The following is a 55,803-nucleotide window of genomic DNA, read 5'->3' as shown; positions in this document are numbered from 1 at the left end:
TCGCGAAGCGAGAACCCGGAATCTCGAGATTCCGGATCGCCGCTCCGCGTCGTCCGGAATGACGATCTTGGACCATCACCGCAGCTTCAGCGTCGACAGGCCGGCGAGCGCCAGCATCACCGAGATGATCCAGAAGCGGATCACGATCTGCGGCTCGGTCCAGCCGAGCTGCTCGAAATGGTGATGGATCGGCGCCATCCGGAAGATGCGCTTGCCCGTCAGCTTGAACGACACCACCTGCACGATGACGGAGACCGCCTCCAGCACGAAGAGGCCGCCGATCACCGCGAGCACGATCTCGTGCTTGACCGCGACCGCGATGGCACCCAGCATGCCGCCGAGCGCGAGCGAGCCGGTGTCGCCCATGAAGATCGAGGCCGGCGGCGCGTTGAACCAGAGGAAGCCGAGGCCGGCGCCCAAGAGCGCGCCGCAGAGCACCGCCAGCTCGCCGGTGCCGGCGACATATTTGATCTGGAGATAGTCGGCGAACACGGCGTTGCCGGCGAGATAGGCGATCATCGCGAAGCTCGCGGTCGCGATCATCACCGGAACGATGGCGAGGCCGTCGAGACCGTCGGTGAGGTTCACCGCATTGCCGGCGCCGACGATGACAAAGGCGCCGAACACCACGAAGAACCAGCCGAAATGCAGCACGGTGTCCTTGAGAAACGGGATCGTCAGCGCGGTCGAGGCGGGATCGCGGTTCAGCCGCACCAGCGCGTAGCAGGCCACCAGCGCGATGATCGCCTCGATCAAGAGGCGAAGCTTGCTGCCGAACCCGGTCGTGGTCTGCTTGGTCACCTTGAGGTAATCGTCATAGAAGCCGACGAAGCCGAAGCCGAGCGTCACCGCCAGCACGATCCAGACATAGGGATTGAGCGGATTGGCCCACAGCACGGTGCCGACGGTGAGGCCGGACAGGATCATCAACCCGCCCATCGTCGGCGTGCCCTTCTTGGCGAGATGCGATTGCGGACCGTCGGTCCGGATCGGCTGGCCTTTGCCCTGGCGGATGCGCAGATGGTCGATGATCCAGGGCCCGAACAGGAACACGAACAGCGCGCCGGTGACGACGGCGCCGCCGGTGCGGAAGGTGATGTAGCGGAAGACGTTCAGGAAGGTGCGAACGGCACCGAAGCCCGGAAATGTGTTGGAGAGCTCGATCAGCCAGTAAAACATTCAATCGGTCCTATGGCGCCAATGCGCGCGGTTTTGGCCTGGATCTTGGCTTCAACGTGCCTCACGCGCATTCGCTGGTCTTCATCATGGGTCGCGCGCCCCCAGGGGAAACCGGATGGCTTCGCGCCGCAAGGGTGGGATTCGGGAACGGCGCCTTCCAAGCAGTTTACGCCTTCGCCTGCAAGGCGGCCACCAGGCCCGGCACAAACTTGTTGACCCAGAACATCTTCTTGCTGCCCTTGACAACCACCACATCGCCTGCCTGCAGCAGATTTGCGACCTCGTCCGGCTTCAGCGTGGCCGGATCGTCGTGCCAGCCGAGGCCCTTGCCTGACGGCAGCACATCGTAGAGGTGGCGCATCAGGGGGCCGACGCAATAGACGCCGTCGATCCCGTTGAGGTGCTTGGCAAGGGCGGTGTGGTAGTCTGGCGCGTCATCGCCGAGCTCCAGCATGTCGCCGAGCACCGCAATGCGGCGACCGCCGGTCACATGGCGGGCCTGCAGGCTTTGCAACGCGGCAGCAACGCTGGCCGGATTGCCGTTGAAGCTGTCGTCGATCACGGTGATGCCGCCAACCGCCTGCTCGACGCCGCGGCCGGTCATGATGCCGACGCGGTCGAGCTTGATCGCGAGCGTCGCCGGATCGAGATGGGCCGCGCGGATCGCGGCGAGCGCGGCCAGCGCATTCTGCACGCGATGCGGCGCGCCCGGCGTCAGGCTGAAGGCGATCTCCTTCTTGCCGATCATCGCCACGACCTGCCAGCTCTCGCCATGCGGCGCGTGTGCGACCTCATGCACCTCGGCATGCTCGCCGAAGCGCACGACCTTGCCTTTCCATTCCGAGGCCTTGAGTCCGGCGGGCAGCACCAGCACGCCGTCCTCGGGCAGGCCGAGCGCGATCGAGACTTTCTCGTGCCTGATGGCTTCGAGCGAGCCGAGCTTTTCCAGATGCACGGGCTGGACGTTGACGACCAGCGCCACCGTCGGCCGCGTCAATTCGCTGAGCCGCGCGATCTCGCCTTTCTGGTTCATGCCCATCTCGACGACCCAGAGGCTGGCATTGGGCCGCGCGTTGCACAGCGTCAGCGGCACACCCCAGAAATTGTTGAAGCTCGAGGGGCTGGCATAGGCGTTCGGATAGGCCGCCAGAAACTCCTTGGTGCTGGTCTTGCCCGCGCTGCCGGTCAGCCCGATCACCGGCCCGTGGAAACGCGCGCGCGCGGCGCGTGCGAGGGCCCAGAGGCCGTCGATCAGCGTGTCCTTGACGACGATCTGCGGAATGCGGATGCCGGCGATCTCGTGCGGCACGATCATCGCGACCGCGCCGGAGGCTTCCGCCTTGTCCGCGAATTCCCAACCGTCGCGCGCACTGGCGAAGGCCGAGACGAAGCCGCCGCTCGGCGTGCCGCTCAGCGCCACAAACAGGCTGCCTGGTTTCGCCAGGCGGCTATCCTGCGTGACGAAATCGATCGGGGTGTCCGGGAACGATCCGTCCGCGCCCAGCGCGCGCGCCACTTCGGCAACCGTCCATATCGGCGCGCTCATGCAACCCTCGACGCTAATGCGGCGGCGACCGCCTCGTGATCACTGAAGGGCAAGACCTCTCCGCCCACGATCTGCCCGGTCTCGTGGCCCTTGCCGGCGATGAGCAGCGCATCGCCCTCCTGCAATTCCTCGATCGCGGCGCGGATGGCCTCGGCGCGGTCGCCGATCTCGCGGGCGCCCTTGGCGGTCGCAAGGATCGCGGCGCGGATTGCTTCCGGCTTCTCGCTGCGCGGATTGTCGTCGGTGACGATGATGCCGTCGGCGTTCTCGGCCGCGATCTCGCCCATGATCGGACGCTTACCGGCATCGCGGTCGCCGCCGGCGCCGAACACGACTACCAGCCGGCGCTTGGCATAGGGCCGCAGCGCCTGCAGCGCCTTCGCCAGCGCATCGGGCTTGTGCGCATAGTCGACGAAGATCGGCGCGCCGTTGCGCTCGCCGACGCGCTCCAATCGTCCTTTGGCGCCTTCGAGATGCTCCAGGCTTGCGAACACGTCGGCCGCATCGCTGCCCGTGCCGATCGCAAGACCGGCCGATACCAGGGCGTTCTCGATCTGGAATTCGCCGACCAGCGGCAGCCGGATGGCATGGCGCTTGCCGCGATGTTCGAGCGTCAGCCGTTGCGAGAAGCCCTCAACCACGGCCTCGCTGAGACGGATACCCTCGCCAGCCCCGTCGCCGTTGCGGCCGACCGCCATCACGCGCAGGCTGCGCGCCTTCGCAGCATCGATCGCTTCCGCCGAGCAATCATGATCGGCCGAGATCACCGCCGCGCCGCCCGGGGACACGAGCTCGCGGAACAGGCGGAGCTTCGCGGCGAGATAATGCGCGACGGTCGGATGGTAATCCATGTGGTCGCGCGACAGATTGGTGAAGCCGGCCGCGGAGACGCGCACGCCATCAAGGCGATACTGATCGAGCCCATGCGACGATGCCTCGAAGGCAAGATGCGTGACGCCCTCACGCGCGATCTCGTCGATCTGCCGGTGCAGCGCGATCGGATCCGGCGTCGTCAGCGAGCCATAGATGGTGCGCTTGGGCGAGACGAGGCCGATGGTGCCGATGCTGGCGGAAGCATGCCCGAGCCGCTCCCAGATCTGGCGCGTGAAGGCTGCGACCGAGGTCTTGCCGCTGGTGCCGGTCACGGCCGCGATGGTCGCCGGCTGGGCGGGGAAGAAGTTTGCAGCGGCCAGCGCCAGCGCGCGGCGCGGATTGGCCACGGGGACGAACGGCACTCTGCTCGCAACCGGCTCATGATCACCGACCACGGCCACGGCGCCTGCGGCAATCGCAGCATCGATGAAGCGCGCGCCGTCGGTCTTGCTGCCCGCCAGCGCGAAGAAGACATCACCCGGCTTGACCGCGCGACTGTCGAGCGCAAGGCCGGTCACGTCGAGCGCGGCGGCAGCGGGCTCGATCGCGGCATCATTGCCCAGAATATCCTGACCCAGGAGGTCGCGCAGCTTCATGGTCTTCCAGTCGACATGCCCTGCCGGAAAGCCGAATCCAGGGGAAAATCCCGACTCAGCCGCGGCGATGGCCTACCCGTTGATTACTGGGTTGTCCTGGATGCTGCAAGAATAAGGCGCTCCGCAGGCGGCAGGTCGAACCGCGGCTCGACGCCCAGAAGCGGCGCGATCCGCTCGATCACCTTGCCGCCGGTCGGCACCGCGTTCCAGCCCGAAGTGATGAAACCCTTCGTCTCGGGAATCGCCTGCGGCTCGTCCAGCATGATCAGGATCTGATATTTCGGATCGTCGCAGGGCATGATCGCGGTGAAGGAGTTCAGCACGCGCTTCTTGGCATAGCGACCGTTGATGACCTTTTCGGACGTGCCGGTCTTGCCGCCGACGTAATAGCCCTTGATGTCGGCGGTCTTGGCGGTGCCGATCTCGGCATTGAGCCGCATCAGGAACCGCATCTTGTCGCTGGTCTCCGTCTTGATGACGCGCTTGGCGATCGCCGCGGCTTCGGATTCGCTGCGCTTCAAGAAGGTCGGTGGAATCAAATAGCCGCCGTTCACCAGCGCGTTGATGCCCATCACCGCCTGGAGCGGCGCCACCGACATGCCCTGGCCGAACGCGATGGTGACCGTATTGAGCTCACCCCAGCGCCGCGGCACCAGCGGCGCCGCGCTTTCCGGCAGCTCGGTGCGCAGCCGTGTCAGCTGCCCCATCTTGGCGAGGAACGCCTTGTGCGCCTCCACGCCCTGGCTCAGCGCGATCCGCGCGGCGCCGATGTTGGACGAGAAGGTGAACACTTCCTTGGTGTTGATGAAACGTCCGAGCGGGTGGCTGTCGTGGATGGTGAACTTGCCGTAGTGCAGGTTTCCGCGCGCGTCCCACGACGAGTTCAGATTGACCTTCCCGGAATCGAGCGCCATCGCCAGCGTGAACGCCTTGAAGGTCGAGCCCATCTCGTAGACGCCGGTGGTCAGGCGGTTGATGCGGTCGGGATCGTGCGCTTCCTTCGGATTGTTGGGGTCGAAGTCCGGTAAGGACACCATCGCCACGAGCTCGCCGGTCTTGACGTTCGAAACGATGCCGGAGGCCGCCTTGGCGTGGAACTTGTCCTTGGCCTTCAGCAGCTCGTCGCGCAGCGCGTGCTCGACCCGCAGGTCGATCGAAAGCTCGATCGGCTTCTGCAGCCGGTCGGTGGCAAATCCGGCACGGTGGAGATCGGCGAGGCCCTGATTGTCGAGCCACTTCTCCATGCCGGCGATGCCCTGGTTGTCGATGTTGACGAGGCCGATGAGATGGGCGACCTCGTTGCCGGTCGGATAGACGCGCTTGTTCTCGCGCAGGAAGCCGATGCCGGGGATGCCGAGCTTGTGAATCGCCTGCTGCTGCTGCGCCGTGACCTCGCGCTTGAGCCAGACGAAGCCCTTGCGCGTCCTCAGGCGTTCGCGCACCTCGGCCTCGTCGAGGTCAGGCACGGTCGCGGTGAGAAGCTCGATCGCCTCGTCCTTGTCGATGATGCGGCGCGGCTCGCCGAACAGGCTCGCCGTCTTGACGTCGGTCGCGAGGATCGCGCCGTTGCGGTCGACGATGTCGGGCCGCGCGGTCGCAACCACCTCCTGCGAGGCCGCGCGACGCGCACTGTGGGCATCGGCGCCGATCGCGAACATCACGAGCCGGCCGCCGATCAGGGCGTAGACCGCGGCGAAGGCGAGCATGGCGAGACCGACGCGTGCGCGCGCCTTTACGGCGCGATCGACGTTGCGTCCGTAGAGCAGGCTGCGGATCAGACGCTGCCGCCAGGGTTCTGCAGGTTTGGCCGGAGTCGCAGCGCTCATTGCTTGTCCTCGGGCTGAGGCACGGAGCCCGTCACAGTGTCAGGATCGCTGGCGGCTTCGATCGTGTTGAGCATGGCTCCGATCGGATCGGGCTCGCCCGGCCTGAACATCCGCGGCGGACGCTCCGGCAGGTTCTTCAGCGAATCGTATTGCGTGCCGTTGACCGGCTTGAGCTGCAGATACCGGTCGGACAGGCCTTGCAGCCGCTGCGGCGCATCGAGCTTGGCCCACTCGGACCGCAGCGCCGCGATCGCGTCGCGCTGCTCGCGGATCTCCGCATGCAGCCGCAGCACCTTCTCGGTGCGCGCGGTGGAGTCCATCTTGATCCGGTAGACATAGGCCGCCGCGAAGATCAGCGCGCCGATGACGAGGAGGTGGATGATGCGCATGCGCTACCCGCCCCTCATCACGTCGGAGAGTCTCGGCCAGGACGATTGCTCGCCATCCTGATGCGCCGGCGCCGAGCTGCGTTCGGCCGCGCGCAATTTTGCGGAACGCGCCCGCGGATTTTGCGCGACTTCGTCGTCGCCGGCGACGATGGGCCGCCGCGTCAGCAGCTGGAAGCTCGGCGGAACTTGGGCCACCTCCGGCAGATGCCGCGAGCCGCCGCCGGTCTTCGAGCGCTCGGAGAGGAAATTCTTGACGATGCGGTCTTCCAGCGAATGGAACGAGACCACGACGAGGCGGCCACCCGGCGTGAGCACGCGCTCGGCGGCGGCGAGCGCGGTCTGCAACTCCTCGAGCTCCTCGTTGACGAAGATGCGCAAGGCCTGAAACGTCCGCGTTGCCGGATGAATGTCGCCGGGCTTCGAACGCACCACCCTGGCGACGAGTTCGGCGAGCGCGCGCGTGGTCGTGAACGGCGTCTGCTGCCGATCGGCCACGATGGCACGGGCGATGCGGCGCGAATGCCGCTCCTCGCCGAGCTGATAGATGATGTCGGCGAGATCGCCTTCGGAGGCTCGGGCGATCACGTCGGCCGCGGTCGGCCCCGATTGCCCCATCCGCATGTCGAGCGGACCGTCGAGGCGGAACGAGAAGCCGCGGCCGGCCTGGTCGAGCTGCATCGAGGACACGCCGACATCCATCACGACGCCGTTCACGGTGTCGATGCCCTGTGCGGCGCAGACGTCGGCGAGATTGGAGAAGCGGTCCTCGACCAGGGTCAGCCGGCCGGCGGAGCGTTCGACCAGTTCCGCACCGCCCGCGATCGCCGTGCGGTCGCGATCAATGGCGATGAGCCGGGTTCCCGGCACCTCCAGGATCGCACGGCTATAGCCGCCGGCACCAAACGTGGCGTCGACATAAATGCCGCCATCGCGCGGAGCGAGATGGGCGATGGCCTCGCGGCCAAGAACGGGAATGTGCGGGGCCGAGCTCATGCGCCACGCCTGCCGAAGGCGCTGCCTGACGTCCAAGCGAGATCGGGGACGAACAAGCCCATAACGCCTCGAATCATTCCGCGTCGCGGCGGTTCCACGACAAAGCCCCAGTCCGGCATGGTTACCGAGCCCGGTCGTCCCGGGCCGCAGACCGAGTGTTCCCAGCGGAATTTGTCGGGCAGCCATGGGATTTCGAGCCAAAATACGCTTTGGCCGCCTCCGGACGCGGGTCGGCTCTTCATCTCTCAGTAACGGCCCTTAGCGTTAAGAAAGCGTTGATCGGCTCGTTACAAGTCGCAAAGGTGAAGCGGCGGTGATGCTTCTTCCACACACATGCGCAAAATACATCCGTTAACCGCGCCGCGCGATTGCGCGCGGTGGAGGGTAAAGGAATAGTAAAGAGAAGGGCTTGGCCCATTCGCGTCCGACCTGAGTTGTCCATGCCGCCATCCGGTTCGTCCACACCGCCTGGAACTGATTCGAAGCGCCAGCGCGTTCTCCCGGTTCCCAAGGCCGCGGCGAACATGCGGACGTTCGAGCCGGACTCCTCGATCGTCTCCGACATCATCCCTTCGCCGAACTACGGCGAGCGCAGCAAGGGACGGCAGCCCGACATGATCGTGCTGCACTACACCGGCATGCCCGATGTCGAGGGCGCGCTGGCGCGGTTGTGCACCGCCGGCTCCGAGGTCTCGGCGCACTATGTCGTGCTGGAGGACGGGCGCATCGTGCAATGCGTGCCCGAGACCAAGCGCGCCTGGCACGCCGGCGTATCGTCCTGGGCCGGCGAAGACGACGTCAACTCCTGCTCGATCGGCATCGAGATCGTCAATCGCGGCCACGACTGGGGCTATCCGGAGTTTCCGCTGCGCCAGATCGCCGCCGTGATCGCGCTGTGCCGCGGCATCATGCTCCGCCGCAAGGTGCCGTCCCACCGGGTGCTCGGCCATTCCGACGTCGCGCCCGCGCGCAAGAAGGACCCCGGCGAGAAGTTCCCGTGGCACTCGCTCGCCAATTCCGGCGTCGGTCACTGGGTCACGCCCGCCCCTGTCGTGCGCGGCGAGACCCTGATGCTCGGCACCATCAGCGACGAGGTGCTGAGCCTGCAGCAGGCGCTCGCCAGATACGGCTACGGCGTGCCGCTGACCGGCAAATACGACGCCGCGACCATGGAAGTCGTCACGGCGTTCCAGCGCCATTTCCGCCCGGCGCGGCTCGATGGCGTCGCGGACCACTCGACGCTGTCGACATTGCAGGCGCTGCTGGCGAGCCTGCCGACGGAAGGGACGACCGTCGCGTCGAAGTGACGGGGTAGACCACGCAGTTCACTCTCGTGTCCCGGACGCGCGAAGCGCGAGCCGGGACCCAGCCAGCGAGACGAGAGTCCGCTGCGGCGAGATGGGCCCCGGCTCTGCAGCGCACCGCCAAGAGGGCGCTGCGCTGCGTCCCGGGCACGAGAGCCCTAACCCATCTCCCTCATCCTTCGCGCATACAGCCGCCGCAACGGCTCGAGCTGCGTCGCCTCCGTCGCCGCGCGGTAGGCCTCGCGCGCTTCCTCGTTGCGGCCAAGCCGCCGCAACAGATCGGCGCGCACCGCGGGCAACAGCTCATAGCCGCGCAGCCCGCCTCGGGCACTGATCGCATCGACGAGATCGAGCGCGCGGGCCGGCCCATCGACCATCGACAGCGCGGCCGCGTGGTTGAGCTCGATCACCGGAGAAGGGCCGATGCGCAGCAATACCTCGTACAGCCCGGCGATCTGCGGCCAGTCGGTCTGCGCAAAGCTGGGCGCACGCGCATGCAGCGCGGCGATCGCGGCCTGCACGGCATAAGGCTGCGGCCGGCCGGGGACCCGCAGCGCGTCGTCGACCAGACGCAGGCCTTCCTCGATCTGCGCATGATCCCACAGCGTGCGGTCCTGATCTTCGAGCAGCACGATGTCGCCAGCCGCCGTCTCGCGCCCGGCGCGGCGCGCATCGTGCAGCAGCATCAGGGCGAGCAGGCCCTTGATGCCGGCGCGATCCGGCATCAGCCGATCGAGCAGGCGGCCGAGCCGGATCGCCTCGGCCGCAAGATCAGGCCGCATCAGATCCGCGCCCTCGGTCGCCACATAGCCCTCGGTGAAGACGAGATAGATCACGGCAAGCACGCCATCGAGCCGCAGCGCCAGCGCGTCGCGTTCGGGCACCTCATAGGGGATGCCGGCGAGCCTGATCTTCTGCTTGGCGCGGACGAGGCGCTGCGCCATCGCCTCCTCACTGATGAGGAAGGCGCGCGCGACCTGGGCGGTGGAGAGCCCGCAGACGGTACGCAGTGTCAGTGCGACCTGAACCTCCGTCGCGAATGCGGGATGGCAGCAGGTGAAGATCAGCCGCAGCATGTCGTCGTCGAGCAACAGCGGCGGCTCGTCGGCGGCTTGCGCGTTCAGCTCCAGCTCATGCACCAGCGCCCGCTGCTTGCCGCGGAACACCGCCTGGCGGCGGATGCGATCGATCACCTTGTGCTTGGCGACATTGACCAGCCAGGCGCGCGGATTGTCGGGGACCTCGCACGCCGCCCAGCGTTCCAGAGCGACGGCAAACGCATCCTGAAGCGCGTCCTCGGCGAGATCGAAATCGCCGACGAGACGGATCAGCGTGGCCAGCGCCCGCCCCGCCTCGTCGCGGAAGATTCTTTCGATCTCGTAAGGGGTCATCGAATGATGCTTTGCACGTCATCCCGGGGCGGGAGGCAGTCGCGAACTCTGGTGCGCAATTGCGCACCTGAGAATCTCGAAATCGCGGCACGAGATTTCGGATGCTCGCTACGCGAGCCCGGGAATGACGGCTTCGCCGTCACTTGTCGTAGACCCAGATCGGCCGCACCTCGATCGAACCGACGCGCGCGCTCGGAATTCGCGCGGCGATCTCGATCGCAGCGTTGAGATCCTTGGCCTCGATCAGATAGTAGCCGCCGAGCTGCTCGCGCGTTTCCGCGAACGGACCGTCGGTCGTCAGCGTCTTGCCGTCGCGCACGCGCACCGTGGTCGCGGTCGTGGTCGGGCGGAGCCGATCGCCGGCCTTGAAATTGCCGCTCCGGATGATGGATTGCGTAAAGGCCTCATACTCCGCCGACATCTTCTGGCTGGTTCCCGTGTCAATCTTCGCGTACTCGGCCTCGTTCTGGTAGATCATCAGCAGATATTGCATCGCTTCACTCCTGTTGTTCGGCTGTGTCGCCGACATCCAGTCGAACGGGGCACGCTCCAGACGACATCTTCAGGATAAATTATTTGCAGGCCGTGCGCTCGGCGATATCGGCTTGACGGGACCGTCACAAATGCCCCATGCGTTACCGGTCAGTCGGCCGGACGGCCGCTCCGGCAGGTGCCGAAAGGTCGCCGGGGAGGAAAGTCCGGGCTCCCTTGACATGCGGTGCCGGATAACGTCCGGCGGGGGTGACCCCAGGGAAAGTGCCACAGAGAACGAACCGCTTCCTCCTCGGAGGAAGTAAGGGTGAAAAGGTGCGGTAAGAGCGCACCGCGGCTGCGGCAACGGAGCCGGCATGGCAAACCCCACCGGGAGCAAAACCGAATAGGGACGGCGTAGCGGGCTGTTCGCGAAAGCGATAACGCCGCGGGGCGATGTCAGGCCCGCCGTCCGGGTAGGTTGCTCGAGGCCGTGTGCAAACACGGTCCCAGAGGAATGGCCGTCACGTATCGTCCGCGCAAGCGGGCGGTGCCCTACAGAACCCGGCTTACAGGCCGGCTGATATCTTGCAACGAGGGGTTCGGCGTGAATGCGCCGGGCCCCTCACCATTTTGGCCGAGCACGTCGCTCTCAACGGTCGTCATTCCGGGGCTTGCGAAGCGAGAGCCCGGAATCCATCGGCCGGCAGAGTTGGTGGAAGAATGGATTCCGGGCTCGCGACTTCGTCGCGCCCCGGAATGACAAGCGAGAACTAGGCGACGATCTCGTCCAACACCGCCATCAGCGCCTCCGGCGCGGTGACATTCGGGGCATGACTGGCGTCGAGCTCGAAATAATGCCATCCCTTCTCGTTCTTCGTGCGCGTCGCGAATTGCCCGAACACATCGCCCGGCGGGATGCGGGTGCAATAGATGTAGCTGCGCGGGATCGTCGGCTCGCCATGTTCGAGCCTCAGCTTCGACTCGAAGCACTTGATGGGCATCGGCACCCGGCGCGCGTTCAGCCAGTCGAGATCGGCCTGCGGCGTATCCGGCGGCGGCGGGTTCGGCGGAATGCGATAGCCGTCGCCAGAAGCTGCCGCCCTTCGCATCGGCTCCCGCCCAGCCTCGTTGAGGTCGAACAGCGACTGGCCGTCGCGTGGCACGAAAGCATCGAGATAGATCAGTTGCCTCACGCGCTCGCGGGCGCGGTCGGCGACACCGGTCGCGACCATGCCGCCATAGCTGTGGCCGAGCAGCACGATGTCGCCGAGATCCTCGTATTTGATGACGTTGAGGATGTCCTGAATGTGCGTGTCGAGATCGATCGCCGGGCTGGCGAGATGCGCGCGTTCGCCGAGGCCCGTATAAGTCGGAGTGACCAGGCGGTGACCCGCCTCAGCCATCAGCGGATGCATCTTCTTCCAGGCCCATCCGCCGGACCATGCGCCATGACAGAGCAGGAAGGTCTTCGCGCGTGCGGCCATCGGCGTTTCCATCGTTGTTGTTTCGACGATGGAGTGTAGCGACCGGCCGCGTGATGTAAACGCCGCCTCAGGCGGCGCGGGTGTCGGCCTTCACCAGCACTGGCGCGAGCTCGCCCGCCTCCCGCCGCAGCTTGCCCGCCTCGAATCCGTGCATGCCGAGCTGCCATTGCAGCCCGACGATGGCACCCTTGGTCGGCTGCAACAATGCGAGCGAGGCGAACAGCGTCACCGGAAGCCACAGCGCCAGTTGCAACCAGACCGGCGGCGCATAGGCGGTCTCGACCGCGAGGATCGCCGGCACCACGAGATGGCCGACCACGACCATCACGAGGTAGGCGGGAAAGTCGTCGGCACGCTGGTGGAACAGCTCCTCGCCGCAATGATCGCAAGTGCCAGCCACTTTCAGGAAGCGGCCGAACATGTGCCCTTCCCCGCAATTCGGGCATTTGCCGCTGAAGCCGCGCCACATCGCCTTCGCCAGAGAGACCGTCGCCATGACCGCCACATCCTTCCTTTTCGATGATCCATACAATATTATGCTGTATCCATACATTCAAAGGATATGGCCCTAAATTGCATGGATTGGATCCCGACAATCTCGGAGCTGTCAGGCCCGCGCTACCAGCGCATCGTCGATGCCATGGAGGCGGACATCGCCGCCGGCCGGCTGGTGCGCGGCCAGCAGCTGCCGACGCAGCGAGCGCTGGCCAAGGCGCTCGCGCTCGACCTCACCACGGTGACGCGCGCCTACACCGAGGCGCGGCGCCGCGGCATCATGGAGGCGCGGGTCGGACAGGGTTCGTTCGTGTCGGAGACCAGCGCGCGCCGCGCGGTCGACCTGCCGCATCCCGTCGCGATCGATCTGTCGATGAACGTGCCGCCACATCCGCTGGAGGCGCAGCTCGACGAACGCATCATCGCCGGCCTGGAATCCATCCGCGCGCAATCGGGCCTGACCGCGTATCTCAACTATCAGCCGCCCGGCGGCAGCGCGCATGAGCGCGAGGTCGCGGCGCGCTGGATGCGCGCGCGGGTGCCGCACGCGCATGCCGACAGGCTCGTGGTCTTTCCCGGCGCGCAGACGATCCTGTTCAACCTGCTCGCGCACCTTGCGAGGCCCGGCGACATCGTGCTGACGGAAGCGCTGACATTCCCCGGCATCAAGGCCGCAGCCGCGCAGCTCGGCATCAGGCTCGTCGGAATCGACATGGATGATGGCGGCATCCTGCCCGATGCGCTGGCAAGGGCCTGCCGCGCGCACAATCCTAGGGCCGTCTATCTCATTCCGACGCTGCACAATCCGACCACCGCGACGCTTTCTCCCGAGCGGCGCGGTGCCATCGCAGAGATCATCCGCGACGCCGACACGATCCTGATCGAGGACGACGCCTACGGCCTGCTCGACCGCTCGGCATCGCCGATCGCCAATCTCATTCCAGAGCGGACTTATCTTGCGACCACGCTGTCGAAATGCATCGCACCGGCGTTACGCGTTGCCTATCTGGTGACGCCCGACGGCGGCGCGCAGCGACAGATGCGTACGTCTCTGCAGGCGACGGTGCAGATGCCGGCGCCACTGATGGTCGCACTGGTGACGCATTGGATCGAGACCGGCGTTGCCGATCGCATCATCACCGCCATTCGCAACGAAGCAGTCGGCCGTCAGCAGCTCGCGCAACGCACGCTGAGGGGCTTCCAATTCCTGGCGAGGCCGGCAGCGCATCATCTGTGGCTGCGACTGCCCGAGCGCCGGCCCGATGTGGCCGCAGATCTCCTGCGGAACGGACTTGCGATCGTCGCCGCCGATGCCTTCACAGTCGGCGGGACACCGCCGCACGCGGCCCGGGTCTCGCTGGGGGCGGCCCGGAACAGATCTGAATTGACGGCAGCGCTGCGCATCCTGGTCGGCGCGCTGCAGAAGCCCGCCGACACCAGGCAGATCGTCTAGATCATCGACGATGACGGCGATCGCCGGAGCGCACGATCGTCGCCGCGACGTAGGGCTGTCCTTCGCGAAAGCCCGACGCGCCGCAGATCACGCTTGCATGCGGGATGGATTGACTTGCACGGCAGCAGGCGTGCTATGCGGGCGACGGCGATCAACTTTCGGGATCGCCGCGGCGAAGGACAATCTGTTGGAAACGCTCACCTACGTCCTGCTGCTCCTCGGCGCATTGGCCGGCGGCTTCGTCTCGGGGCTGGCAGGCTTCGGCACGGCGCTGATGGCACTCGGCATCTGGCTCTACGTGCTGCCGCCCTCGCTCGCGGTGCCCCTTGTGCTGATCTGCTCGGTGATCGCGCAGACCTCGACGCTGCCATCGATGTGGAAGAGCTTTGATCTCTCGCTGGTCTGGCCGTTCCTGATCGGAGGGCTGCTCGGCGTGCCGCTGGGCACCATGATGGTCGCCTCGGCCGATCCCAAAGTGTTCAAGCTGAGCGTCGGCGTTCTAATTCTGGTCTTTTCGAGCGCGATGTATCTGAACAAGAGGCCGCTCGCGATCACGTACGGCGGCCGCTTCGCCGATGGCGCGATCGGCTTTGCCGGCGGTATCCTCGGCGGCCTCGCCGGATTATCGGGTCCGCTGCCGATCCTGTGGGCCAACATCCGCGGCTGGAACAAGCACGAGCGGCGCGGCATCTTCCAGCTCTTCAATTTCACAGTGCTCGCCACCGCGCTGGCGCTGCAGACCGCATCGGGTCTGGTCGAGCTCAAAGTGGTCTGGCTCGCGCTGGTCGCCTTTCCAGGCACCTTGATCGGCGCCTGGGCCGGCGCACGCGTCTATCACGCCCTCAACGACAAGCATTTTGGCGATGTCGTGCTCGGCCTGCTGTTCCTGTCGGGCCTGACCCTGGTCTGGAACAGTCTCGGCGCGCTCTAGCTCCTCCCAGCGAGGAACAGCTGTCGTCACACCGGCTCGCGGGCGAGAGGCGCGACGGGTTCGGGGCTCTCCTGCTCTGGGGCCTTCTCCTTCGGCGCCAACGTCAGGCGCTTGTTGAACTCGCGGTGCAACAGCCACAGGCTCAAGCCGGCCTGCAACGTGGTCGTCGCGACCGACAGGTACCAGACGTGCTCCATGCGAAAGCCCGGCAGCGTCGAGAGCCAGATCGCCGGCAGGGAGTAGGTGAACACGCGCGTCGCCGAGGTCAAAAGCACCGGCTTGGTGTTGCCGAGGGCCTGGAACATGCTCGAGCAGGTGAAGATCAGCCCCTGCGCGACCATGTTGAGCGAGATGACCCGCAGGAACAGATAGGCGACCTCCATGGTCTCGCGGTCGTTAGAGAATCCGCCGAGCAGCAACTCCGGCTTCACCTGCGCGAGGATCATGAAGCCGGCCATCACGAGCGTGACGATCAAGGCCGCCTTGACGAAGGTTTCCCGCACGCGCGCAGCGTTGGCTGCGCCGAAATTCTGGCCGGCGATCGGCCCGGCCGCCAGCCCGACTGCGAGCGCAGGCATGTTGATCAGGCCGAGCACGCGCTGCCCGATGCCGAATCCCGCCTGCGCCGCCGCGCCGAAATCGCGCAGCACGTAGTAGACCACCGCCATGAAGATGAACATCATCGCGAACTCGCCGCCGGCGGGCAGGCCGACATTGAGAATGCGCATGAGATGACGCGGCTGTGGACGCCACTGCGCCGGATTGAAGGCGACATAGCGCTCGACCTTGCGGAAATAGACAAGCAGCATCAGCGCGCCGACGGCGACCGCGATCGAACTCGCCAGCCCTGCGCCGGCAACGCCGAGCGCATAGCCGGTGCCCCATCCCGAGATCAGCACCGGCGCCAGCGCGATATTGATGGCCACCGCAAGCGTCTGCACCAGCATGACAGGACGAACGATACCGGTCGCACGCAGCGCCGATCCCATCACCAGGGTCGCGAACTGCAGCGCGAGCGCCGGCATGAACCACAGCAGGTAAATGGTCCCGGCCTCGATCGTGGCCTGGTCCGCGGCGATCGCACGCATATAGGCGCGCGACAGCGCGGCACCTGCGACCAGGGTCAACAATCCGAACAGCACCGACAGCACCATCGCCTGGTTGAAGATCAGGTTTGCATCCGCCCGGTCCTTGCGTCCCACGGCATGCGCGATCAGCGCCACCGCGCCGACGCCGAGCACCTGCATCAGCCCGTTGATGAGGAAGCCGGCATTGCCGGCCGCGGCAACGCCCGCGACCGCGGCGTCGCCGAGGCCCGACACGAAGTAGAGGTCGACCAGCTGGCAGATCATGATCGTGACCATGCCGACCATGATCGGAGGGGCCATGGCCAGGATGTGTCTCACGATGGAGCCGTTCGTCAGGTCTTTCATGTCGTTCACCTATGGCGGCGCGAGGTCGGGACCTTCGCCCCGCCGCCGCGTGCCTCACTCCGCTGCGATCTGTCCGAGCTCCACGACCTGGCGCTCGAACAGGCCGCGATAGACGCCATCTTGCTTGGCTGCGAGCATCGCATGCGTGCCTTGCTCGACGATCTCGCCGCGGTCGAACACCAGGATGCGGTCGAGGCTCCTCACCGTCGACAGCCGGTGCGCAATCACGATCGAGGTGCGGCCCTTCATCAGACGCTCCATCGCCTGCTGGATCAGCGCCTCCGATTCCGAATCGAGGCTCGACGTCGCCTCGTCCAAGATCAGCACCGGCGCGTCCGCCAGGAACGCACGCGCCAGCGCCACGCGCTGCCGCTCGCCGCCCGACAGTTTCACCCCGCGCTCGCCGACCAGCGTGCCGTAGCCCTTCGGCAGGCGCAGGATGAAATCATGCGCGTTCGCCAGCCGCGCCGCCTGCTCGATTGCCTCCAGGCTGGCACCGGGCCGGCCATAGGCGATGTTCTCCGCAAGCGAACGGTGAAACAGGATCGGCTCCTGCTGCACGATCGCGATCTGGCTGCGCAGCGATTGCTGCGTGGCGCGCGCGATGTCCTGCCCGTCGATCAGCACGCGACCGCCGCTGACGTCGTAGAGGCGCTGCACCAGCTTGACGAAGGTGGTCTTGCCGGAGCCGGAGCGGCCGACCAGGCCGACCCGTTCGCCGGCGCGGATCCTGACCGACAAGCCGTCGTACAGCGGCGCACGGTGGCCGCCATAGTGGAACGTGACGTCGTCGAACACGATCTCGCCGCCCTCGATCGCGATCGGTCGCGCATCGGAGGCATCCGCAATCCCGATCGGCTCGTCATGGATCGCCACCAACTCATCCATGTCGTTGACCGAGCGCTGGAGGTTGTTGATGTGCATACCGACGTCGCGCAGATAGGCATGGATGACGTAATAGCTCGTCAGCACATAGGTGACGTCGCCGGGCGAGGCATGCCCGGACATCCACAGCAGCACCGAGCCGCCGATCACGGACGCGCGCAGGCACAGCAGCAGGGCAAGCTGCGCCATGGACGTGTAGTTGTAGCGAAACCAGGTCCGCCGCACGCGCACCCGCCAGCGGTTGATGACGCGGGCGAGCCGCGCCTCTTCGCGCATTTCGGCGCCGAAGGATTTCACCACCGCGTTGCAGGTCAGCGCGTCCGCCAGCGTGCCGCCGACCTTGGTGTCCCAGGCATTGGAGACGCGTGCGGCCGGCGCGATATAGCGGGTCGAGAACACCACCGTGGTGATGACGTAGAGGATTGCCCCGATCGCGATCACGAGGCCGAGCGAGGCCCAATGCACGCCGAGCAGGATCATCGAGCCGACCAGCACCAGAAGCGAGGGCGCCAGCGCCATCAGGATGGTGTCGTTGAGCAGGTCGAGCGCCCACATGCCACGGGTGATCTTGCGCACCGTGGAGCCTGCAAAGGAGTTCGCGTGCCAGTCGGTCGAGAAGCGCTGCACGCGCGTGAACGCGTCCTGCGCGACGTCGGACATGATCTTGAGCGTGAACGGCACGATCGCCTGCAGGCCGACGAGCCGCAGCACCATCGAGGCCGCGCCCAGCGCCACGATGGCGCCGAATGCCGCCAGCGCCGCGTGGCGCGCCTCGAGATCCGATGGGCCGCGCGTCAACGCATCGACCAGGTGTCCCGAGAACACCGGCATGAACAGATCGGCGACCGTCGCACCCAGCAGGCCGCCGGCCACGATCAGGCCGCGCCCCGGTTGCTTCAGCCAGTGCCGGAACACGAAGGGCAGCACCACCCGAATGGCGGCGGGTTTCTTGGACAGAGCGGTCATGACATCATCCGGCCGCACGCGCGGGCCGGCTCCATCGATGGACGCAGGCCGGCCACGAGGGCCGAAACGGCGTCACTCAAAACTGACTTTGACTTGGGAAGCGGAGCGATCGGGACGCCTGGTCGAAACCTTGGCCCAATCGAAGCTGGCGGAAGAGGCCTCTAGCAGGCCGCGTACATACCGAACCAGATCATGATCGAGCGCGGGCGTACGATCTGCGAATGCGACGAAATCATGCAAATCCCTCCCGGTTCGATTGAATGAGGTGCGCTTTATAGATGTGTCGCTCGCGCTTTGCAACGGGCCGGGCGCGAGATCACGGATGAGTGTTGCAAATTAGTGCGCATCGCCCCCGGCACCGAACGGCGACGGCGGCCTCTTCAGCAGCATCACCAGCAAGCTGAGAGCGAGATAGAACAGCGTCAGGATGAAGAAGGCATCGCCGAAGCTCATCACCACGGCCTGGCGATGAACCAGCTGGGAAAGCTGCTTCATCGCCATCAGCGTGGAATCGCCAAGTCCCTGAAACTTCTGCATGAACATGCTCAGGGTTTCGGTGGCGGTCGCGTTGCCCCAGGTCACGCGCTCCTGCAGGCGGGCGATGTGCAGGTCGGTGCGGTCGTTGAGCACGGTGTTGATGACGGCGAGGCCGAGCGCGCCGCCGAGATTGCGCATCAGGTTGAACAGCCCGCTCGCGTTCTTCACCTTGTCAGGTGGCAGCGTGCCGAGTGCGACGTTGTTGGTCGGGACCATCGCAAACATCATGCCGACGCCACGCAGGATCTGCGGCACCAGCAGTTCATAGAAATCGTAGTCCCGCGTCATCCAGGTCATCTGGTAGGAGCCGAGCGCGAACACGACGAGGCCGAACGCGATCATGTAGCGCATGTCGACTTTCGCCATGAGCCGGCCGACCAGCGGCGCGACCAGGAACATGGTGATGCCGGAGACGAACATGGTGTCGCCGATCATCAGCGCGCTGTAGCCGCGCACCTCGGCGAGATAGCGCGGATAGATGTAGGTCAGGCCATAGAGCCCGATGCCGATGCAGAACTGCAGCGTGCAGCCGACAGCGAAATTGCGGTCGGTGAAGGTGCGCAGATTGACGATCGGCTCGGCCGCGGTGAAGACGCGCCAGAAGAAGGCGATCGCCGAGAGCCCGCAGATCCAGGCGCAGACCGCCACCGAAGTGTCCTGCATCCATTCATATTGCGGGCCTTCCTCCAGCACGTATTCCAGCGTGCCGAGAAAGCCGGCCATGAACAGGAGACCCCACCAGTCGAAGCGGTCGAGCAGCTCGAAATGCGGCTCGTCGAAATCGACCAGCGCCAGCACGCCGACGGTGATGCCGATGCCGGGCACGACGTTGATGAAGAACAGCCAATTCCACGACATCAGGTCGGTGATGTAGCCGCCGACCGTCGGCCCGATCGTGGGTGCGAGGGTCGCGACCAGCCCGATGATGGGGCCGACAATGTGGAATTTCGATCGCGGGAAGACGGTATAGGCCGAGGCGAACACCGTCGGGATCATGCCGGCGCCCAAGAATCCCTGCAGCGCGCGCCAAAGGATCATCTCCTCGATGGTGGTGGCAAAGCCGCAGAGCAGGCTCGAGGCGGTGAAGCCGGCCGCCGAGATCGCGAACAACAGCCGCGTGCCGAAGGCGCGCGACAGGAATCCCGACAACGGAATCGCGATCACCTCGGCGATCAGATAGGCGGTTTGAACCCACGAGACTTCGCTGGAGCTTGCCGACAGGCCGGCCTGGATCTCGCTGAGGGACGCCGAGACGATCTGGATGTCCAGGATCGACATGAACATCCCGAACACCATGATGATGAAGGCGAACAGCCGCTTGGGCGCGATGCGCTCCGATGCCGGGTCCGCCATCATGGCAGGTGAAGCGGTGGTGGAGTCTGCCATCGTGTCAGCTCGGGCTGGAGCACGCTGCGGGGTCGGTGCACCTCTCCCGCTTGCGGGAGAGGTCGGCGCGTAGCGCCGGGTGAGGGTTCTCTCCGCTTAGGGACTGTCCCATTGCGGAAGCACCCTCTCCCCAGCCCTCTCCCGCAAGCGGGAGAGGGAGCGCACCTGCATTTGCGGCTGCAGAGCGATTCATGTCACCGCATCCTACTGCGGATGGACCGCGGGATCGTCGAGATCGACCTCGCTGTCGGCGTCGGCCGCGCCCTTGTTGGTGTCGACGGTGGCATAGACCGACATGCCGGCACGGAGCAGGTTCTGCTTCGCTACCGACTTCGGCACGCGGATGCGGACCGGCACGCGCTGCACGATCTTGGTGAAGTTGCCGGTGGCGTTGTCGGGCGGCAGCAGCGTGAACACCGAGCCCGCGCCCGCCGCGATGCTGTCGACCACGCCGGAGAACTTGCGCATGCCGTAGGCGTCGACCTTGATCGTCACCGGCTGGCCGGGACGGATGCGCTTGAGCTGCGTTTCCTTGAAATTGGCGTCGATATAGACGTCGTCCAGCGGCACGATGTTGCCGAGGCGCTGACCGACCGCGACGAAGTCGCCGGTGTTGACCAGGCGATTGGAGAACGTGCCGTTGACCGGTGCACGCACCGCCGTGAAGCTGAGATCGCGCTCCGCCTTGGCGAGCGTGGTCTTGAGCTCGGTGAGCTGGGCCTGCGCTTCGGCCTGCTGCGCCTTGGCGACATCGACATTGCTGACGGCAACGTCGTAGGCCGCCTGCGCGGCCTTGACCGCGGCGGCGCCCTGGTCGCGTCCGGCTTCCGAGCTCTCGAACACTGCACGCGAGGCAAACCCCTTGGTGCTCAGCGCCTGCTGGCGCTCGTAATCGAGATCGGCGCGCTTGAGGCCCGCTTCGGCCGAGACGAGCTGGGCCTTGGCCTGCGCGACCTGGCTGTCGAGCGCGGCGACCTGGCGGCCGATGCGATCGATGGTGGCCTGCTGGGTCGCGATCTTCGTTGCTGCCGCATCGACCGCGATCTTGTAGTCGCCGTTGTCGATGCGCAGGACGACGTCCCCGGCGCGTACCGGCGTGTTGTCGCCGGCGAGGATCGCGGCGACGTGTCCGGAAACGCGCGCGCCCAGCATGGTGTTGTTGGCGCGGACGTAGGCGTCATCGGTGGAGACGTAGAAGCGGCCGACCAGCGTGTAATAGCCGGCATAGCTCGCGGCGGCGAGCGCGAGCGCCAGACCGACGCCCATCAGGACGAATTTGCGCTTGCCGGATTTGGGAGAACCGGCGACGGGTGCGGCCGGCTTGTCGGCCACGGGCTTCTGCGGCGCCTCGGCAGGGCGGCGCTTGGCCTCCTCGGCCTTTTGATCGCGCAGTTGCTCGGCAAGCGGAGCAGAGTTCTCGATCGCAGCGTTACCGGCGGCGTGCTCCGCCGCTTCCTGGCGAAGGACTCGCGCAGCCTGGTCTCTCGATGCCGCCATCAAGGCCTCCCAAAAAGGCGATCGAGGACGGCCGGCCCGAAGCCCCATTTCCTGTCGCTGATCTCAAATATCATTGACCGAACGGTTCGGTCAATCTATATAATAGTTCCGAGTGGGACCCTACTGGTCCGAATCCCTATTTGCATCTCACCGTTCAGCACCTTGTCCAGAAAACTTCCGAGACCCTAAACCAATGGTTGTAGCCGACCGCGACCATCTGCACCTCATCCAGGAGGAGGACGGCTCCAAACGTCGTCAGATCCTGGACGGTGCCCGCAAGGTGTTCATGAAACTCGGCTTCGACGGAGCCAGCATGGGCGAGATCGCGCGCGCGGCGCAGGTCTCCAAGGGCACGCTCTACGTTTACTTCGCCGACAAAACCGCGCTGTTCGAGGCCATCCTCGAGCAGGAGGCGCTGCAGCACGGCCAGGTCGTGTTCAATTTCGATCCCGCGCGCGATGCCGAGACCACGTTGAAGGAATTCGGCCTCGCCTATCTTCATCTGGTCTGTCGGCCCGGTGGCGGATCGGCGATCCGTACCGTGATGGCGATCGCCGAGCGCATGCCCGATGTCGGTCGCCGCTACTATGCGCGCGTGCTGGACAAGAGCATCAACCTCCTTTCCGGTTATCTCAACGCCCGCGTCGCCTCGGGCGATCTCAGGATCGACGATTGCGATCTTGCCGCCTCCCAGTTCATGGAGCTTTGCAAGGCCTCGCTCTTCCTGCCCTTCGTGTTCCAGGCCGCCCCCGCACCGTCGGAACAGCGCATGAGCGAAGTGGTCGGCAGCGCGACGCGGATGTTCCTGGCGGCCTATAAGGCGACGTGACGGCAGCGGGCCGCGCGTTGCGCGGGCCGGTACGGCAGCATTATATTGCGGTCATGCCTCGTGATCTTCGCCCGCCGGTCGATATCCTCCATTATGAGATCGTCCAGGAACAGGCCTCGGCGCTCGGACGGATGGGCCGCACGCTCGAGCAGGCGCTGGCGCGTTTGCGCGAATTTGACGCCGCCCACGCCGCCACGGGAACTGCAGCCTCGATGCAGCCGGCCAGACGCAAGCTGGTGCTGGAGGCCGGCGAGGCGCTCTGGATGTTCGTGGTGCAGCGCGAGGCGTCCGGCTTGCGCGACAGTCGCCATATCATGCGCACCTACAACGTCCCGGGCGAGGTGCAGCGCTGCATGGGGCTGGCCCCCGCACCGTCGAAAACAGGCTCGTAGGATCGTAGCCTGCAGGGAGCGAAGCGGAATGCGGGGACGATTGTCCCGGACTGCGCTTCGCTCCATTTCGGCCACGGGTGAAACGCGCCGCTATTCGTCGATGTACTCGTCTTCCTCGCGCTTGCGCGCCATGCTCTTGCGCGCACCGAGCGAGCCGGTGACGGATTGATCGCGCGCATTGGCATAGGGACTGCGCGACTGCGCACGCGCGGCGACCTCCTCGCCGGACACGGCGGCGGGCTGGCAGATCAGGCGGCGACTGGCACGGCGCATCAGATCGACGTGGATGTGATCGTAGTGAAAGACGTTCGAGCCAGGCGCGAGAACGGTGGTGAAATGCGCGCAGGCGCCCGATTGCACGTCGCGCAGGAAACCCTGCTCCTCCGGCATGCCGCGCCAGCCGTCCTTGATGGTGACGCGGCGTCCGTCGGCGAGCACGAAGGCGGAGATGTCGAGCGCGTTGCCGAAGGCGTGTTCGGAGATGTGAGCACGCGAATTGCCGTTCATGCCGCGGCAGGAATAGGCGGAGATCTGCTTGATCTCGGCGACCCGCACGCCGAACCAGCGCATCGCCGAAGGCTGCACGGTGTCGGCAAGCCAGCGATCGAGCTCGGACACGATAGGGCAGGCCAGCGTCGCGGTCGGCTTGATCGCGACGGGTCCGACGGCCGTGACGGAATTGCCCTGCGCGGGGCCGAGGCGCGGCAGCGGTTGCGGCGCAGGCGCCTGCGAGGAAGGCGCCGGCCGGGCCGGATAGCTCGGCGCATTCATGTAGCGCGCCGCGCCCGCGGCATCGGTGCCATCGGGCGGCAGGTCGATCTCGTCCTCCTGCGCCGCCACGCCCGGTGCGTTCAGCGACATCGGCCCGGACGAAGCACCGTAGCCGGCGGGTTGGCGAACCGCGCTTTCGGGATAGTTCGGCCGTTGCGGAATGGACGACGCCGGGTAATTCTGACTCTGCGGATAATTCGACCGCGGCTGCGCCACCGGCCAACGCGGCTGGCCGCCGATGCTGCCGGGCGGGCGCAGCTGCTCGTCGGCAAAGCCGTAGCTGCCCGAGGCTTCGCCGATGGCCGCGACCTTCAGCGGAAACTCGGCGCCGCACATGCCGGGCCCGGAAATCGGGTCGATGCGGACGAGATCCGGCCCCTCTTTCACCGCGCCCGATTTCAGGCATGCGGCTTCCGCCTCGGCCCGCCACGGTTCACGTTCGGCCTGGAAGAAGCCGCGTCCGCAACCCGCTAGCGAAACAAGGACGATGGAGCCGACGAGATACAAACGAACTCCGCGCGTCATGCACGCACGTTCGATGAATTTACTTAAAGACTCTTCAACACGTTGATTTCAGTGTTCTTTAACCATGCGGGTTCGCCCGGGCCGAACCTCGGGCAGAACCGAGCGACAGCAGGGCTGACTTTATCTGGACGAGACTCTCTGTTAACCATGATGCACGCGCGCAGACTGGCGCGCGTGGAGGGAGCGACCTCATGACGTTCGCCGGGAAACTGAGCGTAGTCACCGCCTACCTCGCCATGGCCTTCGTCGGCGCCATCGTGCTCGGCATGATCTAGCAGCTCATCAAGCGCATCGAAGGCGGCTCCCCTCTCCGCTTGTGGGAGAAGATGGCGCGTAGCGCCGGATGAGGGATTCTATCCTCGCGCGCCGGCGTTCGCTGAGACAGACCCTCACCCTGCAAGAAGATGAAAGAGACAATTCGGCGCGACGCTACGACCGTGCACTCCACTGCCGCGAGGTCGTGATCAGTTGCTCGCGCGGCGCCTCGACCCGCGTCCAGTCGTTGCCGGAGCACCAGAAACGCCAAAGCGCACAGGCCTCGACGTGCAGCCTGCCGGATCTCTTCAGGGTCATGGTCGCGTAATAGGTGTTGCCGCTGGAGCGGCTGTAGATGCTGCCGGTCCAGACCTCGTGCGATTTCGGCTTCATGTTGACGAGCACGCTCTCGCCCCGGTTAGACGCCTCGGTCAACGCGTAACCGCAAAGTGCGGGCCCGCAGCGCTCGATGCGGACCGTGCCTTTGGCGCCTCGGCTCTCCCATTCGCCGAGCGGCGTATGGGCCTGCTCGTCGTCGTTGCGCTGTGCGACCGCCACGGTCTGCTTGATCTCGGGGCTCGGGGCAGGCGGCGGCTCCATGCGCGGCGGATCGAGCGTCACGGATTTCTGCAGATCGACGCGCGGCACCTCAGCGCGCGGCGGATCTGGCTGCGGCGCCTCAGCTCTTGGTGGCTCTGGTCTCGGTGCCTGCGGCGGCACGACGGGCTGCGATGTCGTGGCGGCCAGCGTCGGTGCTGGAGCAGCCGGCGGCGGCGCGACCACGGTCGCCGGCGGCGGGCAAACCGAGATGGCCGGAGCGACCGGCGACGTCCGGGCAATCGGCGCCGGCGGCGGGACCGGCCTCGTCGCGGCGTCTTCCACCGGCCGCAAGCCGCGATGGGACGAGATCGACACGCAGGATGTGGATCGGCACGTCCTGGGCGCCTCGACATGGAAGCGATGGCCGCCAATCGAGATGGAATAGGAACCGGCCTCGGCCGCCGGCGCGATCGCCATCAGCGCGATCAATGTGCCAAGCGAAGTCGCAAGCCGCTGCATCGCCCTCTCCCTCAATGTCGCGACGACCTTACGCAGAGGAATTGCGGCTGAATGTGCGCTGCCTCACCCAAAGGGCGCGCCGCCGTTGTGACCCCCGTCACAGAACACCGGGCCGGTCCGGCATAGGGTCGAACCACGCTTCATCCACCGGCGACTTCAGTCCAAATCGGGACCGCGCCATTTTCGGAGGTTGTCATGAACAAGCTCACCGTCGCCGCCACCGCGCTCTTCCTGGCCTCGACCGCCGCCCACGCCGGCGGCAATACGATCTCGTTCCAGATCGAGGGCCAACACATCCGAATCGAGACGCCGCGCAACTGCGCCTCGCTCAACTGCGTGACCATCGTCGCACCGGGCCTGTCGGACAAGCCGATCAAGCTGAACAACATCAACCTCAAGGGCCTCGGCGGCTCCAAGGATGATGACGTCGACACCACGCCGGCTCCGGCCACGACCGCGCAGCCCGCGCCGGCTCCGGTGCAGCAGCAGCCCTTGCCGCAGGCGCCGGTTCAGGCGACCGCACCGGCCGCGCCAATTGTTACCCCCGCCGCGCCCGCGTCGACCGTTGCCGCCGCGCCGTCCGTCGATACGACGACGCAGCCCGCGCCCGCAGCGCCTGCTCCCGTTGCTGCGCCCGCTCCGGTGGCGGCAGCTCCCGCTCCGGCTCCGGTGGCCGCCGCGCCTGTGGCCGCACCGAACTCGCCGATCGGCGTGTGGGCGACCGAAGAGGGTAAGGGCAATGTCCGCGTCGAGCAGTGCGGCGCCAATCTGTGCGGCTATGCCGAGAAGACCAACGAACGCATCCTGATCAACATGAAGCCCGAGGGCTCGAAGTGGAGCGGCCGCATCCGCGATCCCAATTCCGGCCGCAACTACGACTCGACCATCGCGATGAAGGGCCCGAATGCGATGCGCGTACAGGGCTGCGCCTTCGGCGGCATGTTCTGCGGCGGCCAGACCTGGAAGCGCGTCAGCTGACGCGCGGAGCGCGTTAGCTCCGACACATGCACTATCTTCGTCATGCCCGGGCTTGTCCCGGGCATCCACGTTCTTGGTGCCGCGCGTCGAGACGTGGATGGCCGGGTCAAGCCCGGCCATGACACTGGAGAGATAGCGAGTCCCGTTAGCATCGCGCACGCTACAACAGGCGCGCTCTTGTTGTCCGGCACACGTTCATCCGCCATTCAGGTCCCCCCGGCTGAAATCGGCCGATCTCGCCTCGCGTTCTCACCGGGACTTCCTCGTGACATCAATGCTGGCTTGGCGCCGCTTCGTGTTCGCGCTTGCGCTGCTGGCATTGCCGCTGGCAGGCGGCGGCGTGGCGCATGCATCCGATGCAATCGAGCTTGCTCAGGTGCAGCCGCAGGGCCAACCGGCGCCAGCACCTGCCCCAACGCCCTCGGCCCCACCGACGCCGGCTACGGACGCCACCGCCGTCGAGCCGATCGGCAACGTCGCGACCGTCACGGGGATCGCGACCGTGATCCGCGACAAGAACTCCTATCCTTTGCGCGTGCGCGACGACATTTATCTCAACGACGTCGTGCAGACCTCGTCGAACTCCTCGCTCGGCATCACCTTCAGCGACGCGACCACGTTCAATCTCTCCGCCAGCTCCAAGATCACGATCGACAATTACGTCTACGAGGACGGCGGCAGGCAGAACTCCGGAATCTTCGACATAGGCAAGGGCACGGTCGCCTTCGTTGCGGCGGCAGTGGCGAAGACAGGCAACATGAAGATCACGACGCCCACGGCGACGCTCGGCGTCCGCGGCACCACCGGCGTCGTCGAGGTGCCCGAAGGCGCGGCCGCGAGCGGCGGGCGCAACGTCAACATCAAGCTCTATCCCGACGCCGACGGCCGCGTCGGTCACATCGACGTCGACGACCGCACCAGCGGCACGCGCCTAGGCGCGCTGACGCAAGGCGCCAGCGGCTTCGCGATCCGTCCTGGCGCGGGCGGCATGCGCTTTGCCGCGGTGCCGATCACGATTCCCGCACGGCAGATCGCGCGCGACCGCGGCTTCGTCAGCCAGGTCCATCTGGCGCAGACCACGGGACGCCAGATCGTCACCGAGCAGCGCGACTTCCGCCGCGCCAATCCAGGCGCGCTCAGCCGCATCCCGCGGCCGGCGCAACCGCCGCAGCAACAGCAATTGCGGCCGACCGCGCCCGGACAGCAGCCGCAGCGCCCGAACGGCCAGAACAACCGTCCGGGTCAGCAGCAGCCGGGCGCGCCGGGCCGGCAAGGCGCCCAGCCGCCGCAGCGGCAAGGCGGCGCGGTGCAGCCGGCGAACCCACGTGCGGGCCAGGGGCCGCAGCGAGGCCAGCAGCAACAGGGTCAGCCGCAACCCGGTCAGCAGCAAGGTGCCGGACGTCCAAGTGCGCCGCGCACGGGACAGGGCACGGCTCCCAACGGCACGCCGCAAACCCAACCGCCGCGCGGTGGACGAATTCAGCCCGGAGGAGTCGTGCCACAGCAGTCGCCGAACACACAGCCGCAATTGCCGCACACCGGCATGCAGCCGGGCCAGCCGCCCGCGGCTCAACCGCCAAGCTTGCAGCGCCCCGGCGGATTCCAGCAGCGCCTCCCGGCCGCACAGCGCCCGGCAGCTCCGCGCAAACCGGCGCCAGCCCCGAAGGAGAAGGAGCGGCGGTGACAGTGCCGCCCCTCACCCTGAGGAGCTTGCGAAGCAGGCGTCTCGCAGGACGAGGCCACAGTCGGGCCGCATGGTTCGAGACGCGCGCGATGCGCTCCTCATCATGAGGGTCAACGTCGAGCACGCCGCTCTCTCCTCCGTGGAGGGAGCTCAGGCTCTTACAGGCCTATCAACTCGCGGATGTCTCCGAACCGCAAGCAGCGCGCTCCAGACTTCACGCCTCGCCGCGCAGCCAGGCCTTCACCTTTTGCAACAGGCCGTGCCGCAACTCCTCGACGGAGACGGCTTCGGCGGGTGTCAACGTCTGCAAGGCCGCATCGATGTCATCGGCCGATTGCGCCGGCGATGGCGCCAGCCCTGCTGCGGCAAGCGCGATGGGGCCGGTCTGGGTCAGGAACGCGCGTTCATATTCGCGCGACAGCCGCCCGATCGCATCGTCCAGCGAGAGCCAGTCAACCGCCTTGATGTCGTTCGTCAGCTTGCGGACCGGCCCGCCCTCGGCCTCCATGCGCCAGAAATGCACGACCTTCACGCGTCCGCCGGACTGGTAGGCGAGCGTGCCGAGGAATTCATGCACGGCGACGTCGTGGCCGGTCTCCTCCAGCACCTCGCGATGCGCGGCCTCTTTCGGCGTCTCGCCGTCGTCGAGCTTGCCCTTGGGCAAAACCCATTCATTGCGCTTGCGCTGACGCACGACCGCGATCAGCGGCGTCGAACCACGCCGCAGCACGATACCACCCGCCGCCATCACCGGCGCCCGCGCCATCACCAAATCCGTCGTCGAATCGTCCCCACCGACGATATAGGCGGCGGGGACGGCGGATTGAAGGCTACTTTCTTCTGAGCAGCGCCTGGCCGGCACGGATGCGCGTGCCCTCGGCGATACCGTCGCAGAAGTTGAAATCGCCGGGCGCCAGGATGATGATGGTCGAGCCGTGCTCGAACCAGCCGAGCTCCTCGCCCTTGGCCACCCTGACGTCGCAGGGAAAATTGACCGGGCCGCGCGTCTGCGCGTTCAGCACCCTATCGAGGAAATGCAACCGGATGCTCGCGACGAGGATCGCGGCGACCGGCACCAGCGTCACGGCCTCGCCGGTCGAAAGATGCGTGCGGATCACCGCGCGCTCGTTCTTGCAGAACAGCCGCTCGACCCGCTTCAGGGCGATCGGGTTGACGTTCCAGACATCGCCGTGGATCAGCGTGACGCCCTCGATCTGCGCATCATAGGGCGCATGGAAGCGGTGATACATGCTCGAGGTCAGCCGCAGCGTGACGAAGCTGCCGTTGCGGTGCTGGTCGACCAGCGCGGAATCGCCGACGAGGTCGAGCAGCGAATAGGGCGCGCCCTTGACCTGGAATAGCTCGGTGTCGGCGATCCTGCCGTGGGCGCCGACGATGCCGTCCGAAGGGCTGGCGACGACCGCTGAATCAGGATCGAACGGCCGCAGGCCCGGCTTCAGCTCCCGCGTGAAGCAATCATGCAGGCTCCTGAAATGGGTCTTCTTCGCCTCCGACAGATCGAGGTCGGAGAACAGCTTCCACAGCGCGATCGAGACGTCTCGCACGAAGGGATTCTCGATCTTGGAGAACCAGCCCATGAAGCGGGTCAGCGCCGCGCGGGGAATGCGGTTGGTCAACAGGAAGTTGATGTCTTCCTGCTGGGTGAAAGAGGCGATGAGGGCTTTGACTGTCATGAATCTGTCAGCTCACAGTATTAGCGCTTGTTGTCATGGAAACGACACTCCCGATTCTCTCGATGTCCGTGGCCGCCGCAGCGTCCGCTGCCGCCGTCTTCCCTAAGATCAAGGCGCGGATCGAGTTGTCCCGCGCCAAGCACCGCTCGCTCGCCGGACACTCCAAGATGTCGCGGCGGGTGGCAAAGCTGCTCCCGTTCTACGAGTTCGGAGAGAACGACTACTTCGCGTGCGACGGCGCGCCGGCGGACATCGCCGCGCAGCGCAAGGACGGCTTCTTCCGTCTCGCCGCCCTCTACGCCGAGCGCTACCCGAAGGGCCGCGCGATGACGAAGGAGGCCGCGGACAAGATCTCCGACCTGAACTTCACCGAGAGCTACCGCGTGCCGTTCCAGTTCTCGCGCCTGGTCCGCGAGCATCTGGGCACCTCGACCTTCGTGGCATCCTCCAGCGGCGTCACCGTCACCGATGTCGACGGCAACACGTCGCACGATCTCACGGGGTCCTACGGCGTCAACATCTTCGGCAACGACTTCTACAAGGAGTGCATCGAGGGTGCCGAGAAGCGCGCGCATGCGCTCGGCCCGGTGCTCGGCCCCTACCATCCCGTCATCCTCGACAACGTGCAGCGGCTCTGCCGGATCTCCGGCCTCGACGAGGTCTCGTTCCACATGTCCGGCACCGAAGCCGTCATGCAGGCGGTGCGGCTGGCGCGCTACCATACCAAGCGCACGCATCTGGTTCGTTTCGCCGGCGCCTATCACGGCTGGTGGGGCGACGTGCAGCCCGGCGTCGGCAACCCGATTCCCGCGCACGAGACCTACACGCTTGCCGAGATGTCGGAGAAGACGCTGCACGTCCTGCGCACGCGCAAGGACATCGCCTGCGTGCTGGTCAATCCGCTGCAAGGCCTGCACCCCAACGCCAACGCGCCCGGCGATTCCGCGCTGGTCGATTCCTCCCGCGGCGGCAATTTCGACCGCGCCGCTTACACCGAATGGCTGAAGAAGCTGCGTGAGGTCTGCGATCAGCGCGGCATCGTGCTGATCTTCGACGAGGTCTTCGTCGGCTTCCGTCTCGCCGCCGGCGGCGCCCAGGAATATTTCGGCGTCAAGGCCGACATGGTGACCTACGGCAAGAGTCTCGCCGGCGGCCTGCCGGTCGGCGTGGTCTGCGGCAAGCGCGAGCTGATGCGCCGCTTCCGCGACGACCGTCCCGCCGATATCTGCTTCGCCCGCGGCACGTTCAATTCGCATCCCTATGTCATGACGGCAATGGACGAGTTTTTGAGCCGGCTCGCCAGCCCGAACTTCCGCGCCATCTATGACGGGCTGGAAGAAACCTGGAACGGCCGCATGCAGAAGCTCAACCGGATGATGGAGGACGCCGACCTGCCGGTGCGGTTCGCCAACTTCTCCTCGATCTGGACGGTGAAATACACGACGCCCTCCCGCTACAATTGGATGCTGCAATATTATCTGCGTGCCGAAGGTCTGGCGCTGAGCTGGGTCGGCACCGGCCGGCTGATCTTCAGCCTGAACTACACCGACGCCGACTTCGCCGAAGTCGCCGAACGCTTCGTCCGCGCGGCCGCGAAGATGAAGGCCGACGGCTTCTGGTGGCACGACGGCGTGCTCACCAACAAGCAGATCAAGCGGCAGATCCTGAAAGAGATGCTGTCCAAGCGCTTCGGGCGCTGAGGCTTCATACTCCGAAGCCGTCATGGCCGGGCTTGTCCCGGCCATCCACGCGTCTCCGCACGATGGCTTCAAGACGTGGATGCCCGGGACAAGCCCGGGCATGACGTAGACCATAAACATTCGCGACCTGGGCAGGGGCCGTATCAGGCGTGCTGCTCTTCGAGCGCGGGCTCGCCGACCAGGCCCAGCGTGTGCTCGGGATTGAGGTGCAGGCCGGGATCCATCAGCTCGCCGCGCATCAGCGCCAACGGAGCCTTGTGATACAGCATCAGATCGTGGAACGGATCGGTCAGGATCTTGGTCATCCAGACGAGGCCGGTCTCGACGTCGCGGATGAAGAACAGGTGCACGGTGCGGAACAGCAGGCCGCCGCCGCCGACCACGAGCCAGATCTTGGCGACCTGCCGCATGAAGTCGGTCGCGCCTTGCCACGGCGTGAACAGGCCGAACAGGGTCGGATCGAGGAACAGCACCAGCGGCGAGGCCGCCCAGATCGCCATCAGCACGACCTTGCGCTGAAGGTTGTAGCCGACCTTGATCTCTTCCTTGTACTCGTGCGTCGCCTGGTTGACGTGATCGTAGGTATGCGGCTCGAAGAAGAAGTGACCGGCCTGGCGTGAAGTCATCGAGACCAGCCAGCCGACCAGCGCGGAGACGACGGGATCGACGAACAGCCAGACATAGGCGAACAGGAAGCTCAGCGCGCTGACGAAGTGCAGGCTCTGATTGATGCGGCTGTGGTGATAGTAGCGATGGTCGTCCCAGCGCTGGATCCGCAGCTGCTCGAGATAATGCTTGATCATGCTCTTCCCCAAAATGCTTTCGGCTACGGGGTTAAAGGGATTCGATGTACGCCGTGTGACAACATCATCTTGTCATGTGATGGCACGTAGCGGCGCGATGACGCACGACGCTTGCGCTCGAGGTCACGCCGCCTTGGCGACGTCGACCTTGCGGAAGCGCACCAGCGAGAAATGGCCGAGCGGCGGAATCAGGCGGCGTTCGGCGAGCTCCATGCCGTGGGCGCCGGCCAGCCATTTCGTATAACGCGACCAGGCGAACTCGGCAGTGCGGAAGCCGAGCGGACGCACCACCGGCTGCAGCTTCTGCTCGATGAAGCGGCGCATGCCGGCATCCGCGCTGACGCGGGTGAGGATGATGAGCTCGCCGCCCGGGCGCAGCACGCGGGCGAATTCGTCGAGCGCCTTTTCGGGGTTCGGCACCGCGGTGACGACATATTGCGCCATCACCACGTCGAACGAATTGTCGGGGAATTCGAGCTTCTCGGCGTCCATCACCGCGAGGCCCTCGACATTCTTTAGCTTGCCCTCGGCGACGCGCTGGCGCGCCTTGTCGAGCATCGCTTCCGAAATGTCGGTGCCAAAGACGCGCAAATGCGGCGCGTAGAGCGGCAGCGAGATGCCGGTGCCGACGCCGACCTCGAGCACGCGGCCGCCGATCTTGTTGGTGGCCGCGATCGCGGCCTGCCGGCCCTTGGCGAACACGCCGCCGAACACGAGGTCATAGACCGGGGCCCAGCGGTCATAGGCCTGCTCGACCGTGCCGCGGGTGAGGTCGAGCTGCTGGGTGCCGTCAAGGTTCATGATCTTAGCCATCGATGAGGTTCTCGCTGTGGTTCTAACGAAAGTTCAACCGCGCACCGGCCGCCGCGCCATGCGAGGCGAGGCGCGCAAGGCGCGGCTGGGCTGAAGTGAGGTCAGGTTGCCGACGAACTGGCGCGCGCTGTTCTCCCAGGAACGCTCCAGCGCGAAGTTGCGGCAGGTCTCGCGCGACATGGTGAGCGCGCGCAGGCACGCGCTGCGCAAATCGTGGTCGATCGCGCCGATCGGATGATCGGCGATGACGTCCTTCGGACCCGTGACCGGAAACGCCGCAACCGGCGTGCCGCAGGCGAGGGCTTCGAGCTGCACCACGCCGAACGTATCGGTCAGGCTCGGAAACACGAACACGTCGGCGGCGGCGAGATGCGCGGTGAGATCGGCCCCCTTCTTCTCGCCGAGGAAGACGGCATCGGGATATTTCCTTTCGAGTGCCGCCTTCTGCGGGCCGTCGCCGACGACGACCTTGGTGCCGGGCAGGTCGAGCGAGAGGAAGGCTTCGAGATTCTTCTCCACCGCGACGCGGCCCATGGTCATGAAGATCGGACGGGGCAGATCGAGCCCGGCCGGCGCACCGGGATGAAACAGCTCGGTGTTGACGCCGCGGGTCCAGAAGCCGAGCCGCTTGAAGCCGCGCTCGGACAGCTCCTGCCGCAGCGACGGCGTCGCCACCATGGTCATCGCGGCGGCATCGTGGAAATAGCGCAGCACGGCATAGCCGACGCTTGCGGGGATGCCGGTCCGCACCGCGACGTATTCCGGAAAGCGCGTCGTGTAGGAGGTGGTGAAGGCGAGCCGGTTGCGGCGGCAATAGGCCCGCGCGGCCCAGCCGATCGGGCCTTCGGTCGCGATGTGCAGGGCATCCGGCGCCGCGGTCTCGATCCGCCGCGCGATTTCCTTGCTGCCCGGCAACGCAAAGCGCAGGCCCGGATAGGTCGGCAGCGGCCAGGACGGAAAGCCGTCCGGGGTCAGGAAGTCGATCTCGACATCGAGGGCCTTGGCCGCACTCGCCAGCGAGGTCAGCGTCCGGACCACGCCGTTGACCTGCGGATGCCAGGCGTCCGTCGCAATTAATACCCGCATGGGAAAATCCCGAGAGTTTGATGATTCTCGGTTTCCGACCATCAACGAAGGATATTTCAGGCGTGTGACGTCATAGAAGTGTCGGCCCGTCGTTTTGTTCGTTAACGGACGCCTGCGGCCACGAAACTGTCATGAAACAATTCTTGCCGCGGTGAAACCGTTTTCGGTTTTCCGCGCAAATGTCCCGAAACGTTTTGCCGTTAGTGATCTTCGCAACGGAGCACCGCAACGGTGCCGCGGTGGCCGAGACCACCGAGCAAACAGGGGCGATCACATGTTCAATCCGGACACGTTCAAGACGTTTTCGCGCGCCGTTGCTATTGGCGCAGTCGCGGTCTCCGCAATCGCGTTCGCAGGTGCAGCCAAGGCGGCGCCAGTGCAGATCTTCCCCTTCTTCCAGCCGCTGCCGCCGATGGCCGCGCCGCAGCCGTTCCAGCCTTACCAGCCCTATCAGGCGCCGACCTATCAGACCGAGCCGTCCGAGGATCAGGACGCCGTCGAGATGCCGGCCCGCTTCCGCCGCCAGACCGTCGCTTACGCGACGCGCGAAGCGCCGGGCACCATCATCATCGATACGCCGAACACCTATCTCTATTACGTGCTCGGCAACGGCCAGGCGCTGCGCTACGGCATCGGCGTCGGCCGCGACGGCTTCACCTGGTCCGGCATCCAGTCGGTGACCCGCAAGGCCGAGTGGCCGGCCTGGACACCGCCGCCGGAGATGATCGCCCGCCAGCCCTATCTGCCCCGCCACATGGCCGGCGGCCCCGGTAATCCGCTCGGTGCGCGCGCCATGTATCTCGGCGGCACCATCTACCGCATTCACGGCACCAACGCCCCCGAGACGATCGGCAAGCGCGTCTCGTCCGGCTGCATCCGCATGACCAATGACGACGTCACCGACCTTTATTCCCGGGTCAACGTCGGCACCAAGGTCGTGGTGCTGCCGATGACGGAGCGCCGCGCGGAACTCGGAACCGCGACGCGCTGAACCGGCAGGACATCGTGACGCAAACGGCCCCGGAACCCGCCGGGGCCGCTTTTGTTTGCCCTCGACATGTCGACGCGCGCCAGCTGCGGCGCGGTCCCCGATGGAGGCGCAAATGCAATCACGCCTGCAATCCTCGCCGTATCAGTGGCTGCACGCGATCGCCGGCGCCGCCACACTGGCGCTGCTCGCGTCCGCGCCCGCCTCGCTCGCGCAGCAGCCTGCGGGCGATGAAGCAGACAAGCAGGCCTTCAACAATTCCTGCCGCACCTGCCACTCCATGAAGGAAGGCGACAACCGCCTCGGCCCCAACCTCAACAAGATCCTCGGGCGCAAGGCCGGCTCGCTGCCGGACTACAACTACTCCTCGTCGATGAAGGAAGCCGGCTTCGTCTGGGACCAGGACAAGCTGACGCGCTTCATGGTCAAGCCGGACGAGGTGGTGTCGGGCCACAAGATGCAGCCCTATGGCGGCGTCTCCGCTGAGGAAGCGGCAAAGGTGGTTGCGTATCTCCAGGCGGCTTCGCAGTGACGGGGCCGTTTCGTCTGGCCCAGGTGGTTGCGGCGCATCCTTCGAGACGCCCGCCTGCGGCGGGCTCCTCAGGATGAGGACGGAGTGCGCAACTGCCAATCCATCCGAAGCTCTTGCGCCAAGGCGGGACTGCCAGTTAGCCTCATCCTGAGGAGCGCGCCCTTGCGCGCGTCTCGAAGGACGAGGCGTTCCGATGACCGAAGGCGCGTGGCTCTACATTCTCAGATGCGCCGACGGCAGCTACTACATCGGCACCACGCGCACGGAGCTCGAGATCAGAGTCGCGCAGCACAACGCCGGCACGTTCGATGGCTACACAAAGCCGCGTCGCCCGGTGACTTTGATATTCTCGCAATGGTTCGATCGCATCACCGACGCGATCGAATGCGAACGCAAGCTCAAGAAATGGAGCCGCGCCAAGAAGGAAGCCTTCATGCGCGGCGATTTTGCCGAGCTTCATGAATTGGCAAAGCGCGCATCAAGTCATCCTTCGAGACGCCCGCCTGCGGCGGGCTCCTCAGGATGAGGACGGAATGCGTGGAAGCAGTTTCAACGGCCACGGTGCTGCTTAGCCTCATCCTGAGGAGCGCGCCCTTGCGCGCGTCTCGAAGGACGAGGCGTTCACACCGGCGGCAGTTCGCCGCCCCGCCATCAACCGCAGCCACGCCGCCGAATGAAACGCGCTCATCAAGAGATACATCGGCACCATGCCGCCGAGCAGCGATCCCTGCCCGGCGACGCACAACATGTCGGCCGGCCCACCCCCGACCATGGCCGTCAGCACGGCCATGATCGCGAAGGTCGGTGTCGCCGCAAGGGACAGCCACCTGGCAAGGTGGCGCGCCGCCACAACGCCATTGCGGCCGGCGCCGGCCATTGCGCCGACGGGACTAGTCACGTCCTTCCGCCGCCTCCTGGCGGAACGCCTTCTCGCCGGCGTCGGAGATCTCGACCCACTTCTTGTCGGGCGCGGCGCCCTCCGTGTAGCTGTCGTGCCAATTCCACCATTTGTAGGTCGGCGTCTGCGGATAGCCCTTCGGCGAGTCCTCCCAGACCTCCTGACGGCCGAGCGGCGTGATGTCGAGGTAATTCCAGGTGCCGCCCATCTGCTCGTCGCCGCGGCTCTTGACGAAATAGGTGCGGAAGATCCGCGTCCCGTCGCGGTAGAACACGTTCGTGCCGTGCCATTCGTCGACGCCGAAATCGGCGTCGAAACTGTCGGTGATGGTGACCCACGGCATGATCCAGCCCATCCGTTGCTTCAGCCTGATGATATCGGCCTGCGGCGCGCGCGAGGCGAACACCAGCGTGGTGTCGCGGGCATTCAGATGCGCGACGTGGGCGACCTGGTCGGCCACCATGGAGCAGCCGCGGCAGGCGTGATCGGGCCAGCCGAACACGCCGGGCTCGAAGAACGCGCGGTAGACGATCAGCTGCCGCCGGCCCTGGAACAGATCGACGAGACTGAGCTTGCCGCCGGGCCCCTCGAACGCATAGGTTTTGGAGACTTCCATCCACGGCATGCGCCGGCGCTCGGCGGCCAGGGCGTCACGGGCACGGGTATGCGCCTTCTCCTTCACGAGCAGTTGCTGACGGGCGGCCTCCCAGTCCTGCGGCGACACCACCGGCGGCGTCTGCATGACGGGCTGTCCGTTATTCGGTTCGTTCTGGGCTAATGTCATCATGACTCTCCAAATTCTTCGCTTGGGCGATCAGCCTGCGTGTCGCGGAACCGCCCGCCCCCCACCGCACATTGGCCGTCGACAACGATTTCTGGCACCGCGCGGTTGCGCGGTGGGAGTAACAAGTGTGGCGGGATTTGAATGGAGTCGCTGATCACAGCCGCCGCGCGCGCGTTGGAGGCGGGCGATCCGCTCGGTGCCCTGAACCGCGTTGCGCTGCGCAACGACGCCCCGTCGCTGGCGCTGCGCGGCATCGCGATGGCGCAGCTCGGCGACCTCGCCAAGGCCAAGTCGCTGCTGCGCAGCGCTGCGCGCGCGTTCGGTCCGCGCGAGGCGGTGGCGCGGGCAAGATGCGTGGTGGCCGAAGCCGAGATCGCGCTGGTCTCGCGTGATCTGAACTGGCCGGACAGGACACTCGCCGCGGCGCGCGCGACTCTCGAAAAGCACGGCGATCTCGCCAACGCGGCGCATGCCGGCCACATCGCCGCGCGGCGTCTTCTCCTGCTCGGACATATCGAGGAGGCGGAGCGCACGCTCGCCGGTCTCGGCCACTTGCCGCTGCCGCCGGCCTCACAAGTCGTTCGCGAGCTCGTGCTGGCCGGCATCGCCATCCGGCGGCTCCGATCGCAGGATGCGCGCGCAGCGCTCGCGCGGGCAGCCCGCGCTGCACGGCAGGCCGCCATCCCCGCACTCGCCGCCGAAGTCGAAAGCGCGAGCCGCGTGCTCGACACGCCGGCGGCGCGCCTGATCACACGCGGCGAGGAGCGGCCATTGCTGCTTGCGGAGGTCGAGCAGCTGGCGGCATCCGAGGCGCTCGTGGTGGACACGTTCCATCATTCGGTGCGCAGGCGCGGCACCGTCGTGCCGCTCGGCACCCGGCCGGTGCTGTTTGCCCTCGTCCGCATCCTGGCCCAGGCGTGGCCTGCGGACGTCTCGCGACAGACGCTGATCGCGAGCGCGTTTCGCGCCAGGCATCTCGATGAATCGCATCGCGCGCGGTTGCGCGTCGAGATCGGCCGGCTCCGCACCAAGCTCAAACCGCTCGCCGACGTGAACGCAACGAAAGAGGGATTTGCGCTGGCGCCGCGCAGGACGCGCGACATCCTCGTGTTGGCGCGGCCGGTCGATGAAAAGCACGCCACCGTTCTCGCTCTCCTCTCCGACGGCGAGCCCTGGTCGAGCTCGGCGCTCGCGCTGGCGCTGGGAACGAGCGCACGCACGGTGCAGCGGGCCCTCGACGAGCTGGCGCGCGCGAACAAGGTGCAATGCTTCGGGCACGGGCGGGCGCGGCGCTGGATGACGCCGCCGGTCCCGGGTTTCCCGACAGGCTTGTTACTCCCCACGCCGCTCCTGAAGACGTAACGTTAGGACCACATCACAGGGAGCTTGCAGATGAAGCGTTCAGCCGCCGAGATCATCAGAGAGTACGGGCCGTTTGAGGGCGTCGAGGCCGTGCATGGCGTCACCTATGACGGCAGCCATGTCTGGTTCGCCTCCGGCGACAGATTGAATGCGGTCGATCCGGCCAGCGGCAAGGTCGCGCGCTCCATCGATGTCGCCGCCCATGCGGGAACGGCATTCGACGGCAGGCACCTGTTCCAGATCGCCGAGGATCGCATCCAGAAGATCGATGCGGCCTCGGGCAAGGTGCTCAGCACCATTCCGGCGCCGGGCGGCGGCGGCGACTCGGGCCTCGCCTGGGCCGAGGGCTCGCTGTGGGTCGGGGAATATCGCGAGCGCAAGATCCATCAGATCGACCCGGAAACCGGAAAGGTTCTCCGCACCATCGAGAGCAAGCGCTTCGTCACCGGGGTGACCTGGGTCGACGGCGAGCTCTGGCACGGCACCTGGGAAGGCGAGGACAGCGATTTGCGGCGGATCGACCCCGAAACGGGAAAAGTGATCGAGCAACTCGACATGCCCGACGGCAAGATCGTGTCAGGCTTGGAGTCCGATGGCGGCGACCGCTTCTTCTGCGGCGGTGGCACTAGCGGCAAGGTGAGAGCGGTCCGGCGCCCGCGGCAAAGCTAGTCCTGCGTCCTGCGCGACCGCGCGGCGACGGTGCCTTCTCAGCCGTTAACCCGTTCGCCGCAATTCCACCCCATCGGTGCGCTCTAGCGCCCTGCTCGCTCGCCCTGTAGAATCCCGGCCGGGGCGGCTTGGGGGATTGATGCGACTTTCGTTGAATCTGAAGACCATCCTGGTGGGCGTCGCCGTGCTCGCGGCGTCCTTCTTCATCAGCTTGAAGGCGATGGACTTGCTGTCGCCGCGCGCGACGAATTCCGCCCCGCCCGTCGCGCAATTGCCGCCGCTGCCGCCCGCCGCCAAGAGCTCGATCGTGATCGCGCCGGTCGCCATCGCGCTCTCGGCGATCCGCGAGCAGGCCGAGAAGGCCGCGCCGCGCAATTTCGCCGGGAAGGCCGACAACCCGATCTCGCAGATCCTGGAGAACGCCGACATCGGCTGGTCCGCCGTGCGCGGGCCGATGGCCGCGGCCGGCGACAAGGACGTGCTGACGATCTCGACGCCGCTCTCCGGCAAGCTGAACGTGACGGGCTCGCTGTCGGCGAAGGCCACGGGTGCGCTCGGCGACGCGCTCGGCAGCGTGCTCGGCGGTGACGCCGCGAAACGGATCGGCGCAGTCAACATCAAGAATTTGAACGCCAGCGCGGAGATCAAGGGCAACGTGGTCGTCACCTCGCGCCCGAAGCTCGCGGCCAATTGGCATCTCGAGCCCAATCTCGGCGCCCAGGTCAATCTCGGCGACACCAACCTCAATGTCTCCGGCGCCAAGGTCAACGTGCCGGCGCAGGTGAAGCCGCTGATCGACAAGAATGTCGGCGAGCAGATCAACATCGTCTCCGAGCGCATCCGCAACGATCCCTCCCTGCGCGAGAATGCGAAGCTGCAATGGGCCAAGGCGTGCCGCTCGATCCCGCTGCAGGGCTCGGGCGCCTCGGCCGCGCTGCCGCCGCTCTGGCTGGAGATGAAACCGATCCGCGCCATCGCCGCGCAGCCGCGCGTCGACGCGCAGGCCGTGACGCTGCTGTTGGGCCTGGAAGCGGAGACGCGCGTCACCTCGACGCCGACCAAGCCGAACTGTCCGTTTCCCGACAAGATCTCGATCGTGCCGCCCACCGGCACCGGCGTGAACATCGGCGTGCCGATCGACGTGCCCTTCACCGAGATCAACAAGCTGATCGCCGCGCAGATGGTCGGCCGCACCTATCCCGAGGACGGCTCGGGCCCGGTCGACGTCACCGTGAAGAGCGCCAACGTGATCCCGTCGGGGGACCGGCTGCTGATCTCGCTGCTGGTGCGCGCCAAGGAGAAGAAGAGCTGGCTCGGCCTCGGCGCCGAGGCGACCGTGCACATCTGGGGGCGCCCGGTACTCGACCAGGCGCAACAGACGCTGCGGCTCACCGACATCCAGCTCGCGGTGGAATCCGAGGCGGCATTTGGCCTCTTGGGCGCCGCGGCGCGCGCCGTGGTGCCACAGATGCAGCAGGCGCTGCTGCAGAAGGCGACACTCGATCTGAAGCCGATCGCCGCCAACGCCCGCGAGAAGATCGCCGCCGCAATCGCCGATTACCAGAAGAGTGAGGACGGCCTCAAGGTCGACGCCAAGATCGACAGCCTGACGCTGGCCGACATCGCCTTCGATTCCAAGACCTTGCGCGTGGTCGCGGAAGCCGGCGGCTCGCTGAATGTGTATGTGAGCAAGCTGTCGGGGATGTAGCGCGCTTTCACTCGCTCGCACGTCTATCGCATTTTGAGAGCTTTTCCGTGCAGCCATCCTTCGAGACGCCCGCTTTAGGCGGGCTCCTCAGGATGAGGACGGAGCGAGGGGCAGCAGTTTCAAAAGGGCACTCACGCCGATTGGCCTCATCCAGAGGAGGCGCGTAAGCGCCGTCTCGAAGGACGAGGCGCGCGCGCAGGCTGCCGCCCCGGGCCATATGCGATAGCCTACACTCGCCGGAAGCGCACGCCTCTTCATCGGTCGGCCCGCTGGCATTCTCATCGGAGGATGCTAAGCTGCCCCCAGCCACCTCGAACGAGGTGCTGACAAGCATTGTAGCGGCAAGCCGAGGACAACATGGAAGCCGGCATGGTGACGCCCCCGCCGGCATTGGTGCGCTTTTCCGGCATTCAGAAGACCTATGATGGCGAGCACCTCGTGGTGAAGAACCTCGATCTCGACATCAGGAAGGGCGAGTTCATCACCCTGCTCGGCCCGTCGGGCTCGGGCAAGACGACCACGCTGATGATGCTGGCCGGCTTCGAGGTGCCGACCCATGGCGAGATCTATCTCGCGGACCGGCCGATCAAGACCATGCCGCCGCACAAGCGCGACATCGGCATGGTGTTCCAGAACTATGCCTTGTTTCCGCACCTGACGATCGCCGAGAATATCGCCTTCCCGCTATCGGTTCGCAAAACGAGCAAGGCGGACGTGCAGGAGCGCGTGGCTGCGGCGTTGCGCATGATCAAGATGGAAAACCTGGCGCACCGGCGGCCCGGACAGCTGTCCGGCGGACAGCAGCAGCGCGTGGCGCTGGCGCGCGCGCTGGTCTTCAACCCGCAGCTCGTGCTGATGGACGAGCCGCTCGGCGCCCTCGACAAGCGCCTGCGCGAACAGATGCAGCTGGAGATCAAGCAGCTGCACGAGACGATGGGCATCACGATCGTCTACGTCACCCACGATCAGAGCGAAGCGCTCACCATGTCCGACCGCATCGCCGTCTTCAACGACGGCATCGTGCAGCAGATCGACAAGCCCGACGCGCTGTACGAGCACCCGGTCAACAGCTTCGTCGCCCATTTCATCGGCGAGAACAACGTGCTGGCCGGCACCGTCGAGACGGTCGACAAGGACTATTGCCGCGTTGCGCTGACCGGTGGCGGCGCAGTCACCGCCCGGGCGGTCAACGTCTCGGGCGCGGGCGCATCCACCGCGCTCTCGGTGCGGCCGGAGCGGATCGCCATTGTCGCGGACGACAGCTCCAGCGACGGACCAAACCGCCTGCCGGCAAGGGTGCAGAACACCATCTATCTCGGCGACCACGCGCTGGCCGTGCTCGACGTCGCCGGCAACGGCGAGTTCATGGTCAAGCTTCAGCCGGGCGCACATGGCAGCCTGAGACATGGCAAAAGCGTGTTCATCACCTTCCGCCCAGAGGATTGCCTCGCCCTCGATCCGGTCTGATCCAACGTACGCGGACTTGAAATACGCAACCTCAACGCAACTCGCACGAAGAAGGAACCAAGACCATGATGAAGCGCAAGATTGGCAAGATTGCTCTGGGTTTCGCCGCGGCGCTCGGTGCCAGCGCTGCGCTGGCGACGGTCGCGCAGGCGCGTGACCTCACCGTCGTGTCGTGGGGCGGCGCCTATCAGGACGCCCAGAAGAAGGTTTACTTCGAGCCGTTCAAGAAGGCGGCCGGAATTGCCATGAACGACGAGTCCTGGGACGGCGGCGTCGGCGTGCTGCGCGCCAAGGTGCAAGGCGGCGCCGCCACCTGGGACGTCGTCCAGGTCGAGAGCGACGAGCTCGCGGTCGGCTGCGAGGAAGGGCTGTTCGAGAAGCTGGACTATACCAAGATCGGCGGCGAGGCCGCCTATATCCCGCCCTCGGTCAATCCGTGCGGCGTCGGCGCCATCCTCTACGACTTCGTGCTCGGCTACGACAAGGACAAGCTGAAGGAAGCCCCGAAGGGCTGGGCCGACTTCTTCGACACCAAGAAGATTCCAGGCAAGCGCGCCCTGCGTCAGGGCCCGAAGACCACGCTGGAAATCGCGCTGATGGCCGACGGCGTCGCACCGAAAGACGTCTACAAGGTGCTGGCGACCGACGAGGGCGTCGAGCGCGCCTTCAAGAAGCTCGACTCCATCAAGGGCGACATCGTCTGGTGGAAGGCCGGCGCCCAGCCGCCGCAACTGCTCGCCTCCGGCGAGGTGGCGATGACCTCGGTCTACAATGGCCGCATCGACACCGCGAACAAGAACGAGAAGAAGAACTTCGGCATGGTGTGGGACGGCGCACTATTCACCCTCGACAGCTGGGTCATCCTGAAGGGCAGCCCGAACAAGGACGCCGCCTACAAGTTCCTGGACTTCGTCGGCAAGGCGGAGAACCAGGCGAAACTGTCGGAGAACATCGCCTACGGCACCTCGAACAAGGACGCGGCCGCCAAGCTCGCCCCCGCCGTTCTGAAGGACCTGCCGACTGCGCCTGACAACATCAAGAACGCGGTCGAGATCAACGTCGCCTTCTGGCTCGAGAACATCGACCGCCTGACCGAGCGCTTCAACAAATGGGCCGCGAAATAGCGCCTTGCCGAATGGGTAAGGGATGCGTGGCGGACAGCTCGCCCGTGGCGCATCCTTCGAGACGCCCGCCTGCGGCGGGCCCTCAGGATGAGGTCTAAGTTTGTGGCAACGATTCTACAGGCACCGATCTCGAGGAGCCTCATCCTGAGGAGACCGCGAAGCGGTCGTCTCGAAGGACGAGGCGCTTGCTCAGGCCACTCCAACAGGCCCTCCCCATGACAACAGCGTCCTTGACCGGCGCCAATACCCAGACCGAGGTGCCGCTCAAGCGCCGATTGAGGCGTGCGGAGCGGACGCGCCAGGTCAAGGCATTGGCGCTGGTCGCGCCGCTTCTCGTCTTCCTGCTCTTCACCTTCGCCGGGCCCATCGCCGGCATGTTGTGGCGCGCGGTCGATGACAGGGAGGTGCGTCAGGTTCTGCCTCAAACCATAGCCGCTCTCGCCGATTGGGACGGCAAGGACCTGCCGGACGAAAAAGCCTATTCAGCACTGGCAAGCGACCTGCTGGCGGCGCGCGCCGCCGGCACCATCGCCATCGCGGCGAAGCGGTTGAACTACGCGCTGAACGGTTTTCGCACGATCCTGACCAGCACCGCCCGCAATCTGAAGGCCGCGCCCGAACCCGGCACCGCCAAGGAGACGCTGGGCAAGATCAATCCGGCCTGGCGCGAACGCGCCACCTGGACGACGATCAGGGGCGCCAGCGGCCCCATCACGGGTTTCTACCTTCTGGCGGCGCTCGACCTCGTGCAGAACGTGGACGGCGCGATCGTCGCGGCCCCGCCGGACCAGGCCATCTACCGCAGCCTGTTCGTCCGCACCTTCGTCATCAGTCTCAGCGTCACCGTCCTCTGCCTGATCCTCGGCTTCCCGGTCGCTTACCTCTTGGCGACGCTGCCGCAGGGTAAATCGAACCTCCTGATGATCTTCGTCCTGCTGCCGTTCTGGACGTCGCTTCTGGTCCGCACCTGCGCCTGGATCGTGCTGCTGCAGAGCAAAGGCCTCGTCAACGACAGCCTGCACTGGCTTGGCATCATCGACGAGCCGTTGCGCCTGATCTACAACCGCTTCGGTGTCTGCGTGGCCATGACCCACGTCCTGCTGCCCTTCATGATCCTGCCGCTGTACAGCAGCATGAAGGCGATTTCTCCGGCTTACTTGCGCGCCGCCGCCTCGCTCGGCGCGCCGCCGGTCACCGCCTTCCTGCGCATCTACCTGCCTCAGACCCTGCCGGGGATCGGCGCGGGAAGCCTGCTCGTCTTCATCCTGGCACTCGGCTATTACATCACACCGGCCCTCGTCGGCGGCGCCGCCGACCAGATGATCAGCTATTTCATCGCGCTCTACACCACCGACACGGCCAATTGGGGCCTCGCTTCGGCGCTCGGTGCCGTGCTGCTGCTCGCCACCATTCTCCTGGCGCTCGTCTACGGCAAGCTGGTGCAGGGCCAGCAGGTCACGGGAGGCATGAAGAATTGAGCGACAATTCCGCCCTGCGCACGCCCAGCCAGCGCATCGCGTGGACCGCGACCATCGTCGTCTCCACGCTGGTGTTCGTTTTCCTGATCGCGCCGATCCTCGCGATCATGCCGTTGTCGTTCAGCTCGGGCTCCTACCTCACCTATCCGCTGCCCGGGCTGTCCTTGCGCTGGTACGAGGACTTCATCACCTCGCCGCGCTGGATGAATGCGCTGAAGAATAGCGTGATCATCGGCGTCGCCTCGACCGCACTGTCGATGGTGCTTGGCACGCTGGCCGCGCTGGGGCTGGCGCAGTGGAAGAGCCGGTTCAAGCCGCTCGTGCTGGCTTTCGTGCTGTCGCCGGTCGTCGTGCCCGGTGTCATCACCGCGGTCGGCCTGTATTTCTTCTTCGCGCCGATCGGACTGACCGGCAGCTATCTCGGCTTGATCCTGGCCCACACCGCGCTGGCGACGCCCTTCGTGGTGATCACGGTCGGGGCGACGCTGCAGAGCTTCGACACCAACCTGGCGCGCGCCGCCGCCTCGCTCGGCGCCTCGCCGCTCGAAGCGTTCCGCCGCGTGATCCTGCCGCTGATCCTGCCCGGCCTCGCCTCGGGGGCGCTGTTTGCCTTCGCGACCAGCTTCGACGAGGTGGTGATCGTGCTGTTCATGGCGGGGCCCGAGCAGCGCACCCTGCCGCGCGAGATGTTCAGCGGTATTCGCGAGAACATCAGCCCGACCATCACGGCCGCGGCATTGATCCTGACCAGTGTGTCGGTCATCCTCCTCGCCACGATGGAAGCCCTGCGCCGCCGCAACGAGCGGCTCAAGGCCGGCGGCTGAGCGGAGGCGTTACCCTTTCCTCTCGCCGCAAGCCGGGCGACGCAAAAAACGGCACGACAGCGCGCCCGGTGAAAACCGGGCGCGCTTCGTTCAGATGGCTAGAAGCCCATTACTCCGAATACTTGAACTGCGGCATGTTCTTCAGCTCGTCCTTGCTGGCATTGAACACGGCGTGATCCGGATACCATTTCGACGCGGACGACGTCGTGGTCGCAGCGGGCTTGTCGGTGCCGGTGGCGGCGCCGGTGGTCGTCGTCGTCGCGGGCCTGGCGCCCGGGTTCGTGCCGGTGCCGGTATAGGCCACGGCCTCGTTGACGAACTTCAGCTTCTCGTAGGGCACGGCGACCAGATGCTCGCCGAGGCCGAGGAAGCCGCCGACGCCGATCACGGCGATCTTGATGTCGCCGTTCTTGTCCATCAGCAGGTCGTTGATGGTGCCGATGTTCTCGTTGGCTTCGTTATAGACCTTCAGGCCGTCCATCTTGGACGTACGCCACTGGCCGGAGGCCGTGGTCGTAGCCGTGGACGTCGTGGCGGAAGGCGCCGCCTTGTCGGTAGTGGCGGTCGGTGCTTGCGCGAACGCAACGGTCGTAAGCAGTGCGGTGCCGGCAAGACCGGCGACGATCGACTTCATCATGTTGTCCTCTCCTTCAACGAAACTCGTGCGGAGAAAACAGCGCTGACCACGTGCAGTTCCGTGCACGCCGCAATTTCGTCGCGTTGAGCGCGCGCACGCGCGGCTGTTCCTGCGTCACTCAGGAACATATTGCGACGCACGGTTCCCCGCCGACGATCGTGCGCCCTGGGTGAAGCACGATCGTGGCGAGGAGCCGCGCCGACCCGCGTCGCTCGGGGGTCAGCTCTTGTCGTCGATCAGAGGATCTTGCAGGGTTTCGCCGCTGACCACGTCACGGTACGGTTAACGGCCTTAACGAGAGCTTGCCGCTGTGCGACGTCGCGATTGCGGCCTGTTGCGGCAAGCCGGGGCAGAAACAATCCGAAACAAAAATCCTCGCCATTTGGCCCGAATCTTGGACAAACAAGGCGCATGGCCATTCCCAATCCCAACATCCTCGTCGTCGAGGACGACCGCGAAACCCGCACGTTGATTGCGAAGTACCTGCGCAACAACGCCTGCAACGTCACCGCCGTGAGCGATGGCCGCGAGATGTCGCGCGCCATGGCCGATCACCGCGTCGACCTCATCATTCTCGACGTCATGCTGCCCGGCGAGGACGGCCTCAGCCTGTGCCGCAAGGTGCGCGCCGAGGGGCAGACGCCGATCATCATGCTGACCGCGCGCGGCGAGGACGTCGACCGCATCGTCGGCCTCGAGATGGGCGCGGACGATTATCTGCCGAAGCCCTTCAACCCGCGCGAGCTGCTCGCCCGCATCAACGCGGTGCTGCGCCGCCAGGCCGCGGCGCAAGCGGCAAGCTCGATCGAAGGCGCCTCCACGCTCACCTTCGAGGGCTGGCACATCGATCTGCGGCTGCGCGAATTGCGCAATCCGGAAGGTGCGCGCGTCGCGGTGACCAGCGCCGAATTCGATCTCTTGCGCACGTTCTGCGAGCGGCCGGGCCGCGTGCTGTCGCGCGACAGCCTGCTCGACCTCACGCAGGGGCGCAACACCGGCTCGTTCGAGCGCTCCATCGACGTGCTGGTCAGCCGCATCCGCCGCAAGATCGAGCCCAACCCGGCCGATCCCACCCTCATCAAGACGGTACGCTCCGGCGGCTATCTGTTCACGCCGCGAACGCAGGTCGCAAACCTTCAAGCGGCAAACCTTCAAGCGGGAGGCCTTCAGGCGGCAAGCCCTCAAGCCGCGAGCACTGAAGCGGTCGCCGCGCCCCTGAGCACTTGACGGGGACGCCGACGATGAAGCCGTTCGGGTTCTTTCACCTCAAGGGGATCGGCGGCCAGATCGCCGCGCTGGTGCTGGCTTCGACCGTCGCGCTCCATCTCGTCGTCACCACCGCCTTCCTGATCAGCCGGCCGGACAGCGCCGACGCGCCGCCGGACGGCGCGCATCAGCTGACCGATGCCGCGCTGCTGCTCGGCGCGGCCGAGGCCGGCGAGCGCCCGCGCCTCCTCGCCGATCTCGCGCGCGCCTTCCCCAAGCTCGGCATCGAAATGCTCGCCCCTGGCATCGCAACCGTCGAGGAGAGCGACAATCAGCCCCTGCGCGGGATGCGCCGCCATCTCGGGCGCGGCTACAAGGCGGTCCAGCTGGCCCCGCGCGACTCCCAATCCCGCATCGGCGTCGAGTTGCCCGACGGCACCATGATCGCCGGGCATGTCGACGGCGGGCCGCGGCCATGGTTCTGGGGCGCGCCCTGGCTGATGGCGCTGATGACCGCCTTCATCTGCGTTACCGTGCTCGGCCTGTGGGCGGCGCGCGCGCTGGCCGCTCCGCTGTCGTCCTTCGCCAAGGCCGCCGAGAATTTCAGCCTGGACGGCGGGGCCGAACCGCTGCCCGAGCGCGGTCCGGAAGAGATCCGCTCGGTGGCGCGCGCCTTCAACCGCATGCACGAGCGGATCGCGCGCCTGATGTCGGATCGCACCAGGATGCTGGCCGCGATCAGCCACGATCTGCGCACGCCGATCACGCGGCTGCGGCTGCGTGCCGAGTTCATCGAGGACGAGGGCCACCGCAAGCGCATGCTGATCGACCTCGACCAGATGCGCGCGATGCTGGAATCGGTGTTGTCGCTGTTGCGCGACGACCGCAAGGTCGAGGCCGCGACGCTGGTCGACATCGCGAGCACGCTCCAGCTCATCGCCGATCAGTTCGGCGACATGGGCCATGTCGTGCGCTACGACGGGCCCGCATCCGCGACCGCCGCCGCGCGGCCCGACGATCTGCATCGCGGCATCACCAACCTCGTCGAGAACGCGGTGCGCTTCGGCGCCGAGGTGACGATCCGCCTCGACGTCTCGGACAGCAGGTTGGTCATCGACGTCGAGGACGACGGTCCCGGCATTTCGGATGCGCGCAAGCAGGAGGTGCTGGAGCCGTTCGTCCGGGGCGATGATGCGCGCACCATGGACGAATCCACCGGCTTCGGGCTCGGCCTGTCGATCGCGCGTGCCATCGCGCTCGCCCATGGCGGCGAGCTGTCGCTGCACGACCGCGTCCCGCACGGCCTGATCGTGCGGATGCAATTGCCGCTCTGGCAGCAGCCCAGGCTCGCCGCCTAAAGCATGATCCGGAAAAGTGCGCAGCGGTTTTCCGAAACGATCATGCTTAAACAACAACCTAAAGCGCGATGACGATTCATCCTAATCGCATCGCGCTTTAGGCGCTTGCTTCACCTCTTCCCAGCGGGGAGAGGTGAAGACGACCGTGCTACATGGCGGAACGTCCTACGCCGCGAGCGGCGGGTGCTCGACGGCCGCCTCGTCGTAGACCGCCACCGCCTCGAAGCGATAATTGCAGACGTGGCAGGTCCAGAGATAGGAGACGCGGCCTTCGCCCGGCTCGATCCAGTCGGGTCGCGGGATCGGCGTGCCGCACTGGGCACAGGGATTTTGCCTGGGGGTGTCGCTGAGGATTGCTTTCGTCATGGCACCTCTCCCGTTTTTGCAGCGTCTTCTTATTCGCTTTCGCGCGCCCGCGCGAATAGACAGGCTTGCTGCCGCGAGCGGGCATCCGCCTGAGGGAACCCTTAACCCGCCATTGCGTCGTCACAGTGGCCCTGCGCCGCAAAATCGCCATTGGCGGCGTTTGGTCACATCATCGCCGCGTTCGGAGGGCCTAACGGCGGCGGGTCACACCAAGGGCCTCAGGAATATCTGATGAAAATTTTACACATTGCCGCGCTGCTCGCGGCCGGACTGACATTGCCGCAGGCCGCGTTCGCCGGTGAGGCCGAATATGCCGAGATGGTCGCGGCCCACGCCCGCGCCAACGGCGTGCCGGAAGCGCTGGTGCACCGCGTGATCATGCGCGAGAGCCGCTATCAGCCTCACCTCGTCGGCCGCGGCGGCACCATCGGCCTGATGCAGATCAAGCTCGCGACCGCCCGCGGCGTCGGCTACACCGGCGACGCCGCCGGCCTGCGCGATCCCAACACCAACCTCACCTATGCCGTGAAATACCTCGCCGGCGCCTATCGCGCCGCCAATGGCGACCACGCCCGCGCCGTGCGCTATTTCGCCGGCGGCTATTACTACGCCGCCAAGCGCCAGCGGCAGGAAGCCGTGCAGGTCGCAAACATCGGCGAGACCAATATGGGCCAGCCGTGGCTCGAGCCGAACGGCAATCCGCAGCCGATGTTCGGCAACGTGCCGCACCGAAAGCTGGCTCAGCGCGTCCGCAACGCGCGGGCGCAGGCCTCGAAGTAATCACCGTCATTCCGGGGCGACGCGTCAGCGTCGAACCCGGAACCTCGAGATTCCGGGTTCGGCTCTTCGAGCCGCCCCGGAATGACATCCTTGCAACACGCGTTGACCGCCCCGCCCCGCTGTCCTACATTAGCACCGTTCCGAGGGGTGCTCCGAGGAGGAGCTGAGATACCGCTAAATGGGCAATCCTGCCCAGGACCGCGGTGACCCTTTGAACCTGATCCGGGTCATGCCGGCGAAGGGACAGGGATGTTGCAGAAGACCAAGCGACCGGATTCCCCGGTATCCATCATCGGCGCAGGCATCGCGGGAGCTTGGCAGGCCCTGCTGTTCGCACAGGCCGGTCATGCCGTGACCTTGCACGAGCGCGGTGACGAGGCGATGACGGACGCCACCAGCCATTGGGCCGGCGGCATGCTCGCGCCCTATTGCGAGGCGGAAATCGCCGAGCCCATCATCAGCCGCCTGGGGCTGCGCTCCCTCGACATCTGGCGGCGCGAGCTGCCCGACACGCCGTTCAACGGCTCGCTCGTCGTCGCCCATCCGCGCGAGCGCAACGACTTCGAGCGCTTTGCCCGCATGACCGAGGACCACCGCCGGCTCGACGCCGCCGGCCTCGCCGAGCTCGAGCCGTCGCTGGAAGGCCGCTTCCGCGACGCGCTGTTCTTCCCGGCCGAGGGCCATGTCGAGCCGCGCCGCGTGCTGCCGCAGCTGCACGAGCGCATCCGCGCCGCCGGCGGCACCATCAAGTTCGAAAGCGACGTGACCGCGAATGATCTCGCCAAGGACCCTGACGGCATCGTGATCGACTGCCGCGGCCTCGGTGCCCGCGACGAGCAGAGCGAGCTTCGCGGCGTCAAGGGCGAGATGATCCTGATCGAGACGGCCGAGGTGCAGCTTGCGCGCCCGGTGCGGCTGATGCATCCGCGCTGGCCGCTCTACGTGATCCCGCGCGAGAACAATCTGTTCATGCTGGGCGCGACCTCGATCGAGGCCGAGGACACCGGCGTCAGCGTCCGCTCCGCGCTGGAGCTTCTGGGCGCAGCCTACACCGTGCACCCGGCGTTCGGCGAAGCCCGCATCGTCGAGTTCGGCTCGGGGCTTCGTCCCGCCTACCCCGACAATCTGCCGCGCATCGGCATTCGCGGCAGGACAATCTCCGTCAACGGCCTCTACCGCCACGGCTTCCTGATCGCGCCCGCGCTCGCCGAGCTGACGCTCGCCTATGTCGAGCGCGGCCAGATCGACAACGAGGTGATGCAATGCGGGTGATCGTATCATGCGCTTGATCGTCAACGGCGAGCAGCGCGAGGTGAACGCGGCCAGCGTCGATGCGCTGCTCTCCGAGCTCGACTACGAGGGCACCCATTTCGCGATCGCGCTCAACTACGACGTCGTGCCGAAGAGCCGCTGGGCCGAGACGAGCTTGAAAGCCGGCGACGAGATCGAGATCATCACGCCGCGGCAGGGAGGGTGAGCGGGATGGTGCACTCATCACAAACTCCGCTGTCATCGCCCGGCTTGACCGGGCGATCCAGTACGCCGCGACTTCACGTTTCTAGCCGCACGGCCGCGGCGTACTGGATCCCCGCGTTCGCGGGGATGACAGCTGCATTTGCGGAGACACCTTCAACATGGTGACCTTCTACGGCAAGACCTTCGCCTCGCGCCTTTTGATCGGCAGCGCGCTCTATCCCTCGCCGGCGATCATGCAGGACGCGATCCGCGCCTCCGGCGCCAACATCGTCACGGTGTCGCTGCGGCGCGAATCCGCGGGCGGCAAGACCGGGGATGCGTTCTGGAAGCTGATCCGCGAGCTCGACGTGACAGTGCTGCCGAACACCGCGGGATGCCGCACCGTGCGCGAGGCGGTGACCACCGCCAAGCTCGCGCGCGAGCTGTTCGGCACCAATTGGATCAAGCTCGAAGTCATCGCCGACAACGACACGCTGCAGCCCGACGTGGTCGGCCTGGTCGAAGCCGCCAACATCCTGATCAAGGACGGTTTTGAAGTGTTCCCCTATTGCACCGAGGATCTCTCGGTCGCCAACCGCCTGGTCGATGCCGGCTGCAGGGTGGTGATGCCGTGGGCAGCTCCGATCGGCAGCGCGAAGGGCATCACCAATCGCGATGCGCTGAAGCTGATGCGCGACCGGCTGCCCGACATCACGCTGGTGGTCGACGCCGGCCTGGGCGCGCCCAGCCACGCGGCGCAGGCGCTGGAGCTCGGCTTTGATGCCGTTCTGCTCAACACCGCCATCGCCAAGGCCGCCGATCCTGTCGCCATGGCCAACGCCTTCCGCCTCGGCTGTGATGCCGGCCGCACCGCTTATGAAGCCGGGCTGATGAACGCCCGCGACTTCGCCTCCCCCTCCACCCCCGTCGTTGGGACCCCGTTCTGGCATGCCGTATCCTGATCGATTTTATCCCGTCGTCGACAGCCTGGCGTGGGTCGAGCGCCTGACCAAGCTCGGCGTCGGCACCATCCAGCTGCGCGCCAAGGAGCTTGACGACGGCCAGGCCTTGCAGATGGTCACCGACGCGCTGGCGATCACCGAAGGCACGCAAGCCAAGCTGGTCGTGAACGATTACTGGCGCGCCGCGATCGTCGCCGGCGCAAAATATCTGCATCTCGGCCAGGAGGATCTCGCCGAGGCCGACCTCAAGTCGATCCGCGAAGCCGGCCTGTCACTTGGCATCTCCACCCATGACGATGCCGAGCTTGAAACCGCGCTCAAGGCCAAGCCCGATTACGTCGCGCTCGGCCCGATCTTCTTCACCACCTTGAAATCGATGCGCTTCGAGCCGCAGGGCATTCCGAAGATCACCGAATGGAAGCAGCGCATCGGCGATATCCCGCTGGTCGCCATCGGCGGCATCAAGTTCGAGCACGCCGCGGAGATCTTTGCCGCCGGCGCGGATTCGATCGCGGTGGTCAGCGACGTCACGCAGAACCCCGACCCGGACGCCCGCGTGCGGCAATGGCTCGGCCTGGCTGCGGAGGCGGCGTGATGGATGTCCCACTCTTTCCAAATACTCCGCCGTCATCGCCCGGCTTGACCGGGCGATCCAGTACGCCGCGGCTTCTCGGCAATACGGGACGGCCTCTGGAATACTGGATCCCCGCCTTCGCGGGGATGACGGAGAGCCTTCCACCCGGCGTCATTCCGGGGCACGCGAAGCGTGAACCCGGAATCTCGCTCAACAACCTCGAGGTTCCGGATCGGACCGCCATGCGGTCCGTCCGGAACGACGCCCATTAAACCGGAGGATCCAATGAACATCCGCTCCAATCCCGAAAAAACCGTCCCCGCCGTCACCACCGGCCCCCTTCCCTCCTCGCGCAAGATCTTCGCGAGCCCCGACGCCGCGCCCGATTTGCGCGTGCCCCTGCGCGAGATCATCCTCTCCGAAGGCGCCGGCGAGCCGAACCTGCCGGTCTACGACACCTCGGGCCCCTACACCGACCCGTCCGTGACCATCGACGTCAACGCCGGTCTTGCGCGCAATCGCAAGCAATGGGTGCTGGAGCGCGGCGGCGTCGAGGAATATGAGGGCCGTCAGGTCAAGCCGGAGGACAATGGCAGCGTCTCCACCGACAAGGCCGCGCGCGCCTTCTCGGCCTATCACAAGCCGCTGCGCGGCCTCGACGGCCACAAGATCACCCAGCTCGAATTCGCCCGCGCCGGCATCGTCACCAAGGAGATGATCTACGTCGCCGCGCGCGAGAACCTCGGCCGCAAGCAGCAGCTCGAGCGCGCGGAAGCGGCCCTCGCCGACGGCGAGAGCTTCGGCGCGTCCGTGCCCGCCTTCATCACGCCGGAGTTCGTGCGCGACGAGATCGCGCGCGGCCGCGCCATCATCCCCTGCAACATCAACCACAGCGAGCTCGAGCCGATGATCATCGGCCGCAACTTCCTGACCAAGATCAACGCCAATATCGGCAACTCCGCGGTGACCTCGTCGGTCGAGGAGGAAGTCGAGAAGATGGTGTGGGCGATCCGCTGGGGCGCCGACACCGTGATGGACCTCTCGACGGGGCGCAACATCCACACCACCCGCGAATGGATCCTGCGCAACTCGCCGGTGCCAATCGGCACCGTGCCGATCTACCAGGCGCTGGAGAAGTGCAACGGCGATCCGGTCAAGCTGACTTGGGAGCTCTACAAGGACACCCTGATCGAGCAGTGCGAGCAGGGCGTCGACTATTTCACCATCCACGCCGGCGTGCGCCTGCAATACATCCACCTCACCGCGAGCCGCGTCACCGGCATCGTCTCGCGCGGCGGCTCGATCATGGCGAAGTGGTGCCTGGCGCATCACAAGGAGAGCTTCCTCTATACCCATTTCGACGAGATCTGCGACCTCATGCGCAAGTATGACGTCTCGTTCTCGCTCGGCGACGGCCTGCGCCCGGGCTCGATTGCGGATGCCAACGACCGCGCGCAATTTGCCGAGCTCGAAACACTCGGCGAGCTGACAAAAATCGCGTGGGACAAGGGCTGCCAGGTCATGATCGAAGGCCCCGGCCACGTGCCGATGCACAAGATCAAGATCAACATGGACAAGCAGCTCAAGGAATGCGGCGAGGCGCCGTTCTACACGCTCGGACCGCTGACCACCGACATCGCGCCGGGCTATGACCACATCACCTCGGGCATCGGCGCTGCCATGATCGGCTGGTTCGGCTGCGCCATGCTCTGCTACGTCACGCCGAAGGAGCATCTCGGCCTGCCCGATCGCAACGACGTGAAAACGGGCGTCATCACCTACAAGATCGCCGCCCACGCCGCCGACCTCGCCAAGGGCCACCCCGCCGCGCAACTGCGCGACGACGCCCTCTCCCGCGCGCGGTTCGAATTCCGCTGGACCGACCAGTTCAACCTCGGCCTCGATCCCGATACCGCGAAGAGCTTCCACGACGAGACCCTGCCGAAGGAAGCCCACAAGGTCGCCCATTTCTGCTCGATGTGCGGCCCGAAATTCTGCTCGATGAAGATCACCCAGGACGTGCGGGATTATGCGGCGACGCTGAACGATCCGAACTCGGTGGGGATGTCGATGCAGGGCACGGCCGAGGACGGCATGGCCAAGATGAGCGCGAAGTTCAAGGAGATGGGCAGCAGCGTTTATCTGGATGCTGAGAAGGTGAAGGAGAGTAATCGGGTGTTGTGAGGGGGCGCAATGCTTCGCAAAGAGATGAAGCACGGATTCTCAGAAAAGGAATGGGAATTGGCCAAGCAAGAGGCTCGCTCGATCATGATCGAGCGAGCAAAGCTGCGGGGAATGATCGCTTACTCGGACCTTGTGAGGCAGATTCAAAGCATCAATCTCGAACCGCACGACCCCCGTCTTTTCCATCTCTTGGGTGAGATATCATCCGAAGAGGATGCAG

52 protein-coding genes, 1 other RNA gene and 1 riboswitch (1 of these 54 running past the window's edge) are annotated in these 55,803 nt (G+C 66.1%); of the genes, 28 read left to right on the top strand and 25 right to left on the bottom strand.

What is annotated here, in order from left to right:
• Positions 1-75 precede the first annotated feature (75 nt).
• The 6 genes from mraY to rsmH all read right to left on the bottom strand — a co-directional run bounded on the left by mraY (position 76) and on the right by rsmH (position 7,402).
• Positions 76-1,179, bottom strand: a complete 1,104-nt coding sequence (gene mraY, locus AC066S_RS22370; protein ID WP_135162886.1) for a phospho-N-acetylmuramoyl-pentapeptide-transferase — start codon at positions 1,177-1,179, stop codon at positions 76-78.
• A 166-nt stretch (positions 1,180-1,345) separates the two neighbouring features.
• Entirely contained in the window at positions 1,346-2,725 is a 1,380-nt protein-coding gene (locus tag AC066S_RS22365; RefSeq protein ID WP_126255267.1) for a UDP-N-acetylmuramoyl-tripeptide--D-alanyl-D-alanine ligase, read from the bottom strand.
• Positions 2,722-4,194 carry a UDP-N-acetylmuramoyl-L-alanyl-D-glutamate--2,6-diaminopimelate ligase gene (locus AC066S_RS22360; protein WP_478270629.1) on the bottom strand — a complete coding sequence of 491 codons (1,473 nt, stop codon included), beginning with the start codon at positions 4,192-4,194 and terminating at the stop codon, positions 2,722-2,724. The genes AC066S_RS22365 and AC066S_RS22360 overlap by 4 nt, the downstream gene beginning before the upstream one ends.
• An 83-nt stretch (positions 4,195-4,277) precedes the next feature.
• Positions 4,278-6,020 (bottom strand): peptidoglycan D,D-transpeptidase FtsI family protein, encoded by a 1,743-nt coding sequence (locus AC066S_RS22355; RefSeq protein WP_126255265.1) that lies wholly within the window; start codon positions 6,018-6,020, stop codon positions 4,278-4,280.
• Positions 6,017-6,409 (bottom strand): cell division protein FtsL, encoded by a 393-nt coding sequence (gene ftsL / locus AC066S_RS22350; RefSeq protein WP_126255264.1) that lies wholly within the window; start codon positions 6,407-6,409, stop codon positions 6,017-6,019. The genes AC066S_RS22355 and ftsL overlap by 4 nt, the downstream gene beginning before the upstream one ends.
• 3 nt (positions 6,410-6,412) lie before the next feature.
• A complete protein-coding gene (gene rsmH, locus AC066S_RS22345) occupies positions 6,413-7,402 on the bottom strand; it encodes a 16S rRNA (cytosine(1402)-N(4))-methyltransferase RsmH (RefSeq protein ID WP_164718327.1) in 990 nt (329 codons plus the stop codon).
• A 524-nt stretch (positions 7,403-7,926) separates the two neighbouring features.
• Between rsmH and AC066S_RS22340 the strand changes: the two genes are divergently transcribed.
• Entirely contained in the window at positions 7,927-8,709 is a 783-nt protein-coding gene (locus AC066S_RS22340) for an N-acetylmuramoyl-L-alanine amidase (protein WP_126255262.1), read from the top strand.
• Positions 8,710-8,864: 155 nt separating this feature from the next.
• On the opposite strand, the gene AC066S_RS22335 is transcribed toward AC066S_RS22340, so the two are convergent.
• Positions 8,865-10,097, bottom strand: coding sequence for an RNA polymerase sigma factor (locus tag AC066S_RS22335; protein WP_478270628.1), 1,233 nt, complete (start codon positions 10,095-10,097; stop codon positions 8,865-8,867).
• Between the two features lie 139 nt (positions 10,098-10,236).
• Positions 10,237-10,590 (bottom strand): YciI family protein, encoded by a 354-nt coding sequence (locus tag AC066S_RS22330; protein ID WP_126255260.1) that lies wholly within the window; start codon positions 10,588-10,590, stop codon positions 10,237-10,239.
• Positions 10,591-10,739: 149 nt separating this feature from the next.
• Between AC066S_RS22330 and rnpB the strand changes: the two genes are divergently transcribed.
• An RNA gene (rnpB, locus tag AC066S_RS22325) (RNase P RNA component class A) lies at positions 10,740-11,156 on the top strand.
• Positions 11,157-11,341: 185 nt separating this feature from the next.
• Here rnpB and AC066S_RS22320 read toward each other — a convergent pair.
• Complete coding sequence (locus AC066S_RS22320) at positions 11,342-12,055, bottom strand: alpha/beta fold hydrolase (RefSeq protein ID WP_478270627.1); 714 nt, start codon at positions 12,053-12,055, stop codon at positions 11,342-11,344.
• Between the two features lie 67 nt (positions 12,056-12,122).
• Complete coding sequence (locus AC066S_RS22315; protein ID WP_245481208.1) at positions 12,123-12,551, bottom strand: DUF983 domain-containing protein; 429 nt, start codon at positions 12,549-12,551, stop codon at positions 12,123-12,125.
• Between the two features lie 81 nt (positions 12,552-12,632).
• On the opposite strand from AC066S_RS22315, the gene AC066S_RS22310 reads away from it, so the two are divergent.
• Both AC066S_RS22310 and AC066S_RS22305 read left to right on the top strand, forming a co-directional pair.
• Positions 12,633-14,003: an aminotransferase-like domain-containing protein gene (locus AC066S_RS22310; RefSeq protein ID WP_478270626.1), complete on the top strand. Its 1,371-nt coding sequence runs from the start codon at positions 12,633-12,635 to the stop codon at positions 14,001-14,003.
• A gap of 187 nt (positions 14,004-14,190) precedes the next feature.
• The gene (locus AC066S_RS22305; RefSeq protein WP_478270625.1) at positions 14,191-14,934 is read left to right on the top strand and encodes a sulfite exporter TauE/SafE family protein; all 744 of its coding nucleotides are present in this window, start codon (positions 14,191-14,193) and stop codon (positions 14,932-14,934) included.
• Positions 14,935-14,960: 26 nt separating this feature from the next.
• Here AC066S_RS22305 and AC066S_RS22300 read toward each other — a convergent pair whose 3' ends face one another.
• From AC066S_RS22300 to AC066S_RS22285, 4 genes are all read right to left on the bottom strand, one after another.
• Positions 14,961-16,367 (bottom strand): MATE family efflux transporter, encoded by a 1,407-nt coding sequence (locus AC066S_RS22300; RefSeq protein WP_478270624.1) that lies wholly within the window; start codon positions 16,365-16,367, stop codon positions 14,961-14,963.
• Positions 16,368-16,421: 54 nt separating this feature from the next.
• Complete coding sequence (locus AC066S_RS22295; RefSeq protein WP_478270623.1) at positions 16,422-18,218, bottom strand: ABC transporter ATP-binding protein; 1,797 nt, start codon at positions 18,216-18,218, stop codon at positions 16,422-16,424.
• A gap of 336 nt (positions 18,219-18,554) precedes the next feature.
• Positions 18,555-20,141, bottom strand: coding sequence for a DHA2 family efflux MFS transporter permease subunit (locus AC066S_RS22290; RefSeq protein ID WP_135168598.1), 1,587 nt, complete (start codon positions 20,139-20,141; stop codon positions 18,555-18,557).
• A gap of 204 nt (positions 20,142-20,345) precedes the next feature.
• Positions 20,346-21,638 (bottom strand): HlyD family secretion protein, encoded by a 1,293-nt coding sequence (locus tag AC066S_RS22285; protein WP_478270622.1) that lies wholly within the window; start codon positions 21,636-21,638, stop codon positions 20,346-20,348.
• Positions 21,639-21,831: 193 nt separating this feature from the next.
• On the opposite strand from AC066S_RS22285, the gene AC066S_RS22280 reads away from it, so the two are divergent.
• Together AC066S_RS22280 and AC066S_RS22275 are read left to right on the top strand one after the other, a co-directional pair.
• Positions 21,832-22,467 carry a TetR/AcrR family transcriptional regulator gene (locus tag AC066S_RS22280; protein ID WP_135168601.1) on the top strand — a complete coding sequence of 212 codons (636 nt, stop codon included), beginning with the start codon at positions 21,832-21,834 and terminating at the stop codon, positions 22,465-22,467.
• 53 nt (positions 22,468-22,520) lie between these two features.
• Positions 22,521-22,859 (top strand): DUF6665 family protein, encoded by a 339-nt coding sequence (locus AC066S_RS22275; protein ID WP_126255249.1) that lies wholly within the window; start codon positions 22,521-22,523, stop codon positions 22,857-22,859.
• 90 nt (positions 22,860-22,949) lie between these two features.
• On the opposite strand, the gene AC066S_RS22270 is transcribed toward AC066S_RS22275, so the two are convergent.
• Both AC066S_RS22270 and AC066S_RS22265 read right to left on the bottom strand, forming a co-directional pair.
• Positions 22,950-24,155 carry an extensin-like domain-containing protein gene (locus AC066S_RS22270; protein ID WP_478270621.1) on the bottom strand — a complete coding sequence of 402 codons (1,206 nt, stop codon included), beginning with the start codon at positions 24,153-24,155 and terminating at the stop codon, positions 22,950-22,952.
• A 429-nt stretch (positions 24,156-24,584) separates the two neighbouring features.
• On the bottom strand, positions 24,585-25,469 hold the full coding sequence (locus AC066S_RS22265; RefSeq protein WP_478270620.1) for a DUF2147 domain-containing protein: 885 nt from the start codon (positions 25,467-25,469) through the stop codon (positions 24,585-24,587).
• A gap of 195 nt (positions 25,470-25,664) precedes the next feature.
• Between AC066S_RS22265 and AC066S_RS22260 the strand changes: the two genes are divergently transcribed.
• Both AC066S_RS22260 and AC066S_RS22255 read left to right on the top strand, forming a co-directional pair.
• Positions 25,665-26,447: a DUF2147 domain-containing protein gene (locus AC066S_RS22260; protein WP_478270619.1), complete on the top strand. Its 783-nt coding sequence runs from the start codon at positions 25,665-25,667 to the stop codon at positions 26,445-26,447.
• Positions 26,448-26,721: 274 nt separating this feature from the next.
• Positions 26,722-28,131 carry a FecR family protein gene (locus AC066S_RS22255; protein ID WP_478270693.1) on the top strand — a complete coding sequence of 470 codons (1,410 nt, stop codon included), beginning with the start codon at positions 26,722-26,724 and terminating at the stop codon, positions 28,129-28,131.
• 214 nt (positions 28,132-28,345) lie between these two features.
• Here AC066S_RS22255 and AC066S_RS22250 read toward each other — a convergent pair whose 3' ends face one another.
• Together AC066S_RS22250 and asd are read right to left on the bottom strand one after the other, a co-directional pair.
• Positions 28,346-28,897 carry an NUDIX hydrolase gene (locus tag AC066S_RS22250; RefSeq protein WP_126255244.1) on the bottom strand — a complete coding sequence of 184 codons (552 nt, stop codon included), beginning with the start codon at positions 28,895-28,897 and terminating at the stop codon, positions 28,346-28,348.
• 64 nt (positions 28,898-28,961) lie between these two features.
• A complete protein-coding gene (gene asd / locus AC066S_RS22245) occupies positions 28,962-29,825 on the bottom strand; it encodes an archaetidylserine decarboxylase (protein WP_478270618.1) in 864 nt (287 codons plus the stop codon).
• Between the two features lie 35 nt (positions 29,826-29,860).
• On the opposite strand from asd, the gene AC066S_RS22240 reads away from it, so the two are divergent.
• A complete protein-coding gene (locus tag AC066S_RS22240) occupies positions 29,861-31,525 on the top strand; it encodes an aminotransferase class III-fold pyridoxal phosphate-dependent enzyme (RefSeq protein ID WP_478270617.1) in 1,665 nt (554 codons plus the stop codon).
• A gap of 143 nt (positions 31,526-31,668) precedes the next feature.
• Here the strand turns inward: AC066S_RS22240 and AC066S_RS22235 are convergent, their stop codons facing one another.
• The 3 genes from AC066S_RS22235 to AC066S_RS22225 all read right to left on the bottom strand — a co-directional run bounded on the left by AC066S_RS22235 (position 31,669) and on the right by AC066S_RS22225 (position 34,227).
• Positions 31,669-32,328 carry a hypothetical protein gene (locus AC066S_RS22235; protein WP_478270616.1) on the bottom strand — a complete coding sequence of 220 codons (660 nt, stop codon included), beginning with the start codon at positions 32,326-32,328 and terminating at the stop codon, positions 31,669-31,671.
• Between the two features lie 123 nt (positions 32,329-32,451).
• Complete coding sequence (locus AC066S_RS22230; protein WP_126255240.1) at positions 32,452-33,141, bottom strand: class I SAM-dependent methyltransferase; 690 nt, start codon at positions 33,139-33,141, stop codon at positions 32,452-32,454.
• Positions 33,142-33,174: 33 nt separating this feature from the next.
• A complete protein-coding gene (locus AC066S_RS22225) occupies positions 33,175-34,227 on the bottom strand; it encodes a glycosyltransferase family 4 protein (RefSeq protein WP_478270615.1) in 1,053 nt (350 codons plus the stop codon).
• Between the two features lie 274 nt (positions 34,228-34,501).
• On the opposite strand from AC066S_RS22225, the gene AC066S_RS22220 reads away from it, so the two are divergent.
• From AC066S_RS22220 to AC066S_RS22210, 3 genes are all read left to right on the top strand, one after another.
• Positions 34,502-35,218 (top strand): L,D-transpeptidase, encoded by a 717-nt coding sequence (locus AC066S_RS22220; RefSeq protein ID WP_135162846.1) that lies wholly within the window; start codon positions 34,502-34,504, stop codon positions 35,216-35,218.
• 112 nt (positions 35,219-35,330) lie between these two features.
• Complete coding sequence (locus tag AC066S_RS22215; protein ID WP_245481207.1) at positions 35,331-35,747, top strand: c-type cytochrome; 417 nt, start codon at positions 35,331-35,333, stop codon at positions 35,745-35,747.
• A 193-nt stretch (positions 35,748-35,940) separates the two neighbouring features.
• Positions 35,941-36,273 (top strand): GIY-YIG nuclease family protein, encoded by a 333-nt coding sequence (locus tag AC066S_RS22210; RefSeq protein ID WP_135168610.1) that lies wholly within the window; start codon positions 35,941-35,943, stop codon positions 36,271-36,273.
• A gap of 48 nt (positions 36,274-36,321) precedes the next feature.
• On the opposite strand, the gene AC066S_RS22205 is transcribed toward AC066S_RS22210, so the two are convergent.
• Entirely contained in the window at positions 36,322-36,645 is a 324-nt protein-coding gene (locus tag AC066S_RS22205) for a hypothetical protein (protein WP_235885039.1), read from the bottom strand.
• Positions 36,638-37,429 carry a DUF899 domain-containing protein gene (locus tag AC066S_RS22200; RefSeq protein ID WP_430644558.1) on the bottom strand — a complete coding sequence of 264 codons (792 nt, stop codon included), beginning with the start codon at positions 37,427-37,429 and terminating at the stop codon, positions 36,638-36,640. The genes AC066S_RS22205 and AC066S_RS22200 overlap by 8 nt, the downstream gene beginning before the upstream one ends.
• Before the next feature lie 141 nt (positions 37,430-37,570).
• On the opposite strand from AC066S_RS22200, the gene AC066S_RS22195 reads away from it, so the two are divergent.
• From AC066S_RS22195 to AC066S_RS22165, 7 genes are all read left to right on the top strand, one after another.
• Entirely contained in the window at positions 37,571-38,791 is a 1,221-nt protein-coding gene (locus AC066S_RS22195) for a helix-turn-helix domain-containing protein (RefSeq protein WP_478270614.1), read from the top strand.
• 30 nt (positions 38,792-38,821) lie between these two features.
• Positions 38,822-39,460 carry a Vgb family protein gene (locus AC066S_RS22190; protein ID WP_478270613.1) on the top strand — a complete coding sequence of 213 codons (639 nt, stop codon included), beginning with the start codon at positions 38,822-38,824 and terminating at the stop codon, positions 39,458-39,460.
• A gap of 139 nt (positions 39,461-39,599) precedes the next feature.
• Positions 39,600-41,168, top strand: coding sequence for a DUF4403 family protein (locus AC066S_RS22185; protein ID WP_135168612.1), 1,569 nt, complete (start codon positions 39,600-39,602; stop codon positions 41,166-41,168).
• 357 nt (positions 41,169-41,525) lie between these two features.
• Complete coding sequence (locus tag AC066S_RS22180) at positions 41,526-42,635, top strand: ABC transporter ATP-binding protein (RefSeq protein WP_126255232.1); 1,110 nt, start codon at positions 41,526-41,528, stop codon at positions 42,633-42,635.
• Positions 42,636-42,700: 65 nt separating this feature from the next.
• Positions 42,701-43,759 (top strand): ABC transporter substrate-binding protein, encoded by a 1,059-nt coding sequence (locus AC066S_RS22175; protein ID WP_478270612.1) that lies wholly within the window; start codon positions 42,701-42,703, stop codon positions 43,757-43,759.
• Between the two features lie 215 nt (positions 43,760-43,974).
• Entirely contained in the window at positions 43,975-45,237 is a 1,263-nt protein-coding gene (locus tag AC066S_RS22170) for an ABC transporter permease (RefSeq protein WP_478270611.1), read from the top strand.
• Positions 45,234-46,061, top strand: coding sequence for an ABC transporter permease (locus AC066S_RS22165; RefSeq protein WP_164718322.1), 828 nt, complete (start codon positions 45,234-45,236; stop codon positions 46,059-46,061). Before AC066S_RS22170 ends, AC066S_RS22165 begins: the two co-directional genes overlap by 4 nt.
• 109 nt (positions 46,062-46,170) lie before the next feature.
• Here AC066S_RS22165 and AC066S_RS22160 read toward each other — a convergent pair whose 3' ends face one another.
• Entirely contained in the window at positions 46,171-46,698 is a 528-nt protein-coding gene (locus tag AC066S_RS22160) for a PRC-barrel domain-containing protein (protein WP_126255229.1), read from the bottom strand.
• A 411-nt stretch (positions 46,699-47,109) separates the two neighbouring features.
• Here AC066S_RS22160 and AC066S_RS22155 point away from each other — a divergent pair, with 411 nt between their 5' ends.
• Both AC066S_RS22155 and AC066S_RS22150 read left to right on the top strand, forming a co-directional pair.
• A complete protein-coding gene (locus AC066S_RS22155; RefSeq protein WP_135168616.1) occupies positions 47,110-47,925 on the top strand; it encodes a response regulator in 816 nt (271 codons plus the stop codon).
• Positions 47,926-47,939: 14 nt separating this feature from the next.
• Positions 47,940-49,262 carry an ATP-binding protein gene (locus tag AC066S_RS22150; RefSeq protein ID WP_478270610.1) on the top strand — a complete coding sequence of 441 codons (1,323 nt, stop codon included), beginning with the start codon at positions 47,940-47,942 and terminating at the stop codon, positions 49,260-49,262.
• Between the two features lie 165 nt (positions 49,263-49,427).
• On the opposite strand, the gene AC066S_RS22145 is transcribed toward AC066S_RS22150, so the two are convergent.
• Positions 49,428-49,628 carry a hypothetical protein gene (locus tag AC066S_RS22145; RefSeq protein WP_135162824.1) on the bottom strand — a complete coding sequence of 67 codons (201 nt, stop codon included), beginning with the start codon at positions 49,626-49,628 and terminating at the stop codon, positions 49,428-49,430.
• A 231-nt stretch (positions 49,629-49,859) separates the two neighbouring features.
• Between AC066S_RS22145 and AC066S_RS22140 the strand changes: the two genes are divergently transcribed.
• The 7 genes from AC066S_RS22140 to AC066S_RS22110 form a co-directional block, all read left to right on the top strand.
• Positions 49,860-50,408 (top strand): transglycosylase SLT domain-containing protein, encoded by a 549-nt coding sequence (locus AC066S_RS22140; RefSeq protein WP_478270609.1) that lies wholly within the window; start codon positions 49,860-49,862, stop codon positions 50,406-50,408.
• A 133-nt stretch (positions 50,409-50,541) separates the two neighbouring features.
• Positions 50,542-50,670: riboswitch (TPP riboswitch) on the top strand.
• On the top strand, positions 50,658-51,680 hold the full coding sequence (locus tag AC066S_RS22135; protein WP_126255224.1) for an FAD-dependent oxidoreductase: 1,023 nt from the start codon (positions 50,658-50,660) through the stop codon (positions 51,678-51,680). It overlaps the preceding riboswitch by 13 nt.
• Before the next feature lie 7 nt (positions 51,681-51,687).
• Positions 51,688-51,885 carry a sulfur carrier protein ThiS gene (gene thiS / locus AC066S_RS22130; protein ID WP_126255223.1) on the top strand — a complete coding sequence of 66 codons (198 nt, stop codon included), beginning with the start codon at positions 51,688-51,690 and terminating at the stop codon, positions 51,883-51,885.
• A gap of 157 nt (positions 51,886-52,042) precedes the next feature.
• Positions 52,043-52,825, top strand: a complete 783-nt coding sequence (locus AC066S_RS22125; RefSeq protein ID WP_126255222.1) for a thiazole synthase — start codon at positions 52,043-52,045, stop codon at positions 52,823-52,825.
• Positions 52,812-53,420 carry a thiamine phosphate synthase gene (locus tag AC066S_RS22120; protein ID WP_478270608.1) on the top strand — a complete coding sequence of 203 codons (609 nt, stop codon included), beginning with the start codon at positions 52,812-52,814 and terminating at the stop codon, positions 53,418-53,420. Before AC066S_RS22125 ends, AC066S_RS22120 begins: the two co-directional genes overlap by 14 nt.
• A gap of 264 nt (positions 53,421-53,684) precedes the next feature.
• Positions 53,685-55,583, top strand: coding sequence for a phosphomethylpyrimidine synthase ThiC (gene thiC, locus AC066S_RS22115; protein WP_478270607.1), 1,899 nt, complete (start codon positions 53,685-53,687; stop codon positions 55,581-55,583).
• A gap of 9 nt (positions 55,584-55,592) precedes the next feature.
• Positions 55,593-55,803: the 5' portion of a hypothetical protein gene (locus AC066S_RS22110; RefSeq protein ID WP_478270606.1), read on the top strand. Its footprint extends 173 nt past the window's final position; 211 of the gene's 384 nt are visible here — the first part of the coding sequence; it begins with the start codon at positions 55,593-55,595; its stop codon lies off the right edge, out of view.

This window comes from Bradyrhizobium sp. CFUWI (assembly GCF_056429085.1).
This window is presented reverse-complemented; position numbering and strand designations above follow the sequence as displayed.

What these genes read in the sequence shown, in the direction of transcription:
- mraY (WP_135162886.1), bottom strand. Translation starts at nt 1,179, where the DNA reads ATGTTTTACTGGCTGATCGAGCTCTCCAACACATTTCCGGGCTTCGGT.
- AC066S_RS22365 (WP_126255267.1), bottom strand. Translation starts at nt 2,725, where the DNA reads ATGAGCGCGCCGATATGGACGGTTGCCGAAGTGGCGCGCGCGCTGGGC.
- AC066S_RS22360 (WP_478270629.1), bottom strand. Translation starts at nt 4,194, where the DNA reads ATGAAGCTGCGCGACCTCCTGGGTCAGGATATTCTGGGCAATGATGCC.
- AC066S_RS22355 (WP_126255265.1), bottom strand. Translation starts at nt 6,020, where the DNA reads ATGAGCGCTGCGACTCCGGCCAAACCTGCAGAACCCTGGCGGCAGCGT.
- ftsL (WP_126255264.1), bottom strand. Translation starts at nt 6,409, where the DNA reads ATGCGCATCATCCACCTCCTCGTCATCGGCGCGCTGATCTTCGCGGCG.
- rsmH (WP_164718327.1), bottom strand. Translation starts at nt 7,402, where the DNA reads ATGAGCTCGGCCCCGCACATTCCCGTTCTTGGCCGCGAGGCCATCGCC.
- AC066S_RS22340 (WP_126255262.1), top strand. Translation starts at nt 7,927, where the DNA reads ATGCGGACGTTCGAGCCGGACTCCTCGATCGTCTCCGACATCATCCCT.
- AC066S_RS22335 (WP_478270628.1), bottom strand. Translation starts at nt 10,097, where the DNA reads ATGACCCCTTACGAGATCGAAAGAATCTTCCGCGACGAGGCGGGGCGG.
- AC066S_RS22330 (WP_126255260.1), bottom strand. Translation starts at nt 10,590, where the DNA reads ATGCAATATCTGCTGATGATCTACCAGAACGAGGCCGAGTACGCGAAG.
- AC066S_RS22320 (WP_478270627.1), bottom strand. Translation starts at nt 12,055, where the DNA reads ATGGCCGCACGCGCGAAGACCTTCCTGCTCTGTCATGGCGCATGGTCC.
- AC066S_RS22315 (WP_245481208.1), bottom strand. Translation starts at nt 12,551, where the DNA reads ATGGCGACGGTCTCTCTGGCGAAGGCGATGTGGCGCGGCTTCAGCGGC.
- AC066S_RS22310 (WP_478270626.1), top strand. Translation starts at nt 12,633, where the DNA reads ATGGATTGGATCCCGACAATCTCGGAGCTGTCAGGCCCGCGCTACCAG.
- AC066S_RS22300 (WP_478270624.1), bottom strand. Translation starts at nt 16,367, where the DNA reads ATGAAAGACCTGACGAACGGCTCCATCGTGAGACACATCCTGGCCATG.
- AC066S_RS22295 (WP_478270623.1), bottom strand. Translation starts at nt 18,218, where the DNA reads ATGACCGCTCTGTCCAAGAAACCCGCCGCCATTCGGGTGGTGCTGCCC.
- AC066S_RS22290 (WP_135168598.1), bottom strand. Translation starts at nt 20,141, where the DNA reads ATGGCAGACTCCACCACCGCTTCACCTGCCATGATGGCGGACCCGGCA.
- AC066S_RS22285 (WP_478270622.1), bottom strand. Translation starts at nt 21,638, where the DNA reads ATGGCGGCATCGAGAGACCAGGCTGCGCGAGTCCTTCGCCAGGAAGCG.
- AC066S_RS22280 (WP_135168601.1), top strand. Translation starts at nt 21,832, where the DNA reads ATGGTTGTAGCCGACCGCGACCATCTGCACCTCATCCAGGAGGAGGAC.
- AC066S_RS22275 (WP_126255249.1), top strand. Translation starts at nt 22,521, where the DNA reads ATGCCTCGTGATCTTCGCCCGCCGGTCGATATCCTCCATTATGAGATC.
- AC066S_RS22270 (WP_478270621.1), bottom strand. Translation starts at nt 24,155, where the DNA reads ATGACGCGCGGAGTTCGTTTGTATCTCGTCGGCTCCATCGTCCTTGTT.
- AC066S_RS22265 (WP_478270620.1), bottom strand. Translation starts at nt 25,469, where the DNA reads ATGCAGCGGCTTGCGACTTCGCTTGGCACATTGATCGCGCTGATGGCG.
- AC066S_RS22260 (WP_478270619.1), top strand. Translation starts at nt 25,665, where the DNA reads ATGAACAAGCTCACCGTCGCCGCCACCGCGCTCTTCCTGGCCTCGACC.
- AC066S_RS22255 (WP_478270693.1), top strand. Translation starts at nt 26,722, where the DNA reads ATGCTGGCTTGGCGCCGCTTCGTGTTCGCGCTTGCGCTGCTGGCATTG.
- AC066S_RS22250 (WP_126255244.1), bottom strand. Translation starts at nt 28,897, where the DNA reads ATGGCGCGGGCGCCGGTGATGGCGGCGGGTGGTATCGTGCTGCGGCGT.
- asd (WP_478270618.1), bottom strand. Translation starts at nt 29,825, where the DNA reads ATGACAGTCAAAGCCCTCATCGCCTCTTTCACCCAGCAGGAAGACATC.
- AC066S_RS22240 (WP_478270617.1), top strand. Translation starts at nt 29,861, where the DNA reads ATGGAAACGACACTCCCGATTCTCTCGATGTCCGTGGCCGCCGCAGCG.
- AC066S_RS22235 (WP_478270616.1), bottom strand. Translation starts at nt 32,328, where the DNA reads ATGATCAAGCATTATCTCGAGCAGCTGCGGATCCAGCGCTGGGACGAC.
- AC066S_RS22230 (WP_126255240.1), bottom strand. Translation starts at nt 33,141, where the DNA reads ATGGCTAAGATCATGAACCTTGACGGCACCCAGCAGCTCGACCTCACC.
- AC066S_RS22225 (WP_478270615.1), bottom strand. Translation starts at nt 34,227, where the DNA reads ATGCGGGTATTAATTGCGACGGACGCCTGGCATCCGCAGGTCAACGGC.
- AC066S_RS22220 (WP_135162846.1), top strand. Translation starts at nt 34,502, where the DNA reads ATGTTCAATCCGGACACGTTCAAGACGTTTTCGCGCGCCGTTGCTATT.
- AC066S_RS22215 (WP_245481207.1), top strand. Translation starts at nt 35,331, where the DNA reads ATGCAATCACGCCTGCAATCCTCGCCGTATCAGTGGCTGCACGCGATC.
- AC066S_RS22210 (WP_135168610.1), top strand. Translation starts at nt 35,941, where the DNA reads ATGACCGAAGGCGCGTGGCTCTACATTCTCAGATGCGCCGACGGCAGC.
- AC066S_RS22200 (WP_430644558.1), bottom strand. Translation starts at nt 37,429, where the DNA reads ATGACATTAGCCCAGAACGAACCGAATAACGGACAGCCCGTCATGCAG.
- AC066S_RS22195 (WP_478270614.1), top strand. Translation starts at nt 37,571, where the DNA reads ATGGAGTCGCTGATCACAGCCGCCGCGCGCGCGTTGGAGGCGGGCGAT.
- AC066S_RS22190 (WP_478270613.1), top strand. Translation starts at nt 38,822, where the DNA reads ATGAAGCGTTCAGCCGCCGAGATCATCAGAGAGTACGGGCCGTTTGAG.
- AC066S_RS22185 (WP_135168612.1), top strand. Translation starts at nt 39,600, where the DNA reads ATGCGACTTTCGTTGAATCTGAAGACCATCCTGGTGGGCGTCGCCGTG.
- AC066S_RS22180 (WP_126255232.1), top strand. Translation starts at nt 41,526, where the DNA reads ATGGAAGCCGGCATGGTGACGCCCCCGCCGGCATTGGTGCGCTTTTCC.
- AC066S_RS22175 (WP_478270612.1), top strand. Translation starts at nt 42,701, where the DNA reads ATGATGAAGCGCAAGATTGGCAAGATTGCTCTGGGTTTCGCCGCGGCG.
- AC066S_RS22170 (WP_478270611.1), top strand. Translation starts at nt 43,975, where the DNA reads ATGACAACAGCGTCCTTGACCGGCGCCAATACCCAGACCGAGGTGCCG.
- AC066S_RS22160 (WP_126255229.1), bottom strand. Translation starts at nt 46,698, where the DNA reads ATGATGAAGTCGATCGTCGCCGGTCTTGCCGGCACCGCACTGCTTACG.
- AC066S_RS22155 (WP_135168616.1), top strand. Translation starts at nt 47,110, where the DNA reads ATGGCCATTCCCAATCCCAACATCCTCGTCGTCGAGGACGACCGCGAA.
- AC066S_RS22150 (WP_478270610.1), top strand. Translation starts at nt 47,940, where the DNA reads ATGAAGCCGTTCGGGTTCTTTCACCTCAAGGGGATCGGCGGCCAGATC.
- AC066S_RS22145 (WP_135162824.1), bottom strand. Translation starts at nt 49,628, where the DNA reads ATGACGAAAGCAATCCTCAGCGACACCCCCAGGCAAAATCCCTGTGCC.
- AC066S_RS22140 (WP_478270609.1), top strand. Translation starts at nt 49,860, where the DNA reads ATGAAAATTTTACACATTGCCGCGCTGCTCGCGGCCGGACTGACATTG.
- AC066S_RS22135 (WP_126255224.1), top strand. Translation starts at nt 50,658, where the DNA reads ATGTTGCAGAAGACCAAGCGACCGGATTCCCCGGTATCCATCATCGGC.
- thiS (WP_126255223.1), top strand. Translation starts at nt 51,688, where the DNA reads ATGCGCTTGATCGTCAACGGCGAGCAGCGCGAGGTGAACGCGGCCAGC.
- AC066S_RS22125 (WP_126255222.1), top strand. Translation starts at nt 52,043, where the DNA reads ATGGTGACCTTCTACGGCAAGACCTTCGCCTCGCGCCTTTTGATCGGC.
- AC066S_RS22120 (WP_478270608.1), top strand. Translation starts at nt 52,812, where the DNA reads ATGCCGTATCCTGATCGATTTTATCCCGTCGTCGACAGCCTGGCGTGG.
- thiC (WP_478270607.1), top strand. Translation starts at nt 53,685, where the DNA reads ATGAACATCCGCTCCAATCCCGAAAAAACCGTCCCCGCCGTCACCACC.